The following is a 57,671-nucleotide window of genomic DNA, read 5'->3' on the forward strand; positions in this document are numbered from 1 at the left end:
GAGGGATTGTTCAACCATTGATTTTCATCGCTCAAGGCAACGTCCCGATCCCGATTGAGGACTGCTCTGTACCCCTGTTCGGTCAAAATCCGATATAAGCGTTTGCCCACCTCCAGATTAATCTCTTTTTCGAAAATCGTGCCGTGAGATGTTCCCGAATCCACACCTCCGTGCCCCACATCGATCAAGACCTGGACATTGGTTAGCGGCACTGCGGCAGCGGGCTCCGGCAGCAAAAGAAGGAAAGCGCTCAGCATCAAAAACAGCCATCGTTTTCTCATAGTGTTAGAATTGCCTCTCACCCGGCCATTCTATCCTTGATCTGGCATCGTACAACGATTGTGAATTTTCCGCAAGGCAGGTACAATAAGATTCATGCGAGCGATTATGACAAGAGGTGCTTCCCATGAACAAGCCGTTAGACAAGCCTTTATTTCCTCCGTATTTGGCCTTATTTTTCGGAGTTTTAGCGATATCGACATCTGCCATTTTCGTCAAGCTGTCTGACGCGCCTTCGCCGATCATTGCGACCTACCGACTCGTTTTCTCGGTCGTCTTGACCCTTCCGCTGCTGTTCTGGAATCGGGGAGCCATAGCGGAAATTGTGCGAATGCCGCGAAAGCAGTGGTTGCTTTGCGCACTGTCCGGCGCATTTTTGGCCAGCCATTTTTTGCTCTGGTTCGAATCGCTCAACTATACATCCGTAGCCAGCTCGACTGTCCTGGTAACCTTGCAGCCGCTGTTCGCCTTTATCGGCGGGTACTTCTTCTTTGGGGAAAAGCTGCGCCCGCTCGCGCTGACAGGCGGCCTGCTCGCCATCGCCGGCAGCTTCGTCATCGGCTGGGGCGACTTTCGCGTCGGGGGCATGGCCCTGTGGGGAGACATCCTCGCTTTGGCCGGAGCCGCTACTGTTACCGGCTACTGGCTGATCGCCCAGTATATTCGCCAATACCTTTCTTCCTTCAGCTATACATTGGTCGTCTACTCGATCACGAGCGTCATCCTGGTGGCGTACGATCTGGCATTCGGGTATTCGCTCACGGGCTATTCTGCAGCGAATTGGGGGTGGTTCTTCTGCCTGGCGCTGTTCCCTACCTTGCTTGGCCACTCGATCCTGAACTGGATCATCAAGTGGCTGAACACGACGACGATCTCCATGGGCATTCTCGGCGAGCCGATCGGAACTGCCATTCTCGCTTATTTTATCCTCGGAGAGGTCGTCACCATGCCGCAGTATGTCGGCGGTCTGATCATTCTGGCCGGTATCTACCTGTTTATCCGCAACAATCAAACATCCAAAGGAGTGGAATCCGGTGAACCAACTGCCTCCCCGCCGAAAAAGCTTGCGTGAGTACGTCAAAGGGTTAAGCGTCTGGGCCAAGATCGGCTGGACGATCTTTCTCGGCTACATCGTCGGCCGTATCGTGTACTGGATCATCAAGGTGTTTTCCTGATCGCTTGACCGCTGCCTACTTTTGTTCGTAAGCTTCATGCCTGGCCGTTATTTCAGCCCCGATTTCCACGATGCCATACGTATAGAGCGGCTGTTTTCGCTTGTCTGTCGGAGAACCGGGGTTGAACAGCAGGATGCCGTTCCTCTCTTCCCATAGCGGAATGTGGGAGTGGCCGAAAATAATCAGATCGACCGTTTGACCGGAGAATGTATCGACGGCCCTTTGCGGGGTCGTCTTTCCTTTTCCGTCCCCGTGGACGACGCCGATCCGCTTTCCTTTTGCTTCCACGATTTCTACCCGGTTCAGCCGGGCTTTGACTTGATCATCGTCTGTATTGCCCCATACTCCGACGACGTGGGCGATCTCGCTTAGCTCCTCGTAAACCTGGAGGGTATTCCAGTCGCCGGCATGGATAATGAGCTCCACTCCGCGCAGTCCTTCGATTAGCGGCTTTGGGAGCGTGTGTCCCCGTTTGGGGAGGTGAGTATCTGATACGACACCGATTTTCATCTGCTTTCTCCTCCACTGCCACTCAACTGGCAGCGTTCAGTAAGACTATTCTTCTTTCTAGCCCCAGGATTTCCATTCCATACATGAAAAAAGAAGGCACAAAAGTCCAGTAAATGGAGCTTCCGTGCCACCGGCTTTTCACTAGATTCCATTGATCAAATCCGTGTTTCTTCTTTTTATAAAACCTTCACTGTCCAACCGAACTTGTCCTCAACCTCGCCGTACTGAATGCCTGTCAGCGTGTCGTACAGCTTCATCGTCAGCTCGCCGACTTCCTGACCGTTGATGAACATTTGATGCTGGTTCCAGTTCAATTCTCCGATCGGGGAAATAACAGCGGCGGTACCGGTTCCGAACGCTTCTTCCAGCTCGCCGTTGGCGTGTGCCTGCTGCAGCTCCTCCATGGAGATGCGCTTTTCATGAACGGGAAGTCCCCAATCCCGGAGCAGTTGGAGTACGGAATTTCTCGTTACGCCGTCGAGAATGCTGCCGTTTAATGCGGGCGTCCAGATTTCCCCTTTGACTTTGAAGAAGACGTTCATCGCGCCGACTTCTTCAATGTACTTGCCTTCGACGCCGTCCAGCCACAGTACTTGCTCGTAGCCCAGAACCTTGGCTTCAGACTGCGCCTTCAAGCTGGCCGCGTAGTTGCCTGCTGTTTTGGCGTTCCCGGTCCCGCCTCTGACAGCCCGCACGTACTTGCTTTCTACGTGGATTTTAACAGGCTTCATGCCTCCAGCGTAGTAAGCCCCTACCGGCGAGAGGATGATGACGAGCTTGTAGGAATGAGAAGGACGGACACCCAAATACGGCTCTGTGGCAATCATGAACGGACGGATGTATAGAGAAGTGCCCGGCGCGGACGGAATCCAGTCCTGGTCAATCTTGATCAGTTCCCGCAATGCCTCCAGGACGAAAGCTTCATCGATCTGCGGCATGTCGATGCGCTCGTTGGACACATTCATTCTGTGCATGTTTTTGTCCGGACGGAACAGAAGGATGTTGTTTTCCCGGGTCCGATACGCTTTTAACCCTTCGAAAACGGACTGGCCGTAGTGAAACACCATGGCTGCCGGATCAAGCGTGAGCGGTGCATACGGCACGATACGCGGATCATGCCAGCCCTTCCCTTCGCTATAGTCCATTACAAACATGTGATCGGTGAAAATCTGGCCAAAGCCCAGCTTGTTGAAATCGGGCTTTTCCTTTTTTTCAGTGGCTAATGAAACCTCAAGCTGTAGGGCCATAGGTCATGCATCTCCCTTTTTATGAAGTACAAGTCAAAATCTTTTATCATGATAATTAAAACACAATTTTCTGCTTTCGGCACCTTTCTTTCCACAAGGCAAACCTTGGGAAGCACAGGCGACAGGAAAATGCCCTAACCCTATTTCCGGCCACAGCAAGGGGTAGTACCAGCGTAGCCTATACAAATCTTTCATTAATGATGTAATCCTGCTCTTCGTTTGTACGCGAAGATTTCCTCGACGGCTCGACGATACCCACCCGCAGCTCGGAACGAATCGCCAATTTCTGCACATACCTTTCGCATGGACGCATCCTTAAACACCCGTTCCGCCGCCTCTCTGAGATCTCCTGCGGTTAAGCCTTCTGGATTTAGGTGGATGCCTGCCCCGAGTTCAGCTACCCTTCGAGCCAAATAAGGCTGGTCAGCACTTTGTGGAAGGACAATCAGCGGCACACCGTAATAAAGGCCTTCACTCGTGCTGTTCATGCCGCCATGCGTGACAAACAATTTGGCGCGTTGCAGTACTTCGAGCTGCGGCACGTAGCTCTGAACAATAAAATTTGCCGGAATGTCTCCCAAATCCAATAGATCGGTTTGTCTGCCAACAGACAGGATCACGGTGTACTTCGTTTCGGCGAAGGCCGCAAAACAAAGTTTGTAAAAATCCACGGCTCGATTGATTACGGTGCCAAGTGAAATATAAATCAGGTGTTCTGTATTTATCGGGGAGAAGTCAAATTGATCGTGTGGGCGGGGCACGATAGACGGTCCAACAAAGTTGTATGTCTCGTCGAATTGTTCTTTATCCGGTTGAAAAAGCTTCGACGTATAAATGATAGTCATTGGCGCGGGATTGCAGAAAATCTCATAGGCAGCACCAACTTGCACATTGTATTTCGCTTGCACATGACTCCGCAGCTCTTGATACTCCTGTTGCGAACGTCTAATATCGTTCTCTGGAAATTTGCGTGAGAGGTTATCTTGCAGACGGTCAAAGCTATCTTGCTGCATTGCAAAACTGCTACATGAGCTGATTGCCGGCAGGTCGAGTATTTGTGCAAGCAAACGCCCACAGCCGAACATCGAGTCATGAATGAGGTAATCAAAATGGTCTCCTTTTGTTTGAGTAAGGAGACTGGGAATGACGATGTCGGCGGTGCGCAATAGCCCGCCCACTCGGGCCCAAGGATTTCGTCCCCCGGCAAGGAACGCTTCTACAAATTTGTTTCCATCGAACGTGATCACCTCTGCGCCCGTTGGCTCTACGCGATCACGATATTGTTCCGCTGTAAAGTAAACCACTTCTTCGCCTCGACGGATAAGTTCTTGAACAACGCCGAGGGTTGGATTGATATGTCCTTCCGAACCTCCGTTGATGAACAAAACGCGTGCCATAGTCATCACCTTTCATCATGAAGTACACAGCTCCAGGCGCAACCTATTTGCGTCGTCGCCACCACTATACATTCACTAACGCTCAATCCCCTCCATACGAAGGTTATTGATTAATTGTAGAACCCACTCTTCGTCAAAACGGAGTTTGTCCAACCTATGCCGGAACCAGATCAAATTGTAGTGTCGTTCCGCATCGGGCATCATTTCGTCTTTGCTCACATTCTCCACCCGTTCTTCTTCATGGCGGATCTCAAACCGCAGGTAATCCTTGTACTGGTGCAAAATCAAGAACTGCAGTTCTCTGCTGATCATGTCAAAATTTGAAAACTTGGTATAAAAATGCAGCTCATAATCCGGCGAGTATGGAATCGGTTCTTCCATTAGCTGAAAAAAGCGGCGTCTGCCATCCTCCGTTATTCTGTACATTTTTTTCTTCTTTCCTCTTCCCTGCCGGACACCTTCCTGCTGTTCATCGGGGACCTGCTCGATCAGCCCATCTGCAACCAGGCTATGAATAAGCGGATACAGCACCCCCCAGCTGATTTTTCTCGTAGGTCCGATAATCCCGTTCAAAATCGTGTGCAGCAAATACCCATGCATCGGAGATCCCGTCAATTCGCCTAGTATGAACAATTCGGTCAAGCTTATGGCCTCCTTAATCGATTGATCTGCCTCCATTATATCTAAAAGATATAATATCACAATATATTTTTTTGTTATAAAAGACGCCCAAGAGGTGCAGAAGAACAAAAAAAGAGGCGTCCCCAAAACGAAAAAACGCTTTGAGAACAACCTCTCGCTTCTTGAAATATGCCAGCCATTACGCTGCCGCTTTTTGCTTTTCTTCCGCGGCGCCTTGTTTCTTCGGCTTTTTGTGCAGGAAGTAAATCAGCGGAATCGAGCAGAAAATGGGGATGGATGAAATCAGCATCGCGTCGGCAATGCCGCGCACGGTTGCTTCCTTTATGATCATCCCCATCAGCACGGAGCTGGCTCCGCCTTGCGCTGTTGCCGCATCTACGCCCGCCTGGGTAAACATGCCGGTCAAGCCTCTGATAAAGTCAGCAGCTGCCGTAGATGTGATGGTAATGCTTTCGGAAATCGTCGCAGAGTGGAAGTTCGTCCGAGTCGTCATGACCATCGTCAAGAGCGCGATCCCGAACGAGCTCATCACCTGCCGGATCACGTTGGACAAGGACGAGGCTTTCCCTACGATCATCCGGGGGACGGCGTTCATCCCTACGGTCGACAGTGTCATCATGCACAATCCGATTCCCAGACCGCGAATCGTCAGGATCGTATTGAGCCAGTGGTGCGGCGTATCCGCCTCCAGATTGTGCAGCTCAAATGTCGTGATCCCCATGACGGTCAAACCTACCAGGGCAATCGGACCGATTCCGTATTTGTCAAACAGCTTCCCGCTGATCGGCATCATGATGGCCATCGCGATTGATTGGGGCATGAGCAGCAAGCCTGAATCCATCGCCGACATGCCCTGGATGTTTTGCAGGAAGATCGGCATCATGAAGATCCCGCCCATCATCCCCATCATGACGAAGCTTGAAGTGATCACGCTGAGCGTAAACACCGGTATTTTAAACAGACTCAGATCAAGCAGTGGCTGCTCCTTGCCAAGCTCCACCCATACGAACAGAGCCAGACTGGAAAAAGCGATGAAAAACAGGCTGACAATGAAGAAGGAGCTCCATCCTTCCGACTGGCCTTTACTGAGCGCCAGAAGCAGGGTCCCAAAAGCGATGATCGACAGAATCGCTCCCGGGTAATCAAACTTCAGATCAGGCTTCTTCTCCGTTTCCTTCAACAGGGCGCTGCTCATGATAATCGCGAAAATGCCCACAGGGACGCTGACCAGGAACAGAAAATGCCAGTTGAGGTATTGGATCAAATATCCGCCGAGCGTCGGCCCTACAGCAGGGGCCACCATCGAAGCGATCCCGAACAAACCGAGCGCCATCCCGATTTTTTCCCGGGGGACGATCATGTAAATCATCGACATCCCGATCGGCATGATCAACCCCCCGCTCAGACCTTGAATGATGCGGAAGGCGATCATACTCGTGTCGCTCCAGGCCATCGCGCACAAGACGGAGGATGCCGTAAACGCGATCAGCGAGATCAGGAAGACCCGTTTGTATCCGAATTTGTCGCCGAGGGAACCGCTCATGGGAATGACAACGGCGTTGGCAAGCATGTATCCCGTCAATACCCATTGGATCGTATCAGTGGTTGAACCGAATACGTTTACCAGCGTTGGCAAGGCGACGTTGATCAGACTGTTGTTCAAGATAGCAACGAAAGTCCCCATGAGGATGGCCAGAAGTGTAATCCACATTCCGCCACTCCCGCCGTCCTTTTGCTGTGTCGCTGCTTCCGCCATTTTTATCACCTCCGCTAGTTGACGATTACTTTGCTGCCTTCGGCCAATGAATCAGTCGGTGTCAGCACCAGACGGTCGTTTTGGTTCACACCTTGCGTGACACTCGTCCATTCGCCCGATGTTTCTCCTACAGAGACTTCCACCTGATGAACGACATCCTGGTCTACTTTGAAAACGTAATGTTTATTGTCTTTCGTTACGATAGAAGAAGCGGGCACTTTCCAAGAGTTGGATGCTTCTGCCTGATTCGGCAGGTACACCTCGGCAAGCATGCCGGCGCGCAGTTCGCCGTCTTTATTGTCTACCGTTACTTTGATTGGGAAAGAGCTGCTGTTGGCGTCAGAGATCGGGCTGACGAACTCTACGGTTCCCTTCAGCACCTTTCCGCCAAGACTGTTAACCTTCACATCGACCGGGGCGCCTACCTTGATCTGGTTGATCTGCTCTTGCGGAACGCTCGCTTCCACTTTTACCCGGTCCATGTTGACCAGTACGAGGAGCGGCGCGCCCGGCTGTGCCATTTCACCCGGATCGATGTTTTTCTTGGCGACGATACCGGAAATCGGCGATTGGATCATCGTGTTTTGATAAGTGTTTTTCGCCAGCTCCAGGCTGGATTGCAGGCGGCTCACCTCAGCCTGCAGGGCTGCTATTGTATTGGAGGTAGGTCCCTCCTTGGCCAAATCGTATTGGGCCTGTGCCTGGTCGAGGGCTGTCCTTGCCTTTTCCAGATCGAGTGTAGTCTTTTCGTACTCGGCTTGGGAAATCGCGCCCGAGTCAAACAACGCCTTCATCCGGTTGGCTGTATTTTCAGCCACCTGCAGCGTAGCTTTTGCCTGCTCCACACCGCTTGCCAGGCGTTGCAGCTCTTGTGTCCGCGCTCCTGCCTGGGTGTCATGCAGCCGCGCTTGTGCGCTCGCGATCGCGGCTTCGGCTTGCTTCATTTGCTCCAGGTAATCTGTCGCCTCCAGCGTTACGAGGATATCGCCTTTTTTTACGACAGAGCCTTCCTTTACATTGACCTGTGCTACTTTTCCGGACAGCTTGGAGACGACTTGAATTTCATCAGCTGCTGCTATTTTACCGTTGGAGATCGCACTGGTTCCGGCCATGTCCGCTTTCCATACCTTTACAACCGGAGCGCTTTCTGATGGTCCGGCTGAAGACGGCTCACTGCATCCAGCCGCAATCAGCGAAACGGCTGCCAATACGGTACCCAGCGTCTTCCATTGTCTCGCTTTATTCATGTTTTTACATCTCCTTCACGTGCACTTTGATTTCTGCGTTCAGTCCGGCGGCCAGATGAAGCCCAGCGGTATCGTCGATCGCGATTTTGATCGGAATGCGCTGGGTGACTTTGGTAAAGTTGCCGCTTGTGCTAACAGCAGGCATCAACGAAAAAGTGGAGTTTGTCGCTTGGCCGATCTCGATCAAGTGTCCAAGCAGCTTGGTTTTCGGATAGGCATCCAGCACAATGTCCACTTTTTGTCCCAGTTTCAGCCGGTTGAGCTCTGTTTCCTCCACATTGGCAGAAACGTACAGCTTGGATTCGTCAACGACCATGGCGATGGATTGACCCGGGGAAACAACCTCCCCTTCCTTTGCCAGCGTTTTGATCACCGTACCTGTAATGGGTGCGCGAAGAAGAGCATTTTCCAGAAGATTGGTCGTCAGATTGGTCGTATCCTGTTGCCCTACGATTTGATCGGCAACGACCGTATCGCCATCCGCAATGGAAAGCTTCTGGAGCTTTCCGGCAATACGCGGCATAACGCGGTAAATGTCTCCGCTGATTCGTGCGTCTTCGGTAGTAACGTAATGACTGCCTTGATACCAGTAGTAATAGCCGATGCCTCCTCCCGCTGCCACCACCAGGAGCAAGATGACATACAAAATGATTTTTCGCTTCATGGTTTCTCCTCAGCTTTCTTTCTCTAGTTTGGTGATCAGAGTCTCCAAGGCGCGAACGATTTGCCCCAGCTCTGCATCAGAAAAGTCGCTAAACAGTGTACTGTAGTACGCTTCAGAAAAGATCGGCAGTTTTTCGAATTGCTCCCTCACTTTATCCGTCGAGCGAATCCAGACAACGCGGCGATCTTTTTCATCTCTTAGACGTTCTACCAGCTGCTCTCTCTCCAACCGATCAATGATGCCTGAAACCGTACTGTAAGACAGATCGACAGCCTTGCTGATCTGGCCGATGGTGAGCATTTCATCTTTAAGATGCCGCAAAACCATCAACTGCGGATAGGTCAATCCGACTTTCTCCAATTCTCTGGCAGCAATCATGTTGATCGTCTTGTTCAGGCGTTTTAAAAGGTCGCGGATGACCACTGGCTTGTTCATGGCTTCCCCCTTCTGATCAATTTATTTCGCACACGAAATTTTATCACACGAAATACTATACGTGTTTTCGTTTATGATTACAACCTTTTTTTGAATTGCATTTGAATAAAACTGTCTTCTGTTGAACATTTTTTTCTTTAAAAACGAGGAAGACAGCCCCCTGGAGCAGGTGCTGTCTTAAACTGGAAGCTGCGAACTGACAACTGTCGTACCCTTATGCGAAACAGGACCGGCTGGCTCTTCTTCCGGAAGCTGAAACTGTACGCTTGGCACATTTCTCGGTTCGTATTCAATCTCCGGGAATGAGTGAATCGTCACCATCATGCTTCCATTCGCGGAATAAGCACGGATCAGGATCGGATATGCGTATTTGTTCTGGAAGACGAAATCGGGGCCATACCAGCTTACGGTAGCATCCCTGCCTGGAGGAACATACGGCACGTTGCGGCTGTGCGAATACCTTTTCACGATATGTAGGCCAGCTTTGTCAACTGCATTGAACAGAGTCGAAGAAACCTGGCAAATCCCGCCGCCAATCCCCTCCGACAGTTCTCCTCTGACGATAATCGGCGCTTCGAGATAGCCTCTGCTTTTCGTTCGCTTGCCCACCACTTTATTGAAAGAAAACGTTTCTCCCGGCAGAACGACATAGTTGTTGATCGCTTTCGTAGCCAGCTGTATGTTATGAGAGCGATTGTGGTTTCGCGGATTAAAATACGTCGTGTATTGACCGATCCTGCGCTTGCGCACCTGCTCCAGCAAAGCGCGGTCCACACGCGGAAGCACATCGCGCAGGACAGGGGTGATCTGGGCCGGGCCGTTTCCGTAAAAGTAGGCATACACCTGGCCCCAAAAGGCCTTTTCATCCAGAGCTTGTCCTCTCTGTTCAGCGATAATCTGCCCTCGCTCATTGATAGCGGCATCTACCGGTGCCCGATAGACTTGAGCCGCAACACTTTTTCGCACCTCATCCAGCCTCGCCTCGTCTATCAAAGGGACGCCCGAAAGCGGCAATGTGTAATCGGCGCGATCCAGATAGGCAATCGGGGTTCCCTGCCAGACGATCCGGAGGAAATCGGTTGCGTCCAAGGGATGCACAAGAAGCATCAGTGCCATGACAAAAGAAAAACCCATCCGGCTGCTCACCTCCTTGGCATAGTATGAGCAGTCAAACGGGTTTCATGCGAATGGTCCGTTCTCCAGTCGGCCTCTCTGGCCGACTGGCTGTCAGTTTCAAGCAGGCTATCTGTCAGACCCCAGTTGGCTGGAGATCGCTGCCTCAAGCTCTGCGAGTTTTCTTTCGTCTGTCGCTTCCTGATAGATCAGAGACAAGCGGATCCGGCATTCCTCTGCCGCCTTCAAGCAGGCAGTGCCTCTTTTCGTCGCCTCCTTGTAACGCTTCTGGAAGGTGGCGATTTGACTTTGATACCGCTCATCCGTCCCTGGCTGGATTGCCCTCTCGTACATGTCGATGACCTCATCGGTTTCCCGCTCCGGAAAGTATTCATGCGGGGCTGTACTGTCAAAGATGGCGAGACCCCGTTCCGGCAGGACCACCATATCCAGGCTGTTCGGGTCCAGGCCGCAGTGGTATACCTCCGCATCAAATCCCCGTCTCTGCGCTTCTGCGACCAGGCGCTTCAAGATCGTGGATTTGCCCGATCCCGGCCTTCCTTTTATCAAATACCGCTTCGATACTTCCGCTGTCAGGTTGGGGACGAAATCCTTCGGACCCGCAGAAGTGGCTGCTCCCAAATACATCCGTCGGACTCGGGCTCTCTTCGCCGCTGTATCCTCACCGAAAAACAGGCGGATCACTTCGTCGCCCACCTGATTCGCCTTTTCCCGGTCGAGGTGGGCGATAAAGATACCCTCCCATTCATCGTGAATCCGCAGCGCTTCCGCAAACGCTTGGTGCGCCTCCAGCGTGCTTGCCTCGATCCGCTCGAGCAAAGAAACGATTTCTTCGCGATGAGACGCAAGCTTTTGTTTATCCACAGCATCTTGCAAATTGACATAGGTCTCGATCAAGCCGGGTCCCTCGGGCTTGAACTGGCGCGGGTATCCGCCGTCAACTACTGCTGCACTCCACTCCGGTATCACTACGCCATCAAAGGCTCCATTCACAAAAGGAGAGTGAATCCATTCGACCCGCTGGCCAAGTCGAATCGCCTGTTCTCCGATTTTTTCGATTAACCTGCTGGCGAGTCCCTCTGCATCGCCAGTAAGAACAATGCGCCGATCGATCCCGGTCAGTATCGCGTTCAAAAAAGACCGATACCCTCTCGCTGTATTTCCGCCTGCATAAATATGACGCTCGTTGACGCTCATGGCAATCCCTCCTGTAGAACTAAAAGCAAAATCAGCTTCCCGATATCGTATGCAGCAGCCGCCCATTAGGCGATTGTACCAATACGGACGTGCCGGCGTTCAGTAACAGCTTGCAGGCAAGCAAAAAGGCCGCTCTGCGATGCAGTCAGCGGCCTTCTTCCCGAGTCTTCTATTCTAATTGTTCAGATCGGTCATTTTTCCGGTGCTCATGTAAATAATCCACTCGCAGATGTTGGTCACATGATCCGCGATCCGTTCCAGATACTGTGCCACCAGCAACAGATGCGTGCCCTGCGAGATCGACTGTCCGTTCTTGGTCATCACGTCGATGAGATCCCGGAAAATCGTCGAAAACAATTTGTCGACAATGTCGTCGCGGGCCGCAATCTCTTCTGCCGCCTGCTTGTCAATCCCGATATAGGCATTCAGGCTGTCCCGCACCATCGCCTTGACATGATCCGCCATCAACGGAATATCGATCAGCGGCTTCACATACGGCTCGGCCATCAACCTCCGCGTAGTCTTCGCAATCGAGACCGCGTGATCGCCCATCCGCTCCAAATCGGTCACCAGCTTGAGCATCGTCCCCAGCCGCCGGAGGTCTCCGCCGACCGGCTGTTGCAAAGCGATCATCTGAAAGCAGCCGACCTCGATCTCGTGCTCCAGCTCGTTGATCAGGTGGTCGCTGGCGATGACTTGCTCGGCCAGTTGAACGTCACGCTCGACCAGGCTTTTGATCGATTTATGAATAGCTTCCTCTACTAGCGTCCCCATCGACATCAGCTTGCGATGCAAGCCGTCAAGCTGTTCTTCGAAAGCATGTCGCGTCATACCCTGTTTCCCCCTCATTTGTCTGTCACGACCATGGTACAAGGGGAATGTATACCGGGAGTAAAGGGAGTGTTATCTTTGTGTAAATGTTTCAAAAGCTCTCTACCATTCGATCGGCAGTGTCACTGTAAAGGTGCTGCCCTTTCCTTCCACGCTCTTCACCGTGATTTGCCCGTGGAGGCTTTCTACCAGATGCTTGACGATGGCAAGGCCCAATCCCGTGCCGCCCGAGTCGCGGCTGCGCGCTTTATCGACCCGATAAAACCTTTCAAAGATCCGCGGCAAATCCTGTTCCGGGATGCCGATGCCCGTGTCTGTCACCTGGATTTGCACGTGCCTGCTGTCCTGACGAAGCTCAAGCGTAATAGCCCCGCCCTCCGGCGTGTAGACGACAGCGTTGGTCACGAGATTTAAAATAATCTGCTGCAGACAGTCCTTGTCGGTCGTGAGCGTGATTCGCGGCTCTGCTTTGGGCAATGTGATCGAGATTTGCTTGCGCTGCGCCTGGTCTTGCAGGAGCGCAACGGTCGAGCTGATCAGGTCCTGAACATTGACCTGCACCAAATTCAAGGAAATTCGCTTCTGCTCGATTTTGGAGAGGTCGAGAATGTCCCGGATCATCCGATACAGTCTCTCGCTCTCATCAGAGATGATCTGCAGGAAATTGCGGCACGTCTCTTCGTCCTGCATCGCTCCGTCCAGCAGTGTTTCCGTAAAGCCCTTGATGGATGTGATCGGCGTCCGCAGCTCATGCGAGACGTTCGCCACGAAATCGCTCCGCATCTTCTCCAGACGGCGTACCTCGGTAAAGTCGTGCAGGACGACAACGACTCCTTTGGCTTCCCCTTTAAAGTTGATGTAGGGAGCAAAATTGACCTCAAGGATGCGCTCCTGCGGATAGTAAATATGCACTTCCTGCCGGAACTTTTCTCCGCGGTCCAGACAGCGGTCGATATACTGGCTTAGTCCGAAGCTTTTCCCCGCTTCGATGTGGAGCTTCCCGATCAAGTCGTTGGCCGAGGTTCCCAACAGCCGCTCTACCGCCGGGTTCACCAGCATAATCCGGCGCTGTTCCGAAATAAAAATGACACCGCTTGTCATATTGGTCAGCACACCCGAGAGTCTCTGCTGATTTTCCGAGATTTCGTACATCTGCTGCTCAAGGCTGGACGCCATGAAATTGATCGCGGTTGCCAACTGCCCGATCTCATCTTTTGCCTTGATCCTGACGCGGCTCTCGTACTCGCGCTGCGTGATGTTTCTCGCTACCCGCGTAATTTCTTCGATCGGCCTCGTGATGTTGTAAGAAATGCGGGAAACGACGATCGAGCCGAGCACCAGGGTAACGAGCAATCCCGTCACCAGGCTGTACCACAGATTGTGTACCGTGTCGGTAATATCCTGCATCGACATCGCCGAGCGGACCGAACCGATAATTTGATCTTCGACAACGATCGGAACCGCGACATACATCATTTCGTAGCCCAGCGTCTCGCTGTAATGTCTGTCTATACCCGTCTCCCCGCGAAGCGCGGCCGAAAACTCGGGACGGTCGGCGTGGTTCTCCATTCGCTCCTGTTCATACGTATTGTCAAACAGCACGCGGCCTGTACGGTCTATCAAGGTAAGCCGCACCTCTTCTCCCGGAGCCACCTGTTCCACCCTCTTGGCCAGTGTAATTTCGTCACTGAGCACTTCCGGGCGGACCGCCTGCGCTACCAGCTTGGATTCGCGGGTCAGAAGCTCGCTCAACGTCTCCAGGTAGGAACGCTCCAAAACCTTGGCAAAATACATGCCCATCAATAATAAGACAAGAGAAATCAGTCCGAGAATCGTGAGGGTGAGTTTGATCCGAAATCGCGTCAAGGAATCAGTCCCCCTGTCATCCTTCCAGCTTGTAGCCTAGGCCGCGAACGGTTTTGATATAACGGGGACTTTTCGTGTCTTCCTCCAGCTTTTCGCGCAAATGGCTGACATGCACGTCGACGATCCGCGAGTCGCCGATGAAGTCGTAATTCCAGACGGCATTCAGCAATTGGTCCCGAGTCAGGACTCTGCCGTGATGGCTGGCGAGATAATGGAGCAGTTCAAATTCCTTTGGCGTCAGCTCCACCTTCTCACTGCCTCGAAACACTTCGTATTTTTCCGGATAAATCCTGATTTCCCCAAATTGCAATACTACCTCGTCCGGGGCGGCCGCTGCCTCGGAAGATGTCTGGGTACGGCGAAGAATCGCTTTTACCCGGGCGATCACTTCTCTGGGGCTGAAAGGCTTCGTCAAGTAATCATCCGCCCCCAGCTCGAGACCAAGGATTTTGTCCAGTTCATCGTCTTTGGCTGTCAGCATCAGGATCGGCGTGTTGTTGCGCTCCTGGCGCAATGTTTTGCAGACGTCCATGCCTTCCATCTTGGGCAGCATCCAGTCGAGAATAATAAAATCAGGCTGCTCCGTGCGAGCCATATCCAGGGCCTGCTTTCCGTCACAGGCAGTTATTACTTGAAAACCGGCTTTTTCCAGGTTGAATTGCAGCAATTTGACGATAGACGCCTCGTCGTCTACCACTAAAATCTTTGTCATTATGTTTCCCCCCTACGCTGCCGTCCTCGGCTCTTCTCTAGTGTTCTCACGTTCCAGTCTGCCAAATCCAGCTTAGGTAAGACAAGTAATTTTTTTGTAAAGATGTTGTTGGGGCTGTGGTGGAGGAGATGAAACAGGAGAAAACTGCTGCAGGTTCGGTGGGACACTTGCTGGGGGCGGGGGGGTGTCCGGCGCCAAAGCAAAAGCGGAACCGCGTCCAAAAGCAGCAGGTTCATTGATGTCTCTCAGAGTTGGACGCTGAAAGCGTGTTCCGCTTTTGCTTTGGTGCCTGGGTAGTGTCCCAAAGACCTTTGCCGTTTTCTCCTGTTTCATCTCTACAGCCATAGTGGTTGGAGGGGGTGTTTTTAGCAGATACAGGAAGCATAAGGGTGAAAGCGATTCGAAGATGAGCAGGCATGAATCATTGTTAACTTTTTTCAGGAAAAATCAAAAGACGCCCCCTTGGGAGCGTCTTTCACTAGTAATAGCTATTGCGGGACTTTGTTATTGCAAAACCTTCATGACATTGCGCACGGAGTCGGCGGATTTGTCGAGGGCGGCTTTTTCTTCCGCCGTCAGTTCCAGCTCGATGACTTTCTCGATGCCTTTTCCGCCGAGCAGGGTTGGCACGCCGAGGTAGATGTCATTGTAGCCGTACTCGCCTTCCAGATAAGCGATGGAAGGCAGAATGCGTTTTTTGTCCTTCAGAATGGCTTCTGCCATTTGAACGAGAGAAGCAGCCGGCGCATAGTAAGCGGAGCCGTTGCCCAGCAGGTTGACGATCTCTCCGCCGCCTTTGCGGGTACGCTCGACGATCGCGTCCAGGCGATCCTTTGGAATCAGCGTTTCCAGCGGTATACCGCCCGCATAGGAGTAGCGTACCAACGGGACCATGTCGTCGCCGTGGCCCCCCAATACAAAGCCGGTAACGTCTTCTACGGACACGTTCAGTTCCATCGCTACAAAGGTGCGGAAACGGGCTGTATCCAGCACGCCGGATTGGCCGATTACGCGCTCTTTCGGGAAACCGGACGTTTTGAAGAACGTGTAGGTCATCGCATCTACCGGGTTGGACAGAACCAACACGATGGAGTTCGGAGCGTGCGTTTTCACTTGCTCTGCAACGGAGCGCATGATGCCTGCGTTGGTGTTGACCAGATCGTCGCGGGACATGCCTGGCTTGCGGGCAATCCCAGCCGTGATGATGACAAGGTCAGCATCCTTGATTTCCGCATAGTCCGCTGTGCCCGTGATGCTGGAGTCAAAACCGAGGACCGGAGAAGATTCCATCATATCGAGCGCTTTCCCTTTTGTCGGGTTTTCCAGTTGCGGAATGTCTACCAGCACGACATCTCCCAGTTCTTTTTGAGCCAGAATGAATGCTGTCGTTGCACCAGTGAAGCCGCTGCCGATCACTGCGATTTTTTTGCGTTGGAATGCCATATAAGGTCGCCTCCATAGCATTGCTTTTTGTTGGTTTGCTAATGGTCCCAGAAAGCCTTTTTGCTCGGTACTTTACACTTACATGTTTTTGATCAGGGCGTCAGCGAACTCGGAGCATTTCAGCTCGGTTGCGCCTTCCATCAGACGTGCGAAATCGTAGGTTACGGTTTTCGCGGAAATTGTTTTTTCCATGGAGTTGATGATCAGGTCTGCCGCTTCGTTCCAGCCCAGGTGACGGAGCATCATTTCGCCGGAGAGGATGACGGAAGACGGGTTCACTTTGTCCAGACCGGCATATTTCGGAGCAGTACCGTGAGTCGCTTCGAAGATTGCGTGTCCAGTCAGGTAGTTGATGTTTGCGCCAGGAGCGATACCGATACCGCCTACTTGTGCAGCCAGCGCGTCGGAGATGTAGTCGCCGTTCAGGTTCAGTGTAGCTACTACGTCGTACTCAGCCGGACGAGTCAGGATTTGCTGCAGGAATGCATCGGCAATCACGTCTTTTACGATGATTTTGCCTGCTGCTTCTGCTTCTTTTTGCGCTTTGTCAGCGTCGCCGCCTTCTGCTTTGATGCGGTCGTATTGCGCCCATGTGAATACTTTGTCGCCGAATTCGGCTTCAGCTACTGCATAGCCCCAGTTTTTGAACGCGCCTTCGGTGAATTTCATGATGTTGCCTTTGTGTACGAGGGTTACGGATTTGCGCTTGTTGTCGATCGCGTAGTTGATCGCTGCGCGAACCAGACGCTCGGTACCTTCTTTGGAAACAGGCTTGATGCCGATACCGGATGTTTCCGGGAAGCGGATTTTCTTCACGCCCATTTCGTTTTGCAGGAAGTCGATTACTTTTTTCACTTCCGGTGTACCTTCAGCCCACTCTACGCCAGCGTAGATGTCCTCGGTGTTTTCGCGGAAGATCACCATATCTGTCAATTCAGGATGTTTTACCGGAGAAGGAACGCCATCGAAGTATTGAACAGGACGTACGCAAGCGTACAGATCGAGCTCCTGGCGCAGCGCCACGTTGATGGAACGGATTCCGCCGCCGACTGGTGTAGTCAGAGGGCCTTTGATTGCGATCAGGTATTCGCGAACAGCAGTGAGGGTATCCTCAGGCAGCCACTCGCCGTATTGGTTGAAGGATTTTTCACCTGCGAATACTTCGAACCAAGCGATTTTCTTTTCGCCTTTGTATGCTTTTTCTACGGCTGCATCCAACACGCGAACAGATGCATTCCAAATATCAGGACCCGTACCGTCCCCTTCGATGAACGGGATGATCGGGTTGTTCGGTACTACCAGTTTGCCGTTATCTACTGTGATCTTTTGGCCAGAAGTTGGCTGCGACAAGTTTTTAAACACAAGAAATCCCTCCAGTATATGGAAAATAATGGTAGAAAAATATTTCCAGACGTAGGAGAACTACCACACTCGGTGGTAGTTCTCAAGCAGGTGCTTAGGAGTGTGGGCCCGCTATGGTGCCGCCTCCTCCACGATCGGAATAGCAAGGGTCATTAGCGGCGGTCGATTGGCACGTAGTGCTGGTTGACCGGTCCAGTGTAGTCGGCGCGCGGACGGATCAGGCGATTGTTTTCGTACTGCTCCATGATATGCGCAGTCCAGCCGGACATTCGGCTAATCGCAAAAATCGGCGTGAACAGATCGCTTTCCAGTCCGAGAGCGGTGTAAACGGAAGCGGAATAGAAATCGACGTTTGGCTTGAGGCCTTTTTCGCCAGTCACCATTTCTTCCACCTTGACGGACATCTCATACAGCTCTGGACGTCCGATTTGAGCGGTGAGCGCTTTGGACATTTGCTTCAGCCATTTCGCGCGCGGGTCTCCGTCTTTGTACACGCGGTGTCCGAAGCCCATGATTTTGTCCTTGTTGTCCAGCTTTTGACGGATGTAGGATTCCACATTGTCCATGGAACCGATTTCTGCCAGCATGGCTGCTACAGCTTCGTTGGCTCCGCCGTGCAGAGGGCCCTTCAATGTGCCGATCGCCGAAACGATACCGGAATAGATATCGGTCAAGGTCGCTACAGTCACACGCGCTGCGAACGTAGAAGCGTTGAACTCGTGGTCCGCATGCAGAATCAATGCTACGTCAAATGCTTTTTCTGCGGTTTCGGTAGGCTCTGCACCAGTCAGCATGTACAGGAAGTTTTTTGCAATCCCGTAAGACGGATTCGGAGCGACAGGTTCCAGTCCCTTGCGCATACGTGCATACGCTGCGATCAGGGTTGGGGTTTGAGCCATCAGGCGAATCGATTTCCGGTAATTGGCCTCAGGAGTCATGTCCTGCGCTTCTGCGTCGTAGAGCGCTAGCGAAGAGACAGCTGTGCGCAACGCCGCCATCGGGTGTACGCCTTTTGGATAGGCGCGAATGCTGTCGATTACCTCTTTCGGTACCGCAGCATTTTCGCCCAGTTGCTTTTTCAAAGCATCCAGCTGATCGCGCTTCGGTAGGGCTCCATGCCAGAGCAGGTACACAACCTCTTCAAAGGTAGCGTTTTCAGCGAGCTCGTCGATGTTGATACCTCCATAGCAAAGTACCCCATCGACAATCGAACAGATCGAAGATTGAGCGGCGACCACGCCTTCAAGTCCGCGAGTAGCTGTCATGTAACTCTCTCCTTTTCCACTCTAAGCTATATGAAATTGTCCTGGTGGTTCCTTTTACGACCACCCTCCGCACATGAATGATTGACAAATCGGCTTACATAATCATTCGCTTTTATAAAAAACGCGTATTTCAGGGAGGAGAGACCCACGGGTCCTGCTGCTGCATGGTTATAAAAAGAATCCAACCATAATTCGACACAATTATAAAAGATTATTGCGATTTTGTGAATGATAAATGTACAAGATGCAAAAAAGCCGGTGTATATGGCAAAGCTTGCTTGCACCTACCAGCATACTGCATAATAGTTACAAAGCGGTCACGATCGTTTTTTCACGCTGATCGGAGGGACAGCCGCCTGGAAACATTTATGAAAACAACGAATCCATCTCTCTATTCCTCCGTGGATAGAAAGGAGAGTACTATTGAACCGGCATAACTGGGTTGAACGCCTCTTTCAAATCATTCGGTTTTTATGGGTTTGCCTTGTCATTTATCTCGGCTTCAAGCTCATTGTATTCGCATCACCTTTACTGTACCCATTTCTAATCTCCTTAGTCATCGCACTTGTCATTCATCGGCCTGTGACGTTTTTGACCAGAAAGGCCAAGTTCCCCCGGTGGCTGTCCGTAACGATCGCCCTCCTTCTTTTAATCGCGATTTCCGGCGGCGTCGTCACGCTCGTCATCACCGAGACAGTCGTAGAGATTGGAGAATTGGCGAGAAAGCTTCCCGGATTTTCCAACGAGCTTGCTCAATACCTGCAGCGGACGATTTCCCAGGATTTTCTGACCGGCCTGTATGAGCAGATTCAATGGTTCTACTCGCATCTGGACCTTGCGTACAAGGATAAATTGGACAACACGATCAGACAGGGAATTACATCGATTACGCAAGCTGGACAGCAGCTCATTGTGCAGTTTCTCGATGGCTTGAAAAACTTCCTCGTGTCGCTGCCGAACCTGGCGACAGTGTTCGTGATTTCCTTGCTCGGCGCATTTTTCATTGCCAAGGATTTCTTCCTGTGGGAAGAGCGCTTCAGAAAGCTTCTCCCAAACGGCGTCAACAACCGGCTTGACGAGATTTTCAAGGATCTGAAAGCCGCTTTGTTCGGCTTCCTCAAAGCCCAGCTTACGTTGATTTCGTTGACAGCTGCCATCGTCATCATCGGCCTTTTGATCCTGCGGGTCGAATACGCAGTCACGATCGGACTGATTACCGGTCTCGTTGATCTGCTGCCGTACCTTGGCACAGGGACGGTATTTATCCCGTGGATCATTTACCTGTTTTTCAAAGGGAACTACAGTCTGGTCATCGGCTTGTCGATCCTGTACGGAGTCGTGCTGATATTCCGGCAGATTATCGAGCCAAAGGTCGTTGCCGAAAACGTCGGATTGGACCCGCTGCTAACGCTGGTCGCTCTGTTCGTCGGCTTGCAGATTTTCGGATTTCTCGGCCTCATCATCGGGCCTGTTTCCCTGGTGTTGATCAACGCGCTTGTAAAGGCGAAAGTATTTACCGATATTTGGAGGTACATCAAAGGGACCGAAACGTAAGAAAAAGGAGGCGACGGCCTCCTTTTTTGCTTGTTTTTATGATGTCAGCGCCGGAAGAAGAAATGAACCCGCCCGGAAGAGATCAGCGACCACAGCCATCTTTTTATGAAGTGGCGAATAATCATCCGTGTATAGGGAACAAGGAAAATGACTCCGACAACATCGGAAAAGAAGCCTGGCATCAAGAGCATAATCCCGCCTGAGAGCACCAGCGCTCCGTCAATCAGGGTCTCTGTAGGCATTTGGCCTCGGGAGAGCTGCAGCTGGAGCATCCGCATGACCTGCAGCCCCTGCTGCTTGGCCAGCCACGCTCCGACAAAGCCGGTCAAAATCACCAGCGCGATCGTATACCATGGACCGATCACCTTTCCGACCGCGATCAGCCCCCAGAGCTCTACCGCGGGAACGACGATAAACAGAACAAGCAATATGCGAAAAAGCATGGCTATTTCCCCCCAGCACACCGCTCTTCCAGCAGCGCGTATACCTCCGGCACCACGCGGGCCAGCCGGATCGGCTTCATCTCCATCGTTGTAAACGCATGCTTGGTCTTGCCTGCAACGAGCAGTTGTTCGTCAGCCACCCGGTATATTTCATAACCGAACGTCAATCGGACCATAGACAGCTCCTCCAGCTGCGTCCTGATTTCCACCCAGTCATCGTACCGTGCCGGCTGCTTATACGATAACGAGACGTCTGTAACGGGCAAAAGGATTCCCTTTTCCTCCAGACTCCGATAGGTCACGCCAGTCTCGCGAATAAATTCAGTCCGTCCCACTTCAAACCAATTGAGGTAGTTCGCATGGTAGACCACTCCCATCTGGTCCGTTTCACTGTACCGAACACGTATCCGATGCGTATAAACAGTCGAGTTCAACGCGATCGCCCCTTTCTATCCTTATTGTATCACAGACAACACCTTTTCTACTTCTTTTGCCGACTCGATTATCGGCGTCGCCCTTTCGTCATTCCGCTTCTTTCCCAACCCGGCGGCTCCATCCGGGAAACGGTTTTTGCACTGTTGCGTCTATCATACAGTTGGAAAAAATAGAAAAAGAGAGAAGGGATCAAATGCTGTACCGCCGACGTACCTATCAAATTGATCCAGCCAGACAAGCGGCATTTCAGTCATTTTTCCAAGAATACCTGCTCCCTGCCCAGCTCAAGCACGGTGCCCGGCTGGTCGGACGATGGTCGACAGAGCGCGGCGACGAAGTGACTGCCATCTGGGAGTACGACAGCATGGAAGCGTATGAAAGAATCGAGAACGCTGTCAAGTCTGACGAACTGCATCGCCTGGCTCAAGAAAAGCGCAACAGCCTCGAACCGTTGTACCTGTCATGCAAACAGGACTTCCTGATTCCTGCCAGCACCTACAACCCGCCCAAGCACATCGTGGCAGCTTTCGGCTATATCACGAACGACGACGGCGAGGTCCTCCTGGTGAAGGCCCGAAATCGTCAGGATACATGGGAGCTGCCCGGCGGACAGGTAGAGGTCGGCGAGAGTCTGCTGGATGCTGTCATCAGGGAAATCAGAGAGGAATCCGGCATCGAAGCCCGGCTCACGGGCATCACCGGAGTCTATCACAACGTAAGCAGCGCCATCGTCGCTGTCGGCTTTCGCGGAGTCGCCATCGGGGGCTGCTTGCAGACATCGGAGGAGACCACAGATGTCCGTTTTGTCAAACTGACAGAGGAAAACCTGCATGAATACATCACCCGTCCCCAACTGGCCAGCCGTACGCTCGACGCCCTGACAAAAGGCTCTATCTGCTTGGAGATGTTTCGGCTGTCCCCCTATGAGCTGATCTACCGGATGGAAGAACCGACAGCCGCACCGCAATAGCAAAAACCGGAGCAGAACGATTGCGCCGTTCTGGCTCCGGTTTCTTCATATCCATGTATGCGATTAACGAATCGGGCAAGCCCCTGTCTCGCACGAATCTGCCGTCGAAAGATCGGAGTCTCCCCCTCTTTCGAACATTTGCAGAATCGCCGGATCAAACGGCTTCATGCTCGCCTTGAGCGCTTCGTACTGTTCTTTCGTGCACGCTTCGTAAGGCGCCAGTTGATAGGTTCCTCCGTCCAGCTGCAGGAAGGATACCCCGACGAAGTTGTCCCAATTGCTGTAGACGATCTCCTCTACCTCGTCCCACTCCTCTGGACGGACGGTAATGGTGTTGGACGAGTTGTGCTCCGTGTACTCTTTTTGGAAACGGAAGTAGGTGTCAAACTGGCGTTTGGCGTTTACTTCATTTTTCGTCTCGCGCGCACCGGAAGCAACCGGGAAATCGATTACCAGCGTACGGGCATTAGCCATGCGCTCCTCATGGGTTTCCCCAGGCGTCCCCACCTCGGGATGAACCGTCCAGCCCAAAGTCTGAACCGCTTTTGCCAACGGATCTTCGGCATTGATCCGAATCCGGCGAATGTAGTACGGAGAATGCGACCAGTGCAGACCGCTGGACACGCCTCCAGCTACCTGGGAGAGCGTTCCTTCCGGCTTTACTGTTGTCACCAGCAGCGGCGAGTTGACTCGCAGCTCATATGCATAACGGTCGGCCTCTTCGCGGGCTGCATTGCCGAGCAGGCGGAGCAGCTCGACTTCTTGTTCCTCCGTATATCCCAGCGATGCGATCGCATCCTTGACGCCTGTCAGAGAGGTTCCCAGCAGTCTGTCGCGCTGTTGAACGACATCCCAGTGAGGCAATTCGAGCGTCACCAGAGTCATGCGCAGGCCGGCACGTGCCGATTTGCGCTGTGCATCCAGAAGTCCGTCCAGATCGAGGTATTTGGAGCCGTCCGGACTCTCTTTTACAAATTGGACCAGGTTGACAGTCGTCAGGTTGCACACGCCGTAAGAGTCCAGCAGGATTTCGGCGCAAGGATTGAGGCCTTCCGCATTCGGACGGCGGCGGTTGGCTTCCTCCAGATTGACGAAGCCCGGTTCGCCCTCCAGCTGCATCATCGTGAATACGAGATGCAGGAACTCGCGGCTCGGCATTTGGTTGAACGCGATCGAGTTGTTGGACATGCGGCGGTGATCCAGACCGAAACGGCCGTCGCCCACCTTTTGGATGTTGTCAAACCAGGAAGGCTTTTTGTCGCCGAGCAGCTCTCCCACTTTTTGGTGATGGGCGATCTGCTGCTCTGTCCAGAAGCCGTTGATGCCGTATTTGGCAAACAGGCACTCATAGTCATCGTGGTCGAACAGGAAGATCTCTGCCGTACGGCGAACGCCGCCCACAACGACGTTTGCGCCGATCAGATTGCCGATATCGAGGACGTGGATCGGGCGAATCTTGCCGTAGCCTTTCTCGTCGACTTCGATCGGATCAAGGGAAGCGTCAATCTGGTTTTTCAGCACCTTGTCGATGCCTTCGAACATTTCGCGAAGCGGTTCATGGCCGCTGGCAGTTCCGCCAAAACGCTTCAGGCGCTCGCCTTTTGGCCGTACGCTGTTATAGGAAATCTTGACAGTATGAATTTGCTCATATGCAGGGTCGGTCAAAATATGCAGATAGTGGCGGAGCGATTCGACCCAGCCTTCCTTGCTGTCGCCAACGTAAATTTTGGCGTATCCGTTCCCCAGCACCTTCAGCTCGGAGCGCTCCAGTCGCTGATGCATCGGCAGCGGCTTGTACTCGGAAGAAAGCAGAGTGACATTCGTCCGGATCGGAGCCAAGCCTTCAGCCATTTGCTTTGTGCACTTGAAGCCCACTCCTGTTCCCACCAGCAGCAGGTAAAAGAGGTCGCACAAATCTTCCCAGGATTTGATGTTCAGGAAGGAGCAGTTGAAATTGGCCAGCGGATACAGATCGGCTACGCCATTTTCCGCGCCGCCAACCCAAAGTGTGCGTCCGGACAGGAATTGCTTCAGGTTGAACATGTTGTCAAACAGACCCTCGGCCTCTGTCTCCAATTCACGCAGATCAGGGGTGAGTCCGATTTTAATCATATGCTGGTAAGCCAGCTTCATATTGTAGTCGATCGAACGACGGCAGGTTTCTTTCCACGTCTCGCGTCTGCCGAGCTCAGGGATAAACCGAGAGTAGGTGCGATAGTAGACAAATTGCCCCAACGGGTTCATATGTAACGGAAAATCCGGGTATTGATTCAGGAAATCATCCCGCAGAAAACGGGTTCTTGTTTCTGTTGCCAGCATTTCGGTTCCTCCTTCTGATATAGCCAAACTACGTCCGATGTACCTGTCCGTAGCTACGCGCTTGTGCCCACATCTTGTCTTGCAATCTCTCTTTCTAGTTAACTATGTTTCCCCCAAAAACACAATAGATTTTTCTATATATTGTGCGAAAGATTTTTCGACAACACAATATATTGTGTTTTCCGCAAAAAACAGGACTTGACAAGCTTTTGCTGACAGACGATCAAGAGCAGGCGAAAATCCAATTTTACCAGATAAAATTGTGATTGGCACCCCTCGTCCGATAGGAACATATTCCTAATTGGACAAGCGTGCGACACAAAATACTCACTTCCTGCCTCGAACAAACCATACTTTTCTCCTATAGACTACCAGCGGAAGATAGACAACAAGCACGACAAAGAGAGGGTACATATCGGCACCCTCTCCCCATTATATGGAAAACACTTTTGCCTAGTTCCTACAGTACGCGTGCATGTCCGGTGTAAATGTGGCCACGCTCTGCATCAACAGTCACGGTTTGACCGTCTTTCAGCAAGTCCGTAACCTTTTTGACGCCTACGATGACCGGTACGTTGAGGTTCAACCCGACGATTGCGGCATGGGACGTTAGTCCTCCCTCTTCCGTAATAACTGCCCCCGCTTTTTCAAATGCAGGCACCATATCGGAGTCTGTCCCGATCATCACGAGAACGCTCCCCGCTTCGGTCTTTTCCAATGCTTCAGCAGCCGAACGGGCAACGACAACCTTGCCACTCACGATTTTGCGGCCGATTCCCTGCCCTTTCGCTACAATGTCGCCAATTACGTGGATTTTCATCAGATTGGTGGTTCCGACCTCCCGTACCGGAACGCCTGCCGTAATCACGACCAAATCGCCGTGGCGAACGAAGCCGGCCTCCAGTGATTTCTGCACGGACAGCTCCAGCATCTCATCCGTTGTATTGGCTACTGTTCCGAGCACCGGATACACACCGTTGACCAGGGCCAGTCGGCGCATGACGCTCTCATGCGGAGTGACCGCCACGATCGGGGCCTTCGGACGATATTTGGACACCATTCGGGCAGTGTGTCCGCTTTCGGTAGCCGTAATCACCGCTGCCGCGTCCAGATCCAGCGCCGCATTTGACACCGCCTGGCTGATGGCGTCCGTGATCGTCACCTGTTTTTGCACCGCGTGAGCAAACAGAATTTCCCGGTAGTTCAGCTCTTGTTCCGCTCTGACCGCGATCCGGTTCATCGTCTCCACAGACTCGACCGGATACTTCCCTGCTGCCGTTTCGCCGGAGAGCATGATCGCGTCGGTGCCGTCAAAGATGGCGTTCGCCACATCGCTTGCCTCGGCCCTTGTCGGACGCGGGTTCCGCTGCATGGAATCGAGCATTTGGGTAGCGGTAATCACCGGTTTCCCCAGATCGTTGCATTTCTTGATCAGCTGTTTCTGTACGAGCGGCACTTCTTCTGCCGGAATCTCGACGCCAAGGTCGCCGCGCGCCACCATCAAGCCGTCGGCAACAGCGAGAATTTCATCGACATTGTCTACGCCTTCCTGGTTCTCGATCTTGGCGATGATGTCGATTTTGGCATGATGACGCTCCAAAATCTCGCGGATTTCCAGAATGTCCGATGCCTTGCGGACAAACGAAGCTGCGATAAAATCTACGCCTTGCTCGATGCCGAACACAATATCCTGTGCGTCCTTCTCCGTAATGCCCGGCAGATTGATCTTGACGCCGGGCACATTGACACCCTTTTTGCTCTTCAGTGTACCGCCGTTTTTGATCTCGCACACAATTTCGTTGCCTTCTACTTTTTCTACAAAAAGTCCGATCAAGCCGTCGTCGATCAGGATCGTGTCTCCAGCCTTTACGTCGCGGGGAAGCTCCGCATATGTAATGGAGACGCGTTCGGCTGTGCCTGCCACTTCCTCTGTCGTCAGGATCATCCGATTCCCTTCGACCAGCTCGACAGAGTCTACACCGAGTGTGCCTGTCCGAATCTCCGGCCCTTTGGTATCCAGCAGGATCGCTACCTGTTTGCCTGTCTCCTCGCACGCACGGCGAATATTCACGATGCGCGCGGCGTGCTCTTCATGCGAGCCGTGGGAAAAATTTAGCCGAGCTACGTTCATTCCTGCGTGAATCAGTTTTTTCAGCGTCTCGACTGATTCGCTGGCAGGTCCAATGGTACAAACGATTTTTGCTTTACGTAACACAAGAAGTCCCTCCTAAGCTATGTGCTCCCGATTAAATGGAGAGCGTACGTGCCAATTGATAGATGGATAAGTCAAGCTGATGCTTTTGTGAAAGTGCTTCCTGGAAATCGACGTCGACGATCGCATTGTTGCGAATGCCTACCATGCGGTCCCGTTTTCCTTCGATCAGCAGATCGACCGCTGCAGCTCCCATTCGGCTGGCGAGCATCCGGTCAAATGCAGTCGGCGAGCCTCCCCGCTGAATATGGCCAAGCACGGTTACACGCGTCTCCAGGCCGGTCAGCCTTTTGATCTCGTCAGCGTAATAATTCGCGCTGCCTACGCCTTCTGCCACGATGATGATCGTATGTTTTTTCCCGCGGCGGTGTCCCGATTCGAGCCGCTCTACGATATCCTCGATATCATTCTCCGCTTCTGGGATCAAAATAGACTCCGCCCCGGCTGCGAGACCTGCCCACAGGGCAATATCTCCGGCATCCCTGCCCATCACTTCAATGATGTAGGTACGCTCATGCGATGTGGCTGTGTCCCTGATCTTGTCAATGGCTTCGACAACTGTATTCAATGCGGTATCAAAACCGATGGTGAAGTCCGTGCAAGGGATATCGTTGTCGATTGTGCCGGGAATACCGATTGTCCTGACACCCTTTTCGGACATTTTCTGGGCCCCCCGGAAGGAACCGTCACCGCCAATGACGATCAATCCTTCGATTCCGCGTCTGTTCAGTTGATCCACCGCTTTTTGCTGCCCGACTTCGGTCTTGAATTCTTCACTTCGCGCTGAATAGAGGATGGTTCCGCCGCGGTGGATGATATCACCGACCGAGCCCAGCGTCATTTCCTGTATATCGCCATACATCAAACCCTCGTAGCCATGATACACGCCATACATTTGAATCCCGTGGTACGCGGCTCGCCTGACTGCTGCGCGCACGGCTGCGTTCATGCCGGGTGCATCCCCGCCGCTGGTTAAAACTGCAATTTTCTGCATGGAAACCACCTCATCCATTCTTTCCGTCATTAGGATGCCTTGAAACCAAAACAGTATGTACGATATTCCCTTTCTTACACGCTGTATTAGTCACAAGGACATATCTGTTACACTCACGGGAGCAATGTGCTATACTTTTAGAAAGATCTGACAAGTCCCGGTTACGAATACGATTGTATCAGATTTTATCGACAGAAAAAAGCAAAAAGCGCCCCCCATTTTAGAGGGAGGCGTAAGAACCGATCTGTTTAAATTTCTCGTAACGATCCTGTATCAATTCTTCTGGACTGAGCTGTTCTAGCTGTTTCAGCCCTTCCAGCAGCTTGGCCTTGACGAGAGAAGCTTGCAGCATCACATCGCGGTGAGCGCCGCCAAACGGCTCCTCGATGATGTCCTCGATAACTCCCAGCTCCTTCAGATCGGGAGCCGTGATCTTCATCGTTTCCGCCGCGCGCATCGCCAGACTGGCATCTCTCCACAGAATGGCCGCCGCGCTTTCCGGTGCGATCACGGAGTAATAGGAATTCTCCAGCATATAGACGCGGTTCCCCACTCCGATCGCCAAAGCTCCGCCGCTGCCGCCTTCACCGATCACGACACAGATGATCGGCACGCGAAATCTCGCCATCTCCAACAGGTTGCGGGCAATCGCTTCGCTTTGCCCCCGCTCCTCCGCCGCTTTCCCCGGATACGCCCCCGAGGTGTTGATGAAGCAGATGATCGGACGGCCAAATTTGTCGGCCTGCTGCATGATGCGGAGCGCTTTGCGGTAGCCTTCGGGATGGGCCATACCGAAATTGCGCTTGATGTTGTCCTTTGTATCTTTGCCTTTTTGGTGCCCGACAATGGTAACCGGACGTCCGTCCAGCTTGGCAATGCCCCCGACAATCGCCAGGTCGTCTCCGAATAAACGATCACCGTGCACTTCCAGAAAATCAGTAAAAATATGATCAATGTAGTCCAATGTGGTGGGTCGCTCCGGGTGACGGGCGAGCTGTACGCGCTGCCACGGCGTCAGGCTTCCGTAGATCTGTTCGGCCAAATCCTTGGCCTTCTGCTCCAACCGCGCTACTTCTTCGGAAAAATCAATCCCTTTTTCTTCGGTGAACCTGCGCAATTCCTTGATTTTATCCTGCAACTCCACCAATGGTTTTTCAAAGGGAAGTTCGTTCGCCATCTTTATACTCCCTCCCGAATCGTGTGCATCTCAACGAGCTTGGATAGCGTCGAGCGCATGTCCTTGCGATGCACAACCATATCGAGTTGCCCGTGATTCAGCAAGAACTCGGCTGTTTGAAAGTCTTTTGGCAGCTCCTGACGGATTGTCTGCTCAATTACGCGTCTGCCGGCAAAGCCAATCATCGCTCCAGGCTCGGCAATATTGTAATCGCCAAGGGAAGCAAAGCTGGCAGAGACACCCCCGTAAGTAGGGTTGGTCAGGACAGACACGAACAACTGGCGTTCCCGGTCCAGCTTTGCCAATGCCGCGCTTGTTTTCGCCATCTGCATCAGACTGAGCACGCCTTCCTGCATCCGCGCACCGCCTGAAGCCGAAAAAAGGATAAAGGGGAGCTTGCGCTCTGCAGCCTGTTCGATCGCCCTCGTAATTTTTTCACCGACGACCGAGCCCATGCTGGCCATGCGAAAACGCGAATCCATTACGCCGATAATGACGCGCTGCCCATCCAGAAGCCCTTCGCCTGTCATGATCGCCTCTTTCAGATTCGTCGCTTCCATATCCTTTTCCACTTTTTCCAGGTAGCCTGGGAAGCCAAGCGGGTTGGCTGTCACCAAATCCGTGTCGAATTCTTCGGTCAGCACGCCGTCGTCAAGCAATGCCGCAATGCGCTCCGGCGCCGACATCGAAAAATGGAACTGGCATCCCTTGCAAACGCGGAGATTCTTCTCCAGGTCCTTGGAGTAGTGAATCGTTCCGCAATGCGGACACTTATTCATCAGTCCCTCGGGAACTTCCTTGCCTTTTGTGACGGCTTCGACAGCGCCGTCAGCCTGGGGAGTTCCACGCGATATTGTTTCCGAGGGGACTGTAGCAAATTTGCGCTTTTTACCAAAGAGATCCTTAAGCACAGTTACACCTCACCTTTCCCTTCAGTGAAGGATCGTGCCGAGTACTTCCTGGACTTCGTGTACCTCGCTCTCGGGGACGAGAATCTCGTACTGTTTGGAGACCTTCGCCTCGCGAACCTTTACCAGGAATCCTTCATCTGTCAATCGTTGCTGTATCCGTTCCGCGATTTTTTCGCTGGGAGCGATATAGATGACCGTCCACATGGTGGCTTCCTCCTTGATCGTCCAATACAGGTCTGCATCATCATATCACAGCCCCAGCAACTGCCGCAAATCGGGCCGGGAGAAGTCAGAGCTTGGAGTTTTCCAGATGCTTTCTCATCCGTTCTACAGCCTGCTCCTCGTCTCCTGCTCGTATCGCTTCCATGATCTGACGATGCTCGTTTACTGCTGATCTGGCCCGTCCTTCACGGGAGAGCGATTCACTGCGGACAGAATCGCTGTATTCCACAAGCGGCGCCCAAATCCGGTGGAGGATGGAATTGCGGCTGGAGCGGCAGATTACGCGGTGGAACTGGTAATCCTCTTCAGTCGGAATTTCTCCCTGTTCGATCCGCTCCTCTGCCGCAGCGAGGATCCGCTCCATTTCTTCAAAGTGCTTCGCGGTAGCCCGGCGGCAAGCCATCCGAACCGCATCCAGCTCCAGGACCTGGCGCATCTCAATCAAATCTTTTTTCGTTTTGTAATCCCGGAGGATAAAAAAGCCGAGAATATCAATCAGGCGGTTGTGACGGTAATGCTTTAAAAAGGTGCCTTCTCCCCTGCGGGTTTCGATCAGGCCAAGCAGTTCCAATGCCCGCAGCGCTTCGCGTACAGACGAACGGCCGGCACCCAGCTGCTCGGACAGCTCCCGCTCGGAGGGCAGCTTGTCACCAGGACGCAAATTTTTTTCTTGAACGATCTGATGGATTTGCAGGAGAATGCCTTCGTATACCTTTCTCTCCTGTAGCGAATCAAGCATCCTTTCGCTCCTCCTCCCCGATTGCCTTCGGTGAAGCACCCTCCAAGGATCACTTTGTCCCGGAGGGTGTTAGTCACATGACGTCCGCAATTTACGCTTTTTGATAGGAAATGGCTGTCAGCGCCGCCGTTTTTTGGCGGATCGCCTCCGGATCGACGGAAAGGCGAGCTACGCCTGTCTCCATCGCCGCTTTTGCCACGGCCGCAGCTACCTGTGGAGCCACGCGCGGGTCAAACGGAGCCGGAATTACCTTGTCCGCAGACAGCTCTTCGGCCGAGATGAGGTCGGCGATGGCGTAAACGGCTGCCAGCTTCATCTCTTCGTTGATTGCTGTTGCGCGCGTATCGAGCGCGCCGCGGAAAATGCCCGGGAATGCGAGTACGTTGTTTACCTGGTTCGGGAAGTCGGAACGGCCCGTACCGACGACAGCCGCCCCAGCCGCTTTCGCCTCTTCCGGCATGATCTCGGGAGTCGGGTTTGCCATCGCGAAGATGATCGCGTCGCGGTTCATCGATTTCACCATTTCCGGCGTGACAGCGCCGGCTACCGAAACGCCGATGAATACGTCAGCGCCCTTCATCGCATCAGCCAGATTTCCTTCCAGCTTTTGGCGGTTGGTGATCTTCGCCATTTCTTCCTTGATCGGGTTCATGCCGAACGTACGGCCTTCGTACACGATGCCTTTGGTGTCGCACATGATGACTTCCTTCACGCCCATGGACAACAGAAGCTTGATGATGGCGATCCCCGCTGCCCCGGCCCCGTTGGCTACGACACGGATTTCTTCCAGCTTTTTGCCGACAACGCGCAGGGCATTGATCAGACCGGCAGCAGTAACGATTGCCGTACCGTGCTGGTCATCGTGGAAGATCGGGATATTGGTCTCGCGCTTCAGGCGCTCTTCTACCTCGAAGCAGGCAGGCGCCGCGATGTCTTCCAGGTTTACCCCGCCAAAGGTCGGCTCCAGCATTTTTACAGTTTCGACGATTTTGTCCACGTCGGTTGTATTCAGGCAGATCGGGAACGCGTCAACGCCTGCGAACGACTTGAACAGGACCGCCTTGCCCTCCATAACCGGCATAGCGGCCTCAGGTCCGATATTGCCCAGTCCGAGTACGGCTGTACCGTCGCTGACAACGGCTACGAGGTTTCCCTTCATGGTGTACTCGTATACTTTCGCCGGGTCGTCGAAAATCTCCTTGCAAGGCTCGGCAACACCTGGGGAATATGCCAGGCTCAGATCGTGCGCATTGCGCACCGGCACCTTGGTTACAGCCTCCAGTTTCCCCTGATGTTTTCTGTGAAGTTCCAGTGCTTCCTCTCGTAAATTGGACACAAGTACCACTCCATTCTTCATTTGTATGTATGTTTGGGCTATCTATACTGAACCTGCGCTTAGTGGTCAGACCACTTTTTTAAATTATGTTCTCATTATAGCAAAACCGTTTCTCCTGTAAACCTCTCGAAATCGGCAAAAAAGGGAGGACTTTGGTCATCCTCCCCCGTTTACGGGCAATTCTTTTTGAATTACGCTGTCACGTCCCACAATTTCTCGCGCTTGCTCCAAAAATGACTCGTCCACCTCTACCCGAATGGCATCCGGAAGGCGAATTGTCCGTCTTTTCCCCTCGTAGTACAGAACGACGGGAATCGTACCTCTTTTTTCGACAAAAAGGCGCTGCAGGCTGTGAAGCGTCGAATCATGCTCCTGCTCTGCCGATATTTTGACAAACAACACGGGTTCCATGGATGGCTTGGGCAGCGAGGCGGCATCCCAAAAGCGGTTGGCAATCAGCTTCACGATGTCGTCCTGATGATCGATCCGCGCCTCTGCTACGACGACCTGCTCTTTTTTCAACAGCTCCGCGTATTTGGCATACACCTTTGGAAAGACAACGGTCTCCACCTGGGCTGTCTTGTCCTCTAGCATGAGAAACGCCATCGGCTCCCCTTTTTTGGTCTGGATGCGCTTTTCCTCCGTAATCATGCCGACGATCTTGACGGTCTGCTCCCGGGAACATTCGGACAGAGCCGATACGGCGTGCACCTCCGGCCGGTTGAAGAGATGCGAATACTGATCCAGCGGATGGCCGGACAGATAGACGCCGAGCAGATCGCGCTCCTCCTTCAGCTGCTGGCTGCTGGAAAAAGGCGGCACCTCCGGATATTCCGACGGCTGACGGAGGGAATCCGCTTCGCTGTCTCCGGCAAACAGGTTGAGCTGGTCGGCATCCCGTTCGCTTCGCTTGCTTGTCGCCTTGCCCATCGCCTCGTCCAGGAGCACCATCAACTGGCTCCGGTGTCCCGGCAGCGAGTCCAGCGCGCCGCAAAGGATCAATGATTCGACGACCCTCCTGTTGACCAGTCGTCCGTCCACCCGGGCACAGAAGTCAAACAAGTCGCGGTACGGCCGTTTTGCCCGCTCCCGCACAATCGATTCAATCGCTCCGTAGCCGACGTTCTTGACGGCTGCAAGGCCAAAGCGGATGGCATCGCGGCTGACCGTAAAGTAAGCCTCGCTTTCATTTACATCAGGCGGCAATACCTGCAAATGCAGGCGGCGCGCCTCCTCCGTGTACTCCGCAATTCTCGTCTGGCTGCCGATGGACAGCGAAAGGAGGGCAGCCATGAACGCGAGCGGATAGTTGGCCTTGAGATAGGCCATGTGATAGGCAATCATCGCATAAGCGACGGAATGGGCTTTATTGAATCCGTAATCGGCAAAACGGACGATCAAATCGTAAATCTCGTGGCCAAACTTCTCCCCGTAGCCTTGGCGGATACAGCCGGCGACGAACTTTTCCCGCTGCTCGTTTAACAGCTCCCGCTTTTTCTTGCCCACGGCGCGCCGCAGTATATCCGCTTCGCCCAGACTAAAGCCAGCCAGTCGGGAGGAAATCTGCATGATCTGCTCCTGGTAGATCATGAAGCCATGCGTTTCCCTCAGAATCGGCTCCAGATCGGGATGAGCATACTGAACGGAGCTCTCTTTGTGTTTGGCCCGGATGTACTGCGGGATAATCTCCATCGGCCCCGGACGGTACAGCGCCAGTACGGCGATGATGTCATCGAGTCCGGTCGGCTTCAGGTCCCGCAAAACATTGCGAAAGCCGGTCGACTCCAACTGAAAGACACCGGTCGTCTCTCCGCGGCTGAGCATCTGGAATGTCTTCGGATCGTCCGGCGGAATGTTCTCCAGGTCCACGTCTACGCCAGCCTGGCGCAAATGCCGAAGCGCTTCCTGAATAATGGTAAGGTTGCGCAGGCCGAGAAAATCCATTTTCAACAGCCCGATTTCCTCCAAATCCTCCATCGGAAACTGTGTCAGGGCCAAGCCTTCACTGCCTGTCTGCAGCGGGACATACGCAGTCAACGGTTCAGGGGCAATAACCACTCCCGCCGCATGCGTGGAGGCGTGACGCGGCAGCCCCTCTACTCCCTTGGCCGTCTCGATCAACTGGCGTGCCTGGACATTTTCCGCACACAGCTTGCCGAGGTCCGGATTGAGCTGGAACGCTTTGTCGATCGTCATTCCCGGCGACTGCGGGATCATTTTCGCCACGCGGTCTACCAGTGCCAGCGACATGCCCAGCGCCCTGCCTGTGTCGCGGACCGCTGCACGGGCGGCCATCGTTCCAAAGGTAATGATCTGGGCAACGCGGTCACGTCCGTATTTGTCCGCTACATAGTGGATCACTTCATCCCGCCGCTCCACGGAAAAATCGATGTCGATATCAGGCATCGTGACCCGCTCGGGATTGAGAAACCGCTCAAACAAGAGGTTGAACGCAATCGGGTCGACATTCGTGATCTTGAGGGCGTAGGCGACCAGACTGCCCGCCGCCGATCCCCTTCCCGGTCCCGTCGCGATTCCTGCTTCATGAGCAAAACGCATGAAGTCCCACACGATCAGAAAGTAGTCCGTAAAGCCTGTGCGGGTAATGATGGACAGCTCATGATCGAGCCGTTCGCGGATTTCATCCGTCATCGTCCCGTAACGCTCGATGCAGCCCCGCTCGCACAGCTCGCGCAAATATGCTGTCGGATCCTGTCCTTCCTCCAGCGGATATTTCGGCAGGATGTGCTGTCCAAACGACAATTCCCATTGGCAGCGCTCCGCAATCTCTACCGTATTGGCCAGTGCACCAGGCACATGGGCAAACAGCTTGGCCATCTCCTCGCCGCTTTTCAGATAGTACTGGTCCGTCTCGTAGCGGAAACGGTTTTCTTCATCGACCGTTTTTCCCTGTCCGATCGCCAGCAAAATATCATGCTCGCGGTGCTGCTTTTGGTAGACGTAATGGACGTTGTTCGTGACCACGAGCGGCAGTCCCAGCTCATGACCGAGTCTGAGCAGGCGCTGATTGAGGCGGCGCTCGATCTCCAGCCCGTGATCCTGCAGCTCCAGATAAAAATGCTGCGGGCCGTATACATCCCGGTACCACAAAGCTGCCCGTTTGGCCTCCTCCGCATCGCCAGACAGCAGAGCTCTGGCCACCTCTCCTTCCCTGCAGCCGCTAAGAGCGATCAAGCCTTGCCTATGCTTCGCCAGCGCCTCTTTATTCAAACGGGGCAAAATAAAATGACCATCCGTGCCTGCGATTGTGGCCAGCTTTAAAAGATTGGCGTACCCTTCCTGATTTTCTGCCAGCAAGACCAGATGGCTGGGCGGCGGCGCACTCCGAACCCGATCCTGAAGGTTTCCTTCTATTACATAGACCTCCATCCCGATGATCGGCTTGATCCCCGCTTCTTTACAGGCCTTGTAAAAGGGGACAGCCGCATACAAATTGGCATGGTCCGTCACAGCCAACGCTTTCATTCCCAGCTCTGCGGCTCGCTGCACCAGCTTCTCCACTCGTGCCGCCCCGTCGAGCAAACTGTATTCCGTATGCACATGCAAATGCACAAAGGGGGTCATCTCGATTCTCCCTTTCCTGCTTTCCCGTCTTCTTTTTCTTTCTCTCTTCATTATAACGAAGTGGTTCCCGATAAAAAACGCTTCGGTCAAAGACCCCGCATCCGCGCGGCCTGCCTTTACAATCACGCGTGCGGAAGGTATAGTGAAAGAAAAGGACCGAAGCGTTGCCGCGCTCCGGTCAAGTACAATCGGTGCCCGCAGAGGAGCGGCCCGCCGGAAAGAGGTAGCTCGCCGAAAAGATCCGTCAGGTGCGAGCTACTTCTTTTTGTTGCTCAGATCATGGGTGACGAGTAGAACGACCAGGGAACCGAAAGACAGCATAAGACTGATGGCTTCGAATACAGTCATGGCATCACCCCCCTTCCTTCCAAAGTGGGGATGAGCTCGCTGCCCCTGGCAAGCTGTCCGGATTGTACAAGAAAATTATACCACAAAGTATAACCAGAACAAACATTCCCATACCCGATTTGACCTGTTTTGCAAACTTTAGTAGGATTATCCTAGATTCCAGGAGAGGATGAATCCATTTATGTGGTTTGCTACCTATATGACGGGCGTGATCGCATCGTTGGTGGCCAGCGTCTATTACAGCGTGACAGCCCGTCAGCGAGGCATTCACCCGCTCGTCTCCAGAATGACGCTCGGCAAAATGAATATATCGCTCGGGGTATTGGTCACCTTGTTCGGGTTGAACCAATTTTCCTTTGATGAGCTGGACAAGATTCGGATCTTTGTCGCTTTGCTGCTCCTGTTCGTCGGAGTGATCAACCTGGTCCTGGGCACACGCAACTATCTCCGCTATCGGGCTGCCTGGCAGGCGGAAGTGAAGAAAAGCTCCTGACCATGGTGGAGCTGTAAGCTTTGGGGCTTGCGCGCCTTATCCTTTTAAAACGGGAAGCTTTTCCTTTATTCCCATCCGTTTTTTCTGGCTAAACGTTTTTTTCTTGCGCTATAATGGGCGTGTGTGACATTCTATGCTTCAGACAACCGGAGAGCTGTGCCGACGGTTGTCCTTTTTATTTTCTTGGAAACGATTTCCACTCTCGTTCGTAATACATAGCAAAACGAAACTGTTATGCAGGGGGGCTTGGACTGTATGCGCAAGCAATCACCGAATCATTTACTGCTCTACCTGGGGTATGGACTGATCGGTTTCTTCGGCTTTCTGGTGTTCGTTGGCATCATCAACTTCCTCCTCAGCAGCGCCAGATAAATATTTGCGAGAAAAAAGGAAGGCGAGCATGTAGGCTCCCTTCCTTTTTGTTTCATCTATTCGGTTCGATCCTACCGGTCAATAATCTGTGCAGTCACCATCGCCTGCCCTACCATTTGCTCTCCTTGATAGACGGACACTTCGACTTTCCCGAAGCGCCGGCTGATGTCGAGCAGACGCGGACGGACGTGAATCCGGCTCTCCATCTGAACCGGCTTCAAGAAGTAGACGGTGATGTTTTCCGGCACCATATCCCCTTTTCGGTGGATGCGCAGCAGGTTGCAGCCGACCTCAGCGATCACGGTCGTCATGATGCCGCTGGCGATTGTCCCCAGATGGTTGGTCATTTGAGGCGTAACCTCTCCCGTATAGACGATATCCTCACCCTGCCGCTCTTCGCGGAAATGGGACATGATCAAATTGGGGAAGGTCTCGCTCATCTGCGGCTGCTTGGCCGTGTACTGGAGCGCTTTCAACACGTCGTTGCGGCTCAGCACCCCGACCAGCTTGCGGTAATTGTCCACCACCGGCAACAGCTCGATTCCTTCCCACACCATCGTATGGGCGGAAGACGCAACAGAGACTCGCGGCGAAGTGGTAATCGGATTTTTCGTCATCACCTTGTCGATAGAGGCCGTTTGATCGTGGCCGATGATGTCCTTGGACGTCACGATTCCGATCAAGCGCATCTGCTCGTCCACGACCGGAAAACGCGTATCGTGGTACAGCTCCGTATACTGATGCCACTTGGCTACCGGATCGGTAGGCAGCAATACCGGCGTCTCTGCCAACGGCTTCAAAATATCTTCGACCATTACGATCTCTTTTTTGATCAGCCTGTCGTAAATGGCCCGGTTAATCATGGCGGCGACTGTAAATGTGTCGTAGCTCGACGAGATGATCGGCAGCGCCAGGCGGTCCGCCAGCTGCTTTACCTCTTCACTTGTATCGAAGCCGCCGGTAATCAAGACAGCAGCCCCTTGCTGCAGCGCGATTTTATGTGCTTGATAGCGGTTGCCGACCAAAAGAAGGCTGCCCGCATCGATATAGCGCATCATCGCTTCCAGCTGCATGGCGCCGATGACGAATTTGTTCAGCGTCTTGTGCAGTCCTTCCCGGCCCCCGAGTACGTGGCCATCGACGATGTTGACGACTTCGGCAAACGTCAGCCGCTCAATGTTTTCCTTTTGCTTTTTCTCGATCCGGACCGTCCCGACACGCTCAATCGTGCTTACATATCCTTGTGTCTCCGCTTCCTTGATGGCACGGTAAGCCGTTCCCTCGCTGACATCCAGATCTTTGGCGATTTGGCGCACCGAAATTTTTGACCCGATCGGTAACTTGTCTATATATTGAAGGATTTGTTCATGTTTGGTTGCCATCTGTTTCGTGCCCCCCTCCCCTTTCTCCATACACGCAATCTCCTTGGAACAATATACCCGATGAGCGGACAAAAAAAAAGGGTAGCTTTTCGGCTACTCCGGCAGAAAGTATATCATTAAGGGGGTTTTCATCGTGTCTTTATCTTACCCCTGGAATATTACAGGATGATTACAAGCCGTTTACAGTTTCGTTTCAATGTGACAAAACTACCCAAACAAAAGGGATAACAGGCCCTGCACAAGCCCGATCATGCCTCCGAGGATGAATCCGAGTACCGTAATCATGCGAAATTCCCGTCCCGAAATGCCGACAACCATCTCTTCAATCCTCTCGATCGGGAAACCTTCCACCTGCCGTGTTACGATCTCGCGGATCGGAAGCCTGTCAAACAGCTTTTCCACGTTTTTCTCAAGCGTCTCTACCAGCCAGCCGGATACCTTGGGGATCAGCACTGTAGTGACTGTCCCGCGGAGCGGGGCCAACAACTCAGACAGAGGCTTGTCTGCCCAGCGGAGCACTTGCTCCTCCAATTTGTAGAAGGCTGCATCCGACCATGACTGGATTTGCTCGCTCCCGATCCAATTCTCCACATCTCCGACTGTCTTGTCCAGCAGCTTGTCGGCTTCTACGCGCAGGACCTCATATATTTTCCGGGCCAGGGCCGGATTGGTCAAAAGCTCGTCCAGCGCAGGCAGAAGCTTTCCGATGATCTTTTCATCTCCGAGGAACATATTGACCAGACCGCCGAACATCCCCCCGCCACCGCCGACGAGTCCGCGAATCATCTGCTGCAGCGTTTGCAGGCCCTCCGGGGAATGCAGATAGGCGCGTGACTTTTCCAGAAAGAGGCGGCTCACTTCCTCCAAAGCCGTTTCCAGCTTGGCCATCCCCGCTTCGGGAATCATCTGGCGCAGCGGTTTTTCCCGATATTCGGCAAGCCGGGATTGAAGCCACTTCTCCCAGGCCTGTTTTACCGGCAGGCGAATATGCTCGCTGATACGCCCATTTTCATCGATTGCTTGCGGATACAAAGTCTGTGTCCACTGGTGTAGGGTGCGGCTGTCCTCCATCCATCCCCGGGCCGCTTTCTCCAGCCACAAGCTCAGATTTTGCTCCATTTCTGCTTGGGCGAGAGCCCTTTTCACACCCTCCTTGGTCAACAGATGCTCTTGGACCAATCGTCCCATCTGAACCGCGATCTCATCCCGTCTGCGCGGGATCAGCCCAGGCGTAAAAGGCACTTGCCACCTGCCGATTCGCCATGGGCGATGGGGGCGAAACAGCATGCGAATAGCCAGTTCATTCGTAATGCCGCCGATGGCGGAGCCCACGATTACGTTTATTGCCAGCATCCAAACGTTCATCTACATTAACAACCTCTCTTTTCCGCATGGAACCAAAGTAAGTGCCTGCTCATAAAATAGACCAACTTCATGCCTGATGGGAAGGGGATTGCCATGTCGTATGTTCCAGTCATTTTGCAATCGTACGAACCCAAAACAGACACCGACCTGTACCTGCCCCAGGCGCACATGCGCAAATGGAATCTCACACCGTCTTCGGTCACTGTTCAGTTTGGCAGCAAAACTGCCAGGGCCAAAGTAAGCGGCCTGCAGCAAGCCCGAAATTCCCTGATCCGTCCGTCTCTTGCCCAGATGCTTCATCTGCCCAAGGGAGTTCCCCTGCTGGTACGTTATCAAGCGAGCCAGCAGCGTCTTGTTTTTGGACCCTATCTGGGCATTCTCGTATCCGCGTACAATCCCCAGTACTCTTTATCCCCTTTTGGCGGACTCACCCCGTTCTTCAATGAGGTGGCCGACAGTTGCCGCAAACGCGGGGGAATCGTTTGCATCTTCCGGATGCAAGACGTCAATTGGAATACCGGGATTGTAAGGGGTATGGTACGGCAAAATGGGCAATGGAGGCAAGTGATTCTGCCGCTTCCGCAGTGCATCTACAACCGCGTGGTATCTCGCCGGCGAGAGCGCAGCGAAGCGATGAGCGACTGGATGCAGCGGTGCAAGGAAGCAAATATCCCGTTTTTTAATGAACAGTTTCTGAATAAGTGGCACGTGCATACCGCTCTGGAAAACGAGCCGGGTGCTTCCGAGCATCTGCCCCGCACCATCCTCTATCAAAGCAAACAAGACTTGGAAAGCATGCTCCAGTCCCACAAGACGGTATATGCCAAACCGGTAAACGGAAGCATGGGGCGGGGAATTGTACGCATTCGCCGTACAGGTGGCGGCTATCAGCTAAGCCGCTCCGGCGGCGGCTCCAGACAGTTTGGAAGCATCAGCGACCTGCACCGTCATCTGTATCAGCAAACCAAAGGCAAGAAATATTTGCTTCAGCAAGGGCTTTCCCTCATCGGCATCCAGCAGCGTCCAACCGATTTTCGAGTGCTGGTGCAAAAGGACCGGCAGGGTGCTTGGGGAATCACTTCGATGGTCGCCAGGCTGGGACAGAACCGGGTCGTATCCAACGTATCCCGCGGCGGCTCCATGGCTGCACCCGCCTATGCTCTTCGGATATGCGGTCCCTGGATGACAAGTGCGCGCCCGACCGTCCAAACGTTGCGCAGCGTTGCACTCAAGCTGTCACAGCTGCTGGAACAATCGCTCAGTGGCCATTACGCGGAGCTTGGGATCGATCTGGGAGTAGATGTCCGCGGACACGTCTGGCTGCTCGAAGTGAACAGCAAGCCTTCCAAGACGACAAACTCCCTCCCGATGCAAGGCGGAGAAGACGGAACGTCCAGACGGGTGCGACCATCCGTATTGCGGATGCTTGACTACTCCTCCTACCTGAGCGGCTTCCCGCGGTCAGGGAAAAGCAAATCAGAAGCACGCAAGAAATCAAGACGAGGGTGACCTTATGTTGGCAAACCAAAAAAGCCTGGGCATCATTACGATTTGCCGCGGCTCTTCCTTTGTCGAAAAAGGGTATTACAAAAAATTGACCTTGATCGGTCGCAAAGCCGGTATCCGCGTGTTCGTCTTTTCTCCGCGCCAGGTGGATTTTTCCACACGCACGGTGACAGGGTTTGAATATCGCGACGGCAGCTGGCGGAGCGGAACCTTTCCGTTGCCCGCCTATATCTATGACCGCTGCTTTGTTGGTCCTTCCTACCGCCACTATAAACCATTCGTAGAGAAGTTGCAAAACGATCCATCCATCACGTTTTTGGGGCATGGGCTGTCGGGAAAATGGCAGGTGCATCAGATGCTGATAAAATCGCCTCTGCTTGCAAAATGGCTTCCGCCTACAAGCCTCTTTTCCTTCCCCAAGCTCCAGCAGACACTCAAGCGGCACGGCTCTGCCATCATCAAGCCGATTGCCGGCACACATGGAATCGGTGTGGTGCGGATCGATCAGACCGGAGACAGCTACCATCTCACTGGCCGCAATCTGGAAAATCAGCCTTTCTCCAAAACGATTCGCACCCAGAATGGGTTAAACACCTATTTGGCCGGATTTATCGGCGGACGGACGTTTCTCGTACAGCCCTATCTCTCCCTGCATACACCAGACGGCACGCCGTTTGATGTCCGCGTGCTGGTACAGAAAAATGGAAACGGCGAATGGGAAACGACCGGAAAAGCCGTACGGCTGGGAAACAAGCAAAGCATCACGTCCAATTTACACGGCGGAGGAAAGGCGGCCCCGCTGCCGATCTTTCTCGCCAAGCACTTTTCCGAGAAGACCAGAAGCAAAATTGAGATGCAGCTCGATCAGTTAGTAGCAGAACTGCCTCCCTTTTTGGAGCTTGAACACGGCCGACTTGTCGAGCTTGGGATTGACGTCGGCATCGATACGTCAGGGAATATCTGGATCATCGAGGTGAACAGCAGGCCGGGGCGTACGGTTTTCCGAATGATTGATGATCCCAAGGCAAGGCTTCATTCCATTACTCAACCGGTCCGCTACGCCCGTTATCTTATGAAACATGCGTAGGAGGTAAATATAAGCATGGAATCGATCAGAGTGCGGCTCCGCTTCCTGTCTTATCCCCATTTATCCGGCATTATCCTGCCGTCTGCACTTGTTACGAAGCTGCAGCTTCGTCCACGGCAAAAAATCAGGATTTCTCTGGGGAAACGGGAAGTGGTGGCTACCATTTTTCAAGACCGTCGTAATCAAGAAGGCAATGTCGTCAAAGTAACCAGCATGCTGAAAACAAATTTGGGCATCCCGCACGGTGGTCTGATTCAGTTGAAGAAGGAAGGAGAAACCCTGCGGATTGGTCCCGCAATCGGCATCGTCACCACTGGCCTCAAACAAAACGCCCGCCAACCGATTGGCCAGCGCACATCATTTTTCCAAAAACTGCTCCAGGCCCAGGAAGGAAAAGGCGTCTTCTACTTCATCTTTGCGCCAAATGAAGTCGACTGGGAGACCAATCGCGTGAATGCCTGGTTTTTGCGGCCGAGCAAGCAAGGCGGATACATCTGGAAAAAGATGAATACTGCTCTTCCAGATGTGGTTTACGACCGGATACCGTCTCGGTCAGCCGAGCGCCATGAAGCAGTTCAGGAATTCAAGCTGAAGCTGGCCAATTATTCAACGCCGATGTTCAATCAAGGATTTTTCAACAAATGGGGAGTCCACCAGCTCCTCTATCCCAACCCGGAAGTAAACGAATTTATACCCGAAACGTACCCTTCCCCGTCTTTAGCCACTGTCCGCTCGCTGCTGCGCAAGTACCCGATCGTCTATCTCAAGCCGAAAAACGGCAGCTTGGGCTACGGCATCGTCAAGATCGTTCACTCTCCCGGCAAAGGATATGACGTGTCCTATCACAACGGGGGAGGAAATGTGAAACGGCGCTTCACAACCCTGTCCGCACTGTACCAGCATGTCTTCCGTACGCGCCGAGCCAGCGCCTACCTGGCCCAACAGGGAATATCGCTGCTGACATTCCACGGCCGTCCCTTTGACTTCCGGGTCCATCTCCACAAAAATCTGCAAAATGAGTGGGTCGTATCCTGCATGGCCGCAAAGGTGGCCGGTTCAGGCAGTGTGACGACGCATGTCCGTACAGGCGGCACGGTAATCCCCGGAGACGAGTTGCTGAACTACTTGTTCGGCAAGCAGAAAGGCCTGATGAAAGAACGCGTCTCGCAAGCAGCGATCCGGTTGGCGACTGCCATCGAACAGGCAAAAGGGATGGACCTCGGCGAGCTGGGTCTGGATATGGGCATTGATACGCACGGACATGTTTGGATGTTCGAGGCCAACTCCAAGCCTGGACGCTCCATCTTTAAGCATGCCCGGCTCAAACAAGCGGACATTGAGTCGAGAAACCTGCTGGTCGACTACAGCTGCTACCTCGCCAACTTTTGACAGACGACCAAACCACCGTACAGGAAGGAGGAACACCCATGCCTCAACTGCGCTCCGGGTGGTTGACCATCTTCCCCGGCGGCCGTTGGTTTTTGCAGTTACCGCGTCAAAATCTTCATATCCTGCGCGGACGCAAACAGCTGTACTCCAGACTGGGAGCGTTTGATACGCCCAAACGCGTGTACCTCGGCCTTCCCAAACGGCAGCCAGGCCGCATTCGCACCCGCATCAACTGGAGAACAGTGAATGACACCCTGAAGCTGGGCCCGTTGATCGGGATTTTGACAGTGGGAAACGGTCAACATTTTTTTGGCAATCGACAAAACTTTAAAGACATTGCTCTCTCCGGCAAAAAGCTCGGTGCTCTCGTGTATGTCTTCACTCCGCAAAGCATCAACTGGGACAAAAAAAGCGTCCGCGGCTTCCTCTACGACGAACAACAAGATCACTGGCTGGAGGCAGACCTTCCCTTTCCCCATGTGGTGTATAACCGCATTCCTTCACGCAAAGCGGAAAAACGCTCGGATGTGCAGGCGACATTGAACCAGATCGACAGCTTGCAAAATGTGACGTTGTTCAACCGCTGCTTTTTCGATAAGCAAAAACTGTTTCAAAAGCTGAGCAATTATACCGAAGTAACCCCTTTTCTTCCGGAGACAAAGAAGTTTGATTCTCTCCAACGCTTCCGTCTGTTTTGCAACCAGCATCGGTTCGTATATCTAAAGCCGGTACTGGGGAAAGCAGGAGAGGGAATCATGCGGGTGGAGCACAAACGAGACCACTGGCTCGTACAGCGGCTCAAGGAGCAAAAAGCCGTTACACGCCAGTTTTCTACTCTCGAAGGTGTTTGGAAGCATGTAAAAGGGCACACACGCGGCAAGCATTACATCATGCAGCAGGGAATCCATCGGGCGCATTACTTGAGAAAGCCATTTGACGTCCGCGTTCTGGTCCAAAAAAACGGCAAAGGGGAATGGGGAGTGACTGGCATCGGCATTCGCCGGGCAGGTATCCAGAGCATAACGACCCACGTCCCGCGCGGCGGCTCGATCCACTCTCTGGGAACCGTCCTGCGAGCGATCTTCAAGGAGGATGCCGGCAAGATTGAAGGCAAAATAAAGGAGACGGCCTTGACCATTGCCTCCGCTTTGAATCATGCGATTGAGGGACTTGCAGAAATGTCGATGGATATGGGGCTGACAAAGGAAGGGCAGCTTTGGTTGTTCGAAGCAAATGCAAAGCCGGAAAAATTTGACGAACCAACGATCCGACGGACCTCGCTCTCCAATCTGATCCACTACTCGCAATACGTCTCCCGGCTCCAGAACAATCGGGAGCTTGCTTCGGGGTAGCACACAATGAAAATCATCAAGGTGTCCCCCATTGCCTTGACATCAATCAAAGCTACCCTGCTCCGCTTTGTCAGGCTGGAGGGTGAACGCCGGATTACGGCAGAGGCGCGCGACTGGCTGGCAGAGCTGACTCCGGAAAAACTGAAAAGACAGGAAGCCGTCTTGCTTGCAGCTGTCGAAGGAAAGCGTCTGGTCGGCTTGTTCGCCGTCTCCAAGTGCGGGCTCGCCCACTCGTTCCTTGTCGTCGACAGGCGGAGACGAGGGCACGGAATCGGCAAGGCGATGGCTTCCCGGATGTGCAGGCTGCTGCCCAAGCTTTATGTCAGGATCGCGATCGACAACGAACCGAGCCTTGCTTTATTCCGCAGTCTCGGATTTGCGCCGGCAAAAGCATGTATCGGCCCTACCGGCAAGCCTACTCTATGGCTCGCATACGGCCAATGGACTCCCGAGGATTTGCAGGTGTCTGCGGGGTAGTGCCCTTCTGCCCTTACTCTCCCAAGCTGACCGTTTTGACCGGTACCTTGGGAGAGTTTTTTTGTTATGCAGATATTTTCACAAACAGCACAAATCCGAATTCTCTTTTAACAGGGGGGGATGAATCAGCTACTAAACATTGGAAAATATAGTTAATGGAGGTGGTCAAAATGACCTTTCAAAATTACTTGCCGATCCAACAAGCTCCTTTTTCCAGCTCTGCCAACGCCGTTTTTCAACCCGGATTTGCCGGTACGAATGCACAAGAGGTCCGCTACTTGAATAACGGTGGACAAATTCCGGCAGCATCTACATACGGAGCTCCTGTGCAAGGCGGTTTTGGCGGGGTACAAGCTGTTTTCCAACCTGGCTTCGCCGGCACGAACGCCCAAGAGGTACGTCAACAGAACCAAGTCGGATTCGCTTCCTTTGGTCCTGGCGCAGGCTATCAGCAAGCCGCATTTGGCTATCCGCAAGCCCAGGCTGGCTATCAGCAGCAATTCGCCGGATCGGCACAATCAATCTTCTCTCCTGGTTTTGCCGGTACGAATGTACAAGAAGTGCAGGCCCGGAATAACACCTCCTTTGGCGGAGGCTTCAACAATGCCTATACAGGCTTTGCCGGACCCGCAGCAGGCAATGTCGGCAGCATCTTCTCTCCCGGCTTCGCTGGTACGAACGTTCAGGAAGTACGCCATCTGAATCAGCCAGGCTACTCCTCGTTCGGTGCAGGCTTTGGCTTCCAGGCGCAGCCGCAGCAATCGTTTGCAGCGCCGTTTGGCGGCAGTGTACAAGCTGTGTTCCAGCCAGGCTTCGCAGGCACGAACGTGCAAGAAGTACGCGCTCTCAATGCAGGCCAGCAAGCCCCCTATGCCGGTTATAATTTCGCTGGCTTCTAAATGAAACTACGCTTATAGCGAGCAAGACCGTCTGGATGCGAAGTCCGACGGTCTTGTTTTTGCGCTTTACGTCTACTCGCTTTCGGCACGTACTGCCGCAATCGCTTCGTACAGGGCATGCAAGCTCTCCAGGCTTTGATTGTCCACTGTAAAAAGGATCTCTCCAAACTGGTACAAATCCCGTTCTGCTCCCGGCAGTCGCCGATTTTTGGGATCGCCTTCCCATTGGGCATCTACGCATTTTTCCGGCTGCTCAAGGTAATGGCGGACGTTGACATGGGTTTCCAGCACGCCCCGAAACTGCTCCATGATCCGGGCGTGTCGTTCATCGTTTTTCGCCAGACGGTAGAGCGCCATTTCGATCTGCAGCCAGCACGTTACATAGAAGTGAAACTCCAAAAACAGCGTCGTCAACGCCCCGTTAACCGCCTGCTGCCGCTGTTGCCGTTCATCCTCCTTTGCGCCTGTCCACTCTGCCAGCGCCCGCTTCACATCCGCTTTCTTCTCCTGGATCAGATCGTAGTGGTTCACAGCTCCCCGGTAAAATTTGCGGACGATGTTGTAGAGCATCTCCGGTGTGCGCGGCGGCAACCCCTGGTACCGGTTTTGTACATCTCGCATAAGCAGCTCGCCTCTTCTCTTCGTAATTCTCGCTGACGGCTTTTCTTTCTCTCATTGTACCCTACCAGCTAAAAAGAGCAAAAGCCCGCTGATGGCGGTCAGCGGGCAGGGGTTTGCTACTATGGGTACTGCTTACAGGGTTTTCATGCCTGGCTTCCAGTTTGCCGGGCAAAGGCCACCAGCCTGCAGCGCCTGCAGGATGCGGAGCGTTTCGTCAACGCTGCGGCCGACGTTCATGTCGGTAACAACCTGATAGCGGAGAATGCCTTCCGGATCGATGATAAACAGTCCGCGGTGAGCGGCACCGGTCTCTTCATCCAGAACGCCGTAAGCTTCCGCAGTCTTTTTGGTGATGTCGCTGGCAAGCGGAAAGTTGACCTCTCCGATGCCTTGTTGGTCGCGAGGGGTGCGAATCCATGCGCGGTGAGTGTGCACGCTGTCTACAGATACACCCAGTACTTCGCAATCCAGATCCTCAAATTCCGCGATGCTGTCGCTGAAGGAAGTCACTTCTGTCGGGCATACAAAGGTAAAGTCAAACGGCCAGAAGAACAGGATCAGCCACTTCCCTTTGTAATCCGCCAGAGTCGCGCGCTCCTCCAGCGTCTCCAGATTTTTTGTGGTCACCATATTAAAATCAGGTGCTTTTTTTCCTACTTGCAGTTGTACGCGATCGCTCATTGATGTCCAGCTCCTCTCATTTTTACAGATGTCTGTTCCTGATTATTCGGCTGCTTCAAGCGCAGCCAGCGCTTTCTTGATCCGATTCGGGTTGAAGCCGAGAATCTGCTTTTCGCCGATCAGTGTCAACGGAACAGACATCATTCCGAGACGGGCCAGCTCTTCGCGGTAGGCTTCATTCTCGTCAATATTGCGTTCATCATAGGAAATGTTTTGTTCTTCCAGATACGTTTTAAGCTGCTTGCAAAAACCGCAGTTTGTGCTGGAATATACGATTGCTTGTGCCATGTTCACTCTCTCCTTGCCGAGGGTTTTATTTGTATTGGGGAACGATCTTGCTCCGTTTGTTGATATACCTGTCGACAGCCATGGCCGCGATCGCTCCGTCAGCGGCTGCCACCACTGCTTGCTTGACAGGCGTTTTGCGAACTTCGCCCGCGCCGAATACTCCCGGCACAGAGGACTGCATAAATTCATCCAGGATCATGAAGCCTTCATCATCAAGCGGTACCTGATCTTCGAGGAAATCCGTTCCGGGCTTGCTTCCCGAGAGGAAAATAAACACTCCGTCCACCGAGACGAGCTCTTCCCTGCCATCTGCGTGGCGTATTTGAACACCTTCGACAGACTGCTCTCCGACAATTTCCACGGGACGAGTGCGGAACAAAAATTCCGTTTTGGGCAGCTCGGGTACTTCGTCTACCCCTTGGAGCTCAGCCCGGGGAACGATGAAGACAATCTTGTCTGCAAACTTGGTCAGTGCATGCGCCTCTTCCAGCGCTTCCTCGGAATCCCCGATCACCGCAACACTTTTTCCTTGGTAAAAAGCTCCGTCGCACGTAGCGCAGGTACTGATGCCTCGGCCCAGCAGCTTTTCTTCGCCAGGGAGCATGCGGTTGCGCCCTTTCGAGCCGGTTGCCACAATCACGGCCTTAGCCTCGAATGTGCCGTCTGCGGTGTAGATGCTTTTGACTTCATCCTCCACATCCACAGCGGTAATCGTTGTTTGCAGGAATGTCGCACCGAAGCTCTCCGCCTGCCTGCGCATAATATCCAGCAGCTCTTTTCCCGTCATCTCGCCTTCCGCCCCTGGGTAGTTGGCGATTTTATGTGTCAGCGCCAAGGCCCCCGTATTGGGTGCTTTGTCGATCACCAGTGTCTTTAAGTTGCCGCGCGCCGTATAAATCGCTGCAGATGCTCCTGCTGGTCCACCGCCGATGATGATTACATCGTACATGCACGCATTCACCTCACGATCCATATTTTATAATTATTATTAACTAGTAACAGTTATCATTTTACCCAATACAATATAAAAGTCAATATCTTTTTGTAATTATTTTAAATAAAGGGCAAATTGCTCTTGCTTCTTTCCAAAAGATGCATTACTTTTTAAAGGAGGAAACTGTTCAAAAATCACCCAAAATGAAAATCCAGGTAACGAACGCTGCCACTAGATGGCAGCTTTCGCGCTTTACAGGGGATGAAACTGTTTCTCACTTCATATATGAAAGGAAGACAGACATGCCGATGAAAAACATGGATTATCACCATCTCGATCACGTCAAAGACCAGCAGACGTCCAAAAAGACACTGTGGATTACGCTGTTCATTACCCTGTTCTTCACCATCGTTGAAATCGTTGGCGGACTGCTTTCCAACTCGCTCGCGCTCCTGTCGGACTCCGCACATATGATCTCGGACGTCCTGGCGCTGGGACTGAGCATGACAGCCATCTACATGGCCTCGCGGAAACCGAACAGCCGCTATACCTTTGGATACCTTCGTTTTGAAATCATCGCATCCTTTCTCAACGGAGCGGCGCTCGCCGTCATCGCGGTAGGAATCTTCATCGAGGGGATCAAACGGATGATCACTCCGCAGGACGTGGATCTCAAGCTGATGCTGACGATCGCCTCCATCGGCTTGGTCGTCAACATCATCCTGACCGTCGTCTTGAGCCGCAGTTCGAAAGAAGAGGAAAATTTGAACATCCAGAGCGCCCTGTGGCACTTCATCGGGGATTTGCTCAGCTCGGTCGGGGTTATCCTGTCCGCCGTCATCATTTACTTTACCGGCTTCACCATTTTTGACCCGTTGATCAGTATGGTGATCGGCGCGATCATCTTTACCGGTGGAGCCAAGATCATCCGGGCATCGTACCTGATTATTATGGAATCCGTTCCGGAAAAATTTGACCTCGAAGAAATCCGCCAGGACATAGCGGCGGTGGAGGGTGTCGAGGACGTGCACGAAATGCATCTTTGGGCAATTTCGACTGACCATTATTCGATTACCGCCCACGTGTTTGTCCGCGAAGATATTCAGCCGTTCTGCGTTATCCTGGCAGTGAATGAGACTTTGAAGAACAAGTACGGCATCAATCACTCCACGATCCAGGTGGAGCATGCGCAATTCCACGATCACGGAGAGTACGGGAAGATGTTCCTGCAGCAGCGGGAGGGGCAGTTTTCTTCCTGATCCGATTGCTTTGCGTCCTGGCTGGCAGCCATTGTCAATAATAAAAGCCGCTTTTCCGGGATTCCGGGAAAGCGGCTTTTTGTGCGAGTCGGCACCTGTTCATATTTGCGTGTGGAAATGGCCCGCCAAGCTGCCGGCGATAGCGTGCTCGTGCTTCTTCGCTTCTTTGCTTTTTTGCTTTTTTAGCTTATTCGCTTCTTAAACGGCTTCGCCGCCGCTTTGATCCATATACATGACTTCCCACAGATGGCCGTCCATATCCTGAAAGCTCCAGCCGTACATAAAGCCGTGGTCAAAGCGGTCATTTGAAGCTTTTCCGCCTGCTTCCAGCGCTTTGTTCACAATCTCATCGACCTGCTCCCTGCTCTGGGCCGATAACGCCATAATCACTTCCGTCGTTTTTGTTGCATCGGACAGCTCTTTTTTGGTAAATGTCTGGAAGAAGCTCTCGACCAGCAGCATGACAAAGGTGTTGTCATTGATAATCATGCAGGTAGCATTCTCATCTGTGTACTGGGGATTGAATTCGAATCCGATTTTCGAAAAAAAGTCGATGGATTTGTTCAGATCCTTTACTGGAAGATTCACAAACGTCATTTTCGCTTGAAGTCCCACGACAATCACCTCTACGTTATTTTTTGCGGTTGGTTTGGCAAGATAGGCCTATTCTAGCATGTGCCTTTTGGCTTCATTTCTTATGAATTGCTATGTTTGCAATCTGCAGACAAATTCGTTTCCTTTATTCGAGACTTTCTGCCAATTAGACGAATATACTGTTTACATAATTATTTTGCGATTGCGAAAACTGCCGAACGCATTGACGTATTCAACCATTCAAGCTAAAGTACCCCTATCGCTTGAACGCGAAAAAGCGAAAAAGCACAAAAGCATAGCCGCACAAAAGCGGCGGTGCAGACGAGTAGGAGTCGTTATTGCCATGAACAAATCGATCACCTTTGGGCAGAGCCTCTCTGTTTTGCTTGTTGTCTTTGCCATATTGTTTCCCGCCCTGTTTTTCGGAAAAGCAGAGCCTCATATGCCATTATTGACCGCTCTCGTAGCATCCGCGGTTTTTATCCGCCTTTTCGGAGTGACGTGGGAGGAGATGGAGGAGGGCATTATCAAAGGCGTTCAGTCAGCTGTCGCCCCCCTGCTCATCCTGTCTCTCATCGGCATCCTGATCGGTGTTTGGATGATGAGCGGGACGGTGCCGACCATTTTGTATTACGGGATTTCTTTGATTTCGCCGGAGTATTTTACGATCAGCGCTCTGTTTTTGACCATTCTCGTCTCAACAGCCACAGGAAGCTCCTTTACGACTGTCAGTACGGTCGGGGTAGCGTTGATGGGGGTAGCCACTGCACTGGGGATGGACCCGCTTGTTACGGCTGGTGCCGTCATTTCAGGGGCCTGTTTCGGGGACAAAATGTCTCCGTTGTCCGACACGACGAATTTTTCTGCGGCTGTAGCCGGTGTTCCCCTGATGTCGCACGTCCGTTTCATGACCCGAACGACGGTACCTGCGATTGTCTTGACGGCTGTCTTTTTTGCCTTTCAGGGCCAGCCTGACGCCGTCAATCTGTCCAACATCGCGCTTATCCAGGCGGAGCTGGAGAAGCACTTCTCGCTGTCGGTCTTTACACTGCTGCCCGCTGTGGTCGTGATCGGGTGCTCCCTCTGGCGCAAACCGATCCTGCCCACGCTGATCGCGGGTATCGCCAGCGGAATTGTTACCGCAGCCATATTCCAGGGAGAACACTCGCCGCTTGCGTGGCTTTCCGTGATGCAGAACGGATTCCACGGCGAGTTTTCAAATGAAATCGTCGGCTCGATCGTGAACCGCGGCGGGCTGTTGTCGATGACGTGGTCGCTGTCGTTGATTCTGATCGCCCTTTCGCTAGGCGGTCTGTTGCAGCGAAGCGGAGTCTTTCATGCCCTCTTTGGTTCCTTGCTCAAGCGAATCAGGCACGAGGGCGGCATCATTACCATGGCAGGCTCGTCCTCCATACTCGTGAACGGGTTGACTGGCGAGCAATACCTTTCCATCCTGCTGCCGGGGCAGATGTTTCGTGATTCCTTCGAATCCAGAGGCATTTCTCGCGTAAGGCTCTCCCGCACGCTGGAGGATTGCGGTACGCTGATCAATCCCCTGATCCCATGGGGCGTAAGCGGTGCATTTTTCACTTCCACCCTGCATGTGGCAACACTGGATTATTTGCCGTACGCCCTGTTCCTCTGGCTGTCGCCGCTCTTTACCTTTTTGTTTGCCTGGATCAGGAGATAAGTTATCCCGCTCCGTAAACGGTCGCACAGTTTTTCCCTCTTTTCTTGGAGCGGTACAGCGCCTCATCCGCGGCCCGTTTCAATCCGTCCGCGCTGTCGGCATGATCGGGATAAAGCGCGATCCCGGCACTCACTGTTGCCGGGATGAGCCGCCCTTGATAAACCAGCGGGTGTTTGTACAGGTATTCACGGATGGCGAGCACCTTGTCCATCATTTCGCGCAGGGTTGCATCGGGAGAGAGAAGCATGAATTCGTCGCCGGCGTATCGGTAGACGCTCTCCCCTGCTCCCGCGTTCACTTTCAGCGCCTCGGCGATACAGCGGATCAACTCGTCTCCTACGTGATGACCGTATTGGTCGTTCACTGCTTTCAAATGGTCCGAATCCAGCATGATCAGTGCTACGGATGACTGCCCCTCTTCCAGAAGCTTCTCCAGATCGCGGTGAAAAGCCCGATAATTCAGGATTCCGGTCAAATCATCCCGAAAGGACATCTGGTACATCCGATCGTACAGCCTCGCTGTCTCGACCGCGCTGGCTACTTGAGAGCCGATGATTTTCAGCAGTTCCTCGTGCTCTTTTTTGTAGGCAAACTCCCGATACGATTGCGCGGAAATGACGCCTTTCATCTGATTCCCCAGCATCAAGGGGACAAAAATGCACGTATTTGTGTCGCTTTCGGGATTGCCCCAACGAACGGCAGAGGCGCCCACTGTTTCATCCCGGGAGGTTCGGAGATGTACGGTTTCACGAGTCGCAATCACTTTGGAAATAATCCCTTCCCCGTAAGGAAGCGTGATCGGACCGTAATTGACTCCTGAATCGATACTGATCGGGATTTGAATTTCACTGTCGCCTTCTTCGTAAAGCGCGATAAAAAAGGCATCCGTCCTCATTACACGGGAAACCAGCTCAAAGGCCTTCGTGAGTATCTCTTCCTCATCGTAGGTTCTGGAAAACGTGTGGCTGAGGTCATGCAGTATTTTCAAATGCTCGGATAGCCAGGACAAATGTGCCACTTTTTCATTTAGTTTGACTATTTTGTCCAGAATCTGCTCGTGCTGCTCCAGTTCGGAAACACCCAATATCCCTCCCAGTTCCCGAGAGATTGCGAATATTTCTTCCCGGTCAACAGACTCGATATGGTTTAGCCATTGGTTGTACCGATCGAGCAATCGCTTTACGGACTCTTCCCTTGACCACGTATTCTCTACCATGCACTACCCCCTCGTACACTCGGGCAATCCAATCAATTTTCATTGCAATCTAGGAATTCGGAATCAGGACTGCCTTTTTGTCTCCAGAAAGCGTTCGACCGCAGCCCTTATCGCCTGCAATACAGCCCCTTGTCCCGGCGCCAGAAAACGCTCCTGAACGACCTGGGTGATCTCCGTCATCCCGCCTGCAACCGACCTGCCGCGAAGCAGGCCGGCTAAAAAATCGCTGGTCTTATCCATCACAAAGGTAAAGCTGGCGTCACAAATGACTTCCTTCTCTACATCGATGATGAGCACGCAGCCAACTACTGAAGATACTTCATACAGAGTCGTTCCTTTTGGAATTTGAGCAAACCCAGCCGTAAGTACAGTTTTTGCTTGAGACCAGTCGGTCATCTGCCTTTGCCTCCCTTTTACTTCCGTGTCCAGGAGTGTTCCCGCCTGTTCGATGCATCTATTTGTCGTGTTCCTTCCCCCGTGGGACGAGAAAACGGCTACCCCGGTTGTTGGAAATAGCCTATCGCCTTTTCTTCTACTAAGTACAACCAATATTACCCTATTCCCTCTGTTCTTACCATCCCTAATGCAGTTTGCGTTGCGAAATCTTCTCCCAAGTCGCAACTTGCACATGCGCTGGCAGGTCAGCTTCGTTTACAGTGAACGAAAAAAAGAGGCACCGATATCGATGCCTCAAACGCATAGCCTGTATTTCACTCATAACTATCTCTCTACCTTTTTTCCATGGCCAACCGCAGCTTTCCGCCAGCCTGGTTCAATCGCTCCCGTGCTTCTTCTGCCGAAAGTCCGGTCTGCTTCATCACGATCGCTACCCGGGCGTCTCCGCCTGCGAGCGTGATATGCCGCTCCGCCTCCTCGTAGCTGGCCCCCGTCACCTCCATGACGATGTGCTTGGCCCGCTCCCTGAGCTTCTGGTTGGTCGCCTGGACATTTACCATCAGATTGCCGTAAACCTTGCCGAGGTGAACCATGCTGGCTGTCGTCAGCATATTCAGCACCATTTTTGTGGCCGTGCCTGCCTTTAACCGCGTTGAGCCGGTCACCACCTCGGGTCCGACCACGATGTTGATCGAGACGTCGACTCCCTGGCTGATGTCGGGGGTAGGATTGCAGGACAGCGAGATCGTCACAGCCTGTCTCGCTTTGGCTGCCTCCAGTGCTCCGATGACATAAGGTGTCCTTCCGCTGGCGGCTATGCCCACCACTACATCACCCGCGCGGACACCGCTGCGCATCACGTCTTCTTTTCCGAGTTCTGCCGAATCCTCCGCTCCCTCGATCGCCTCCACCAGCGCATCAACCCCTCCGGCGATGACGCCCCGGACAAGCTGCGGATCTGTGCCGAACGTCGGCGGGCATTCGGAAGCATCGAGGACTCCCAACCGTCCGCTCGTACCGGCGCCAAAATAGAAGAGTCGCCCTCCGTCCTCCAGCGCACGCGAAATCAAATCGACTGCCCTGGCCACCTGGGGCAAAACCTGCTCGACGGCATGCGCTACTTTTTTGTCCTCTTCGTTCATCAGTGTCACAATCTCCAGGCTGGTCATCTGGTCCAACGCTTCACTAGCTGCATTTCGCATTTCCGTAGTCAATTCATGCAAGTTTTCACCCATGGGCGTCCTCCTCTGCTCCTTCTGTTTGCTTCCCTGCAAGTCTTTTTTTCATCTGCTCATCGATTGGCAGCCCGGCCCGCAGCAAAGCTGCAGCCAGGCATCCCGATACGGGAGTTGCCTGCGGAATGATTACATCAAAGCGGGCCATTTCCAAAAGTCGTCTTCTCAGCATCGTATCTGACTCCAGCAGCCCGCCTGCCAGAACGACAGGCATGCTGCTGGAAGTCCGCGTCCGGCATGTCTCGACCAGCTCCAAAAGCGAGCGGGCAGCCTCGTTGATGCAACGAATCGCTGCTTCGTCGCCGCATGCAGCCGCCTTCTCAGCCAGGACGCTCGCTTCAGCCAGGTCCTTGCGGGGGTTTGGCGAGCCGTACAAGCGGGCGATCAATTGATCGGGCCGGTCGATTCCAAAGTGGCGATTCAAAAGCTCGCTCAAAAGCGTCGGAGCCCCGCGGCCGTCGAGTGCCCGCAATACAGCAATGACCGCCTGTCTGCCCAGATCATAGCCGCTGCCTTCATCCCCCAAAAGATACCCCCAACCGCCGACCCGATGGCGCTCTCCCGCAGGTGTCAGCGCGTAGGCGATCGAACCGGTACCGGCAATCAACACGATACCCGGCCCGCCCCACGTACCGGAATAGAGGGCACCTGCAGCGTCATTGTCGATGTGGAGACGTCCTCCCCACGACGGTCCGAATGCGCTCTCAATCCAGCCTTTTACCTCTGGCCGGTCAGCACCCGCTATGCCGAGGAAGATCCCCTCCACGTCATCCGCCGTACCGCCAGCCTGTACGATCAGTTCGTCTATGAGCTGACGCAAGGTGTTTTCGACCTGCGGCCAGGGCCGGGAAAGCGGGTTCGCACCTTCTCCGACGGCAAAACCGACAATCTCTCCCGTTTCATCACAGATCGCAGCCTTGGTTTTGCTGCCACCTCCATCCATTCCGATAAATAAACGTCGCGCCTTATTTAACTGCACCAGCCGTCAACCCTTCCATAAATTGCCTGGATGCCATCAAAAATACCGCGATCATCGGCAAGGCAGAGAGGGTCAAGCCTGCGAACAGCAGACTCCAGTCCGTCTCGTACTCGCCGAACAGCACCATCATCCCCACCGGAATCGTTTTCAGCGCTTCATCCTGAATAAAGATCAGCGGAAAAAAGAAGTCGTTCCAGGCATGAATAAAGTTAATGATTACGACCGTCCCCAAAGCGGGGCGGATGAGCGGCAGCAGGACTCGCCAAAATACCTGAAAGTGATTGCAGCCGTCGATCCTCGCCGCTTCCTCCAGCTCCACAGGCAGCGTCCGAAAAAAGCCTGTCAAGATAAACACGGAGATCGGGATGCCGCTGGCCGTATAGATCAAAATCAGCGACCAGAGCGAATTGAGCAGCCCCAGCTTTTTCATCAGCAAAAAGAGCGGGACGATCCCGAGCTTGATCGGAATCATCAGCCCGAGCAGAAAGAAGAAGTAGAGCAATCCCGTCCATCTGTACGAAAAACGCGCCAGATAAAAAGCTGCCATGGCGGACGTGACCGTGATCAGAAGCACGGATGTGACACTGACCACGACGCTGTTCATTAGAAAATCGGCAAAGGGCACGACCTCCCACAGCTTCCGGTACGTGTCCAGACTGAACGTCTTCGGCAATGCCAGCGGACTTGTGAAAATCTCCGCATTTGTTTTAACAGACGAGCTGACCATGAGGACGATGGGATAGAGGGCTACCAGTACGAAAAGGTAGGCAAAAAGATACTGCAGGGAACGTCTGCCGATGCCAGCTCTCATGCCGCTCTCCTCCTTTTGGGCGGCATATCTGCTACATGCCGCTTTGAATCACGCCGCTTTTTTGTAGTCGAAGGCCTGCTTCCTGGTTGTCTGGATCAGTGCTGGATTTCACGCTTACGCATCACCCTGAGCGAGAAAGCCGATACGGAGGCTACGATGAAAAACAGCACGACGGCAAGTGCAGAGCCGAGTCCGATGGAAACATCCCCTGCTCCTCCCGAACCGCTGAAGGCGAGCC

55 protein-coding genes and 1 pseudogene (2 of these 56 cut by a window edge) are annotated in these 57,671 nt (G+C 53.1%); 14 read left to right on the forward strand and 42 right to left on the reverse strand.

Annotation, left to right across the window (positions count from 1 at the left end; all coding sequences use genetic code 11):
- Positions 1-281, reverse strand: the start of a protein-coding gene (locus V5G20_RS20830) for an N-acetylmuramoyl-L-alanine amidase family protein (protein ID WP_003387970.1). It extends 466 nt beyond the left edge of the window; 281 of the gene's 747 nt are visible here — the first part of the coding sequence; it begins with the start codon at positions 279-281; the stop codon falls past the left edge of the window.
- Positions 282-406: 125 nt separating this feature from the next.
- Here V5G20_RS20830 and V5G20_RS20835 point away from each other — a divergent pair, with 125 nt between their 5' ends.
- A complete protein-coding gene (locus V5G20_RS20835) occupies positions 407-1,351 on the forward strand; it encodes a DMT family transporter (RefSeq protein WP_003387971.1) in 945 nt (314 codons plus the stop codon).
- A complete protein-coding gene (locus V5G20_RS20840; RefSeq protein ID WP_155807931.1) occupies positions 1,314-1,454 on the forward strand; it encodes a hypothetical protein in 141 nt (46 codons plus the stop codon). The genes V5G20_RS20835 and V5G20_RS20840 overlap by 38 nt, the downstream gene beginning before the upstream one ends.
- A gap of 15 nt (positions 1,455-1,469) precedes the next feature.
- Here V5G20_RS20840 and V5G20_RS20845 read toward each other — a convergent pair whose 3' ends face one another.
- The 16 genes from V5G20_RS20845 to citZ all read right to left on the reverse strand — a co-directional run bounded on the left by V5G20_RS20845 (position 1,470) and on the right by citZ (position 19,162).
- A complete protein-coding gene (locus V5G20_RS20845; protein WP_003387972.1) occupies positions 1,470-1,964 on the reverse strand; it encodes a metallophosphoesterase family protein in 495 nt (164 codons plus the stop codon).
- Between the two features lie 176 nt (positions 1,965-2,140).
- Positions 2,141-3,211, reverse strand: a complete 1,071-nt coding sequence (locus V5G20_RS20850; RefSeq protein ID WP_003387973.1) for a branched-chain amino acid aminotransferase — start codon at positions 3,209-3,211, stop codon at positions 2,141-2,143.
- Between the two features lie 194 nt (positions 3,212-3,405).
- A complete protein-coding gene (locus V5G20_RS20855) occupies positions 3,406-4,608 on the reverse strand; it encodes a macrolide family glycosyltransferase (RefSeq protein WP_338462050.1) in 1,203 nt (400 codons plus the stop codon).
- Positions 4,609-4,683: 75 nt separating this feature from the next.
- Entirely contained in the window at positions 4,684-5,250 is a 567-nt protein-coding gene (locus V5G20_RS20860) for a PadR family transcriptional regulator (RefSeq protein WP_003387975.1), read from the reverse strand.
- Between the two features lie 178 nt (positions 5,251-5,428).
- Positions 5,429-7,006 carry a DHA2 family efflux MFS transporter permease subunit gene (locus V5G20_RS20865; protein WP_003387976.1) on the reverse strand — a complete coding sequence of 526 codons (1,578 nt, stop codon included), beginning with the start codon at positions 7,004-7,006 and terminating at the stop codon, positions 5,429-5,431.
- A 14-nt stretch (positions 7,007-7,020) separates the two neighbouring features.
- Entirely contained in the window at positions 7,021-8,253 is a 1,233-nt protein-coding gene (locus V5G20_RS20870; protein WP_024983179.1) for an efflux RND transporter periplasmic adaptor subunit, read from the reverse strand.
- Between the two features lie 4 nt (positions 8,254-8,257).
- On the reverse strand, positions 8,258-8,917 hold the full coding sequence (locus V5G20_RS20875) for an efflux RND transporter periplasmic adaptor subunit (RefSeq protein WP_024983178.1): 660 nt from the start codon (positions 8,915-8,917) through the stop codon (positions 8,258-8,260).
- A 9-nt stretch (positions 8,918-8,926) separates the two neighbouring features.
- Positions 8,927-9,352, reverse strand: coding sequence for a MarR family winged helix-turn-helix transcriptional regulator (locus tag V5G20_RS20880; RefSeq protein WP_003387981.1), 426 nt, complete (start codon positions 9,350-9,352; stop codon positions 8,927-8,929).
- A gap of 177 nt (positions 9,353-9,529) precedes the next feature.
- The gene (locus tag V5G20_RS20885) at positions 9,530-10,486 is read right to left on the reverse strand and encodes a VanW family protein (RefSeq protein ID WP_338462054.1); all 957 of its coding nucleotides are present in this window, start codon (positions 10,484-10,486) and stop codon (positions 9,530-9,532) included.
- A 108-nt stretch (positions 10,487-10,594) separates the two neighbouring features.
- Positions 10,595-11,683, reverse strand: coding sequence for a hypothetical protein (locus tag V5G20_RS20890; protein WP_122958643.1), 1,089 nt, complete (start codon positions 11,681-11,683; stop codon positions 10,595-10,597).
- Positions 11,684-11,857: 174 nt separating this feature from the next.
- Complete coding sequence (gene phoU / locus V5G20_RS20895) at positions 11,858-12,514, reverse strand: phosphate signaling complex protein PhoU (RefSeq protein WP_003387985.1); 657 nt, start codon at positions 12,512-12,514, stop codon at positions 11,858-11,860.
- A 102-nt stretch (positions 12,515-12,616) separates the two neighbouring features.
- Positions 12,617-14,380, reverse strand: coding sequence for a two-component system histidine kinase PnpS (gene pnpS, locus V5G20_RS20900; RefSeq protein ID WP_338462057.1), 1,764 nt, complete (start codon positions 14,378-14,380; stop codon positions 12,617-12,619).
- Positions 14,381-14,396: 16 nt separating this feature from the next.
- Entirely contained in the window at positions 14,397-15,092 is a 696-nt protein-coding gene (locus V5G20_RS20905) for a response regulator transcription factor (protein WP_003387987.1), read from the reverse strand.
- A gap of 504 nt (positions 15,093-15,596) precedes the next feature.
- Entirely contained in the window at positions 15,597-16,535 is a 939-nt protein-coding gene (mdh, locus tag V5G20_RS20910) for a malate dehydrogenase (RefSeq protein ID WP_003387988.1), read from the reverse strand.
- Between the two features lie 78 nt (positions 16,536-16,613).
- A complete protein-coding gene (gene icd, locus V5G20_RS20915) occupies positions 16,614-17,897 on the reverse strand; it encodes an NADP-dependent isocitrate dehydrogenase (protein ID WP_003387989.1) in 1,284 nt (427 codons plus the stop codon).
- 152 nt (positions 17,898-18,049) lie between these two features.
- Entirely contained in the window at positions 18,050-19,162 is a 1,113-nt protein-coding gene (citZ, locus tag V5G20_RS20920; protein WP_003387990.1) for a citrate synthase, read from the reverse strand.
- 423 nt (positions 19,163-19,585) lie between these two features.
- Here citZ and ytvI point away from each other — a divergent pair, with 423 nt between their 5' ends.
- Positions 19,586-20,716, forward strand: a complete 1,131-nt coding sequence (ytvI, locus tag V5G20_RS20925) for a sporulation integral membrane protein YtvI (RefSeq protein ID WP_003387992.1) — start codon at positions 19,586-19,588, stop codon at positions 20,714-20,716.
- A gap of 44 nt (positions 20,717-20,760) precedes the next feature.
- Here the strand turns inward: ytvI and V5G20_RS20930 are convergent, their stop codons facing one another.
- Entirely contained in the window at positions 20,761-21,159 is a 399-nt protein-coding gene (locus tag V5G20_RS20930) for an FxsA family protein (protein WP_003387993.1), read from the reverse strand.
- A 2-nt stretch (positions 21,160-21,161) separates the two neighbouring features.
- On the reverse strand, positions 21,162-21,593 hold the full coding sequence (locus V5G20_RS20935; RefSeq protein ID WP_003387995.1) for an acyl-CoA thioesterase: 432 nt from the start codon (positions 21,591-21,593) through the stop codon (positions 21,162-21,164).
- A 194-nt stretch (positions 21,594-21,787) separates the two neighbouring features.
- On the opposite strand from V5G20_RS20935, the pseudogene V5G20_RS20940 reads away from it, so the two are divergent.
- Both V5G20_RS20940 and V5G20_RS20945 read left to right on the forward strand, forming a co-directional pair.
- A pseudogene (locus V5G20_RS20940) lies at positions 21,788-21,976 on the forward strand (NIPSNAP family protein); the annotation flags it as partial.
- 99 nt (positions 21,977-22,075) lie between these two features.
- Positions 22,076-22,564, forward strand: a complete 489-nt coding sequence (locus V5G20_RS20945; RefSeq protein WP_031932235.1) for an NUDIX hydrolase — start codon at positions 22,076-22,078, stop codon at positions 22,562-22,564.
- A 63-nt stretch (positions 22,565-22,627) separates the two neighbouring features.
- Here the strand turns inward: V5G20_RS20945 and nrdJ are convergent, their stop codons facing one another.
- The 10 genes from nrdJ to V5G20_RS20995 form a co-directional block, all read right to left on the reverse strand.
- On the reverse strand, positions 22,628-24,883 hold the full coding sequence (gene nrdJ, locus V5G20_RS20950; RefSeq protein WP_031932234.1) for a ribonucleoside-triphosphate reductase, adenosylcobalamin-dependent: 2,256 nt from the start codon (positions 24,881-24,883) through the stop codon (positions 22,628-22,630).
- A gap of 460 nt (positions 24,884-25,343) precedes the next feature.
- Complete coding sequence (gene pyk, locus V5G20_RS20955; protein WP_003387999.1) at positions 25,344-27,098, reverse strand: pyruvate kinase; 1,755 nt, start codon at positions 27,096-27,098, stop codon at positions 25,344-25,346.
- A gap of 31 nt (positions 27,099-27,129) precedes the next feature.
- Positions 27,130-28,089 carry a 6-phosphofructokinase gene (gene pfkA / locus V5G20_RS20960; RefSeq protein WP_251237812.1) on the reverse strand — a complete coding sequence of 320 codons (960 nt, stop codon included), beginning with the start codon at positions 28,087-28,089 and terminating at the stop codon, positions 27,130-27,132.
- A 220-nt stretch (positions 28,090-28,309) separates the two neighbouring features.
- Positions 28,310-29,266, reverse strand: a complete 957-nt coding sequence (accA, locus tag V5G20_RS20965) for an acetyl-CoA carboxylase carboxyl transferase subunit alpha (protein ID WP_024983173.1) — start codon at positions 29,264-29,266, stop codon at positions 28,310-28,312.
- A gap of 2 nt (positions 29,267-29,268) precedes the next feature.
- Complete coding sequence (gene accD, locus V5G20_RS20970) at positions 29,269-30,177, reverse strand: acetyl-CoA carboxylase, carboxyltransferase subunit beta (protein ID WP_003388003.1); 909 nt, start codon at positions 30,175-30,177, stop codon at positions 29,269-29,271.
- A gap of 21 nt (positions 30,178-30,198) precedes the next feature.
- Entirely contained in the window at positions 30,199-30,381 is a 183-nt protein-coding gene (locus V5G20_RS20975) for a hypothetical protein (RefSeq protein WP_003388005.1), read from the reverse strand.
- 85 nt (positions 30,382-30,466) lie between these two features.
- Positions 30,467-31,138 (reverse strand): FadR/GntR family transcriptional regulator, encoded by a 672-nt coding sequence (locus tag V5G20_RS20980; RefSeq protein WP_003388006.1) that lies wholly within the window; start codon positions 31,136-31,138, stop codon positions 30,467-30,469.
- Between the two features lie 91 nt (positions 31,139-31,229).
- Complete coding sequence (locus tag V5G20_RS20985) at positions 31,230-32,474, reverse strand: NAD(P)-dependent malic enzyme (RefSeq protein ID WP_003388007.1); 1,245 nt, start codon at positions 32,472-32,474, stop codon at positions 31,230-31,232.
- 156 nt (positions 32,475-32,630) lie between these two features.
- Positions 32,631-36,059, reverse strand: a complete 3,429-nt coding sequence (locus tag V5G20_RS20990) for a DNA polymerase III subunit alpha (protein WP_338462067.1) — start codon at positions 36,057-36,059, stop codon at positions 32,631-32,633.
- A gap of 255 nt (positions 36,060-36,314) precedes the next feature.
- The gene (locus tag V5G20_RS20995; protein WP_221175480.1) at positions 36,315-36,407 is read right to left on the reverse strand and encodes a putative holin-like toxin; all 93 of its coding nucleotides are present in this window, start codon (positions 36,405-36,407) and stop codon (positions 36,315-36,317) included.
- Positions 36,408-36,588: 181 nt separating this feature from the next.
- Between V5G20_RS20995 and V5G20_RS21000 the strand changes: the two genes are divergently transcribed.
- Entirely contained in the window at positions 36,589-36,900 is a 312-nt protein-coding gene (locus V5G20_RS21000; protein ID WP_003388009.1) for a YtpI family protein, read from the forward strand.
- A gap of 443 nt (positions 36,901-37,343) precedes the next feature.
- Here V5G20_RS21000 and V5G20_RS21005 read toward each other — a convergent pair whose 3' ends face one another.
- Together V5G20_RS21005 and V5G20_RS21010 are read right to left on the reverse strand one after the other, a co-directional pair.
- On the reverse strand, positions 37,344-38,654 hold the full coding sequence (locus V5G20_RS21005) for a DRTGG domain-containing protein (RefSeq protein ID WP_003388010.1): 1,311 nt from the start codon (positions 38,652-38,654) through the stop codon (positions 37,344-37,346).
- Positions 38,655-38,861: 207 nt separating this feature from the next.
- Positions 38,862-40,019 (reverse strand): DUF445 domain-containing protein, encoded by a 1,158-nt coding sequence (locus V5G20_RS21010; protein WP_003388011.1) that lies wholly within the window; start codon positions 40,017-40,019, stop codon positions 38,862-38,864.
- A gap of 93 nt (positions 40,020-40,112) precedes the next feature.
- Here V5G20_RS21010 and V5G20_RS21015 point away from each other — a divergent pair, with 93 nt between their 5' ends.
- The 6 genes from V5G20_RS21015 to V5G20_RS21040 all read left to right on the forward strand — a co-directional run bounded on the left by V5G20_RS21015 (position 40,113) and on the right by V5G20_RS21040 (position 46,729).
- The gene (locus V5G20_RS21015) at positions 40,113-41,528 is read left to right on the forward strand and encodes a YheC/YheD family protein (RefSeq protein WP_122958642.1); all 1,416 of its coding nucleotides are present in this window, start codon (positions 40,113-40,115) and stop codon (positions 41,526-41,528) included.
- 4 nt (positions 41,529-41,532) lie between these two features.
- Positions 41,533-42,612, forward strand: coding sequence for a YheC/YheD family protein (locus tag V5G20_RS21020; RefSeq protein ID WP_039071185.1), 1,080 nt, complete (start codon positions 41,533-41,535; stop codon positions 42,610-42,612).
- A 15-nt stretch (positions 42,613-42,627) separates the two neighbouring features.
- Positions 42,628-44,001 carry a YheC/YheD family protein gene (locus V5G20_RS21025; protein ID WP_024983170.1) on the forward strand — a complete coding sequence of 458 codons (1,374 nt, stop codon included), beginning with the start codon at positions 42,628-42,630 and terminating at the stop codon, positions 43,999-44,001.
- Positions 44,002-44,039: 38 nt separating this feature from the next.
- Entirely contained in the window at positions 44,040-45,353 is a 1,314-nt protein-coding gene (locus V5G20_RS21030) for a YheC/YheD family protein (protein ID WP_338462071.1), read from the forward strand.
- 6 nt (positions 45,354-45,359) lie between these two features.
- Entirely contained in the window at positions 45,360-45,830 is a 471-nt protein-coding gene (locus V5G20_RS21035; RefSeq protein WP_003388016.1) for a GNAT family N-acetyltransferase, read from the forward strand.
- Between the two features lie 170 nt (positions 45,831-46,000).
- Complete coding sequence (locus tag V5G20_RS21040) at positions 46,001-46,729, forward strand: hypothetical protein (RefSeq protein ID WP_122958641.1); 729 nt, start codon at positions 46,001-46,003, stop codon at positions 46,727-46,729.
- Positions 46,730-46,801: 72 nt separating this feature from the next.
- Here V5G20_RS21040 and V5G20_RS21045 read toward each other — a convergent pair whose 3' ends face one another.
- From V5G20_RS21045 to V5G20_RS21060, 4 genes are all read right to left on the reverse strand, one after another.
- Positions 46,802-47,350, reverse strand: coding sequence for a hypothetical protein (locus V5G20_RS21045; protein ID WP_024983168.1), 549 nt, complete (start codon positions 47,348-47,350; stop codon positions 46,802-46,804).
- 132 nt (positions 47,351-47,482) lie between these two features.
- The gene (locus tag V5G20_RS21050) at positions 47,483-48,031 is read right to left on the reverse strand and encodes a peroxiredoxin (protein ID WP_024983167.1); all 549 of its coding nucleotides are present in this window, start codon (positions 48,029-48,031) and stop codon (positions 47,483-47,485) included.
- Between the two features lie 42 nt (positions 48,032-48,073).
- Complete coding sequence (locus tag V5G20_RS21055) at positions 48,074-48,319, reverse strand: glutaredoxin family protein (RefSeq protein WP_003388021.1); 246 nt, start codon at positions 48,317-48,319, stop codon at positions 48,074-48,076.
- Positions 48,320-48,344: 25 nt separating this feature from the next.
- Complete coding sequence (locus V5G20_RS21060) at positions 48,345-49,268, reverse strand: NAD(P)/FAD-dependent oxidoreductase (RefSeq protein WP_003388022.1); 924 nt, start codon at positions 49,266-49,268, stop codon at positions 48,345-48,347.
- A 293-nt stretch (positions 49,269-49,561) separates the two neighbouring features.
- Here V5G20_RS21060 and V5G20_RS21065 point away from each other — a divergent pair, with 293 nt between their 5' ends.
- Positions 49,562-50,512 (forward strand): cation diffusion facilitator family transporter, encoded by a 951-nt coding sequence (locus tag V5G20_RS21065; RefSeq protein WP_003388023.1) that lies wholly within the window; start codon positions 49,562-49,564, stop codon positions 50,510-50,512.
- Between the two features lie 198 nt (positions 50,513-50,710).
- Here V5G20_RS21065 and V5G20_RS21070 read toward each other — a convergent pair whose 3' ends face one another.
- Positions 50,711-51,127 carry a VOC family protein gene (locus V5G20_RS21070; protein WP_024983165.1) on the reverse strand — a complete coding sequence of 139 codons (417 nt, stop codon included), beginning with the start codon at positions 51,125-51,127 and terminating at the stop codon, positions 50,711-50,713.
- Positions 51,128-51,449: 322 nt separating this feature from the next.
- On the opposite strand from V5G20_RS21070, the gene nhaC reads away from it, so the two are divergent.
- The gene (gene nhaC / locus V5G20_RS21075; protein ID WP_031932227.1) at positions 51,450-52,796 is read left to right on the forward strand and encodes a Na+/H+ antiporter NhaC; all 1,347 of its coding nucleotides are present in this window, start codon (positions 51,450-51,452) and stop codon (positions 52,794-52,796) included.
- Between the two features lies 1 nt (position 52,797).
- On the opposite strand, the gene V5G20_RS21080 is transcribed toward nhaC, so the two are convergent.
- From V5G20_RS21080 to V5G20_RS21105, 6 genes are all read right to left on the reverse strand, one after another.
- Positions 52,798-54,012: a sensor domain-containing diguanylate cyclase gene (locus V5G20_RS21080; protein ID WP_003388026.1), complete on the reverse strand. Its 1,215-nt coding sequence runs from the start codon at positions 54,010-54,012 to the stop codon at positions 52,798-52,800.
- 63 nt (positions 54,013-54,075) lie between these two features.
- Positions 54,076-54,408, reverse strand: coding sequence for a DUF3870 domain-containing protein (locus tag V5G20_RS21085; RefSeq protein ID WP_003388027.1), 333 nt, complete (start codon positions 54,406-54,408; stop codon positions 54,076-54,078).
- A 332-nt stretch (positions 54,409-54,740) separates the two neighbouring features.
- On the reverse strand, positions 54,741-55,643 hold the full coding sequence (gene murQ / locus V5G20_RS21090; RefSeq protein WP_003388029.1) for an N-acetylmuramic acid 6-phosphate etherase: 903 nt from the start codon (positions 55,641-55,643) through the stop codon (positions 54,741-54,743).
- Complete coding sequence (locus V5G20_RS21095) at positions 55,636-56,622, reverse strand: N-acetylglucosamine kinase (RefSeq protein ID WP_338462079.1); 987 nt, start codon at positions 56,620-56,622, stop codon at positions 55,636-55,638. The genes murQ and V5G20_RS21095 overlap by 8 nt, the downstream gene beginning before the upstream one ends.
- The gene (locus tag V5G20_RS21100) at positions 56,609-57,433 is read right to left on the reverse strand and encodes a carbohydrate ABC transporter permease (RefSeq protein ID WP_003388031.1); all 825 of its coding nucleotides are present in this window, start codon (positions 57,431-57,433) and stop codon (positions 56,609-56,611) included. Before V5G20_RS21100 ends, V5G20_RS21095 begins: the two co-directional genes overlap by 14 nt.
- 95 nt (positions 57,434-57,528) lie before the next feature.
- Positions 57,529-57,671 carry the 3' portion of a sugar ABC transporter permease gene (locus tag V5G20_RS21105; protein ID WP_338462081.1) on the reverse strand. 805 nt of this gene lie beyond the right edge of the window, so the window shows 143 of its 948 coding nt (coding positions 806-948); its start codon lies beyond the right edge, outside the window — the gene reads right to left on this strand; its stop codon occupies positions 57,529-57,531.

This window comes from Brevibacillus borstelensis (assembly GCF_036700025.1).
GTDB lineage: Bacteria > Bacillota > Bacilli > Brevibacillales > Brevibacillaceae > Brevibacillus > Brevibacillus borstelensis.

Coding starts and splice junctions, on each gene's coding strand:
- V5G20_RS21025 (WP_024983170.1), top strand. CDS start 42,628: ATGGAATCGATCAGAGTGCGGCTCCGCTTCCTGTCTTATCCCCATTTA.
- V5G20_RS20880 (WP_003387981.1), bottom strand. CDS start 9,352: ATGAACAAGCCAGTGGTCATCCGCGACCTTTTAAAACGCCTGAACAAG.
- V5G20_RS20835 (WP_003387971.1), top strand. CDS start 407: ATGAACAAGCCGTTAGACAAGCCTTTATTTCCTCCGTATTTGGCCTTA.
- V5G20_RS20980 (WP_003388006.1), bottom strand. CDS start 31,138: ATGCTTGATTCGCTACAGGAGAGAAAGGTATACGAAGGCATTCTCCTG.
- V5G20_RS21040 (WP_122958641.1), top strand. CDS start 46,001: ATGACCTTTCAAAATTACTTGCCGATCCAACAAGCTCCTTTTTCCAGC.
- V5G20_RS21020 (WP_039071185.1), top strand. CDS start 41,533: ATGTTGGCAAACCAAAAAAGCCTGGGCATCATTACGATTTGCCGCGGC.
- V5G20_RS20850 (WP_003387973.1), bottom strand. CDS start 3,211: ATGGCCCTACAGCTTGAGGTTTCATTAGCCACTGAAAAAAAGGAAAAG.
- murQ (WP_003388029.1), bottom strand. CDS start 55,643: ATGGGTGAAAACTTGCATGAATTGACTACGGAAATGCGAAATGCAGCT.
- V5G20_RS21065 (WP_003388023.1), top strand. CDS start 49,562: ATGAAAAACATGGATTATCACCATCTCGATCACGTCAAAGACCAGCAG.
- V5G20_RS20975 (WP_003388005.1), bottom strand. CDS start 30,381: ATGTGGACGGTCATCTATATCGCTCCCAGCGAAAAAATCGCGGAACGG.
- V5G20_RS21050 (WP_024983167.1), bottom strand. CDS start 48,031: ATGAGCGATCGCGTACAACTGCAAGTAGGAAAAAAAGCACCTGATTTT.
- V5G20_RS20890 (WP_122958643.1), bottom strand. CDS start 11,683: ATGAGCGTCAACGAGCGTCATATTTATGCAGGCGGAAATACAGCGAGA.
- V5G20_RS20875 (WP_024983178.1), bottom strand. CDS start 8,917: ATGAAGCGAAAAATCATTTTGTATGTCATCTTGCTCCTGGTGGTGGCA.
- V5G20_RS20905 (WP_003387987.1), bottom strand. CDS start 15,092: ATGACAAAGATTTTAGTGGTAGACGACGAGGCGTCTATCGTCAAATTG.
- accA (WP_024983173.1), bottom strand. CDS start 29,266: ATGGCGAACGAACTTCCCTTTGAAAAACCATTGGTGGAGTTGCAGGAT.
- mdh (WP_003387988.1), bottom strand. CDS start 16,535: ATGGCATTCCAACGCAAAAAAATCGCAGTGATCGGCAGCGGCTTCACT.
- V5G20_RS21010 (WP_003388011.1), bottom strand. CDS start 40,019: ATGAACGTTTGGATGCTGGCAATAAACGTAATCGTGGGCTCCGCCATC.
- V5G20_RS20870 (WP_024983179.1), bottom strand. CDS start 8,253: ATGAATAAAGCGAGACAATGGAAGACGCTGGGTACCGTATTGGCAGCC.
- V5G20_RS21045 (WP_024983168.1), bottom strand. CDS start 47,350: ATGCGAGATGTACAAAACCGGTACCAGGGGTTGCCGCCGCGCACACCG.
- citZ (WP_003387990.1), bottom strand. CDS start 19,162: ATGACAGCTACTCGCGGACTTGAAGGCGTGGTCGCCGCTCAATCTTCG.
- pfkA (WP_251237812.1), bottom strand. CDS start 28,089: ATGCAGAAAATTGCAGTTTTAACCAGCGGCGGGGATGCACCCGGCATG.
- V5G20_RS21080 (WP_003388026.1), bottom strand. CDS start 54,012: ATGGTAGAGAATACGTGGTCAAGGGAAGAGTCCGTAAAGCGATTGCTC.
- V5G20_RS20845 (WP_003387972.1), bottom strand. CDS start 1,964: ATGAAAATCGGTGTCGTATCAGATACTCACCTCCCCAAACGGGGACAC.
- V5G20_RS20865 (WP_003387976.1), bottom strand. CDS start 7,006: ATGGCGGAAGCAGCGACACAGCAAAAGGACGGCGGGAGTGGCGGAATG.
- nrdJ (WP_031932234.1), bottom strand. CDS start 24,883: ATGCTGGCAACAGAAACAAGAACCCGTTTTCTGCGGGATGATTTCCTG.
- V5G20_RS21030 (WP_338462071.1), top strand. CDS start 44,040: ATGCCTCAACTGCGCTCCGGGTGGTTGACCATCTTCCCCGGCGGCCGT.
- phoU (WP_003387985.1), bottom strand. CDS start 12,514: ATGACGCGACATGCTTTCGAAGAACAGCTTGACGGCTTGCATCGCAAG.
- V5G20_RS21100 (WP_003388031.1), bottom strand. CDS start 57,433: ATGAGAGCTGGCATCGGCAGACGTTCCCTGCAGTATCTTTTTGCCTAC.
- V5G20_RS21000 (WP_003388009.1), top strand. CDS start 36,589: ATGTGGTTTGCTACCTATATGACGGGCGTGATCGCATCGTTGGTGGCC.
- V5G20_RS20995 (WP_221175480.1), bottom strand. CDS start 36,407: ATGACTGTATTCGAAGCCATCAGTCTTATGCTGTCTTTCGGTTCCCTG.
- V5G20_RS20855 (WP_338462050.1), bottom strand. CDS start 4,608: ATGGCACGCGTTTTGTTCATCAACGGAGGTTCGGAAGGACATATCAAT.
- V5G20_RS21015 (WP_122958642.1), top strand. CDS start 40,113: ATGTCGTATGTTCCAGTCATTTTGCAATCGTACGAACCCAAAACAGAC.
- V5G20_RS20930 (WP_003387993.1), bottom strand. CDS start 21,159: ATGCTTTTTCGCATATTGCTTGTTCTGTTTATCGTCGTTCCCGCGGTA.
- V5G20_RS21005 (WP_003388010.1), bottom strand. CDS start 38,654: ATGGCAACCAAACATGAACAAATCCTTCAATATATAGACAAGTTACCG.
- V5G20_RS20885 (WP_338462054.1), bottom strand. CDS start 10,486: ATGGGTTTTTCTTTTGTCATGGCACTGATGCTTCTTGTGCATCCCTTG.
- V5G20_RS21035 (WP_003388016.1), top strand. CDS start 45,360: ATGAAAATCATCAAGGTGTCCCCCATTGCCTTGACATCAATCAAAGCT.
- nhaC (WP_031932227.1), top strand. CDS start 51,450: ATGAACAAATCGATCACCTTTGGGCAGAGCCTCTCTGTTTTGCTTGTT.
- V5G20_RS21055 (WP_003388021.1), bottom strand. CDS start 48,319: ATGGCACAAGCAATCGTATATTCCAGCACAAACTGCGGTTTTTGCAAG.
- V5G20_RS20990 (WP_338462067.1), bottom strand. CDS start 36,059: ATGACCCCCTTTGTGCATTTGCATGTGCATACGGAATACAGTTTGCTC.
- V5G20_RS21060 (WP_003388022.1), bottom strand. CDS start 49,268: ATGTACGATGTAATCATCATCGGCGGTGGACCAGCAGGAGCATCTGCA.
- V5G20_RS21085 (WP_003388027.1), bottom strand. CDS start 54,408: ATGACCGACTGGTCTCAAGCAAAAACTGTACTTACGGCTGGGTTTGCT.